The sequence below is a fragment of the Xenorhabdus entomophaga genome (assembly GCF_037996725.1).
Classification (GTDB): Bacteria; Pseudomonadota; Gammaproteobacteria; order Enterobacterales; family Enterobacteriaceae; genus Xenorhabdus; species Xenorhabdus khoisanae.
Genome location: NZ_JBBMXH010000030.1, coordinates 1 through 42,303 on the forward strand (window position 1 = coordinate 1; position 42,303 = coordinate 42,303).

A 42,303-nucleotide genomic window follows, 5' to 3' on the forward strand; every position below is an offset into this window, starting at 1 on the left:
TGCTGTGACATAGCCTTTTGTTCCTTTATTTCTCTATTTTTGACGACTTAAAGTTATAAAGGAGCGGCTATGTCATTTCAACTCATCATAAAAGTCGAGCATCGCGTTAAAATAAGGTGGATACGATAATAATCGCTTCACTTTGAAATAACAGGCGCAATCAAGATGTCTGAAAATAGAAAAATCAGGTTGCGCCTGATCCAACACCTAGCATTCACCATTATGGTGCACTCTGCGCTTGATTATCCCTGATTTAGTGCAACTATATCTCAAAAGTGCTGTTTATCTGTTCACATTCCGCCATTCAAAAATTTATTCATTGCTATTAAGCGCTTTTAAAAAGTTGGCACACTTTTCGCATTCTTTTTTTGCGATAGAAATAGAAAGATAAGACTGCATTCCCTGCATCGTTTTATCCAGCCGACGTAAACCAGGAGAGCTTAGTATGTCCGTTGAACATGTTTTGTCCATGATTGAAGAACATCAGGTGAAATTTATTGACTTACGTTTTACTGATACTAAAGGTAAAGAGCAACATATCACCATTCCTGCCCACCAAGTTGATGAGGATTTCTTTGAAGATGGCAAAATGTTTGATGGTTCATCTATTGGTGGCTGGAAGGGCATTAATGAATCCGACATGGTGTTAATGCCGGATCCAAGTACGGCAATGCTTGATCCATTCTTTAATGATGCCACACTCATTGTGCGCTGCGATATTCTGGAACCCGGCACAATGCAAGGTTATGACCGCGACCCTCGCTCTATTGCAAAACGCGCGGAAGATTTCTTACGTGCAAGCGACATTGCAGATACGGTGCTATTTGGGCCAGAACCCGAATTTTTCCTGTTCGATGATATCCGTTTTGGTAGTTCCATCTCCGGTTCTTATTACCATATTGATGATACCGAAGCTGCATGGAACAGCGGTACACGTTATGAAAACGGTAACAAAGGCCATCGTCCCGGCATCAAAGGGGGGTATTTCCCTGTTCCACCAGTCGATTCTTCCCAGGATCTGCGTTCAGCCATGTGTCTGACAATGGAAAAGATGGGGCTGGTGGTTGAAGCTCACCACCATGAAGTTGCGACCGCCGGACAAAACGAAGTTGCCACCCGCTTTAATACGATGACCAAAAAAGCGGATGAGACTCAGATTTATAAGTACGTGGTGCATAATGTGGCCCATAAATTTGGCAAGACTGCGACATTTATGCCAAAACCGCTGGTGGGAGATAACGGCTCTGGTATGCACTGCCATATGTCGCTTTCCAAAAATGGCACCAATCTGTTTGCTGGTGACAAATACGGCGGTTTGTCCGAGATGGCCCTGTACTATATCGGCGGTATCATCAAACATGCCCGCGCGTTGAATGCCTTTACCAACCCGACAACCAACTCGTACAAGCGTCTGGTGCCCGGTTTTGAAGCCCCGGTCATGCTGGCTTATTCTGCCCGCAACCGTTCTGCTTCTATCCGTATTCCGGTTGTGTCCAGTACTAAAGCCCGCCGTATTGAAGTGCGTTTCCCTGATCCTGCGGCTAACCCTTATCTGGCCTTCTCTGCCCTGTTGATGGCGGGTCTCGACGGTATCATCAATAAAATTCATCCGGGTGATGCGATGGATAAAAACTTGTATGACCTGCCAGCAGAAGAAGCGCAGGAGATCCCGACTGTGGCCTCTTCTCTGGAAGACGCTCTGGCTGCATTGGATGCAGACCGCGAATTCCTGACACGTGCCGGTGTTTTCACTGATGATTCAATTGATGCTTATATCAATTTATTGAATGCTGAAATTGAACGCGTTCGCATGACTCCGCATCCTCTGGAGTTTGAACTGTATTACAGCGTGTAATGCTTTATAGCGTGCTTGATGGCATCGCCGTTGTTCCTTTTTTGTTGCCGTGAAACTTTTGGCCCATCTTAGGATGGGCTCTTTTACATACTGAGCAGAGGAACTCATTGAGTTATGCTGAAATAAGCTACAATGCACCAAAAACGTGCAGAGATTGAATGACGATGGCTGATTTACCCAAAGCAGAACAAATTCTCGACTCACTGATAACCAGCGTATTGGTGCTGGATAATGATTTGATTATCCACTACGCCAATCATTCTGCTATGCAGCTTTTGGCGCAAAGTACACGTAAATTATTTGGTACGCCTCTTCCCATTCTGTTTGGCTATATTTCTCTGGATACAGAATTGATGCGTGCCAGTTTGATCAACGGACATGGTTTTACCGATAACGAAGTCATTCTGGTGATCAACAATCACTCTCATGTGATGTCGCTCAGTGCCCAACCAATTTCCGAACAGTTTATCCTGCTGGAACTGGCGCCTATGGATAGTCAACGCCGTTTAAGCCAAGAGCAGATTCAACAAGCACAGCAGGCGGCTGCGCGGGAATTGGTTCGGGGGCTGGCACATGAAATAAAAAACCCCCTTGGAGGACTGCGGGGAGCCGCACAATTACTTGCCAAGGCGTTACCCGATCCCGCCTTGCGGGAATATACCCAAGTGATTATTGAACAAGCCGACAGGCTACGCGGCCTTGTTGATCGTTTATTGGGGCCACAGCATCCGGGCGCTCAAACCAGTCAGAGCATTCATCATGTCGTCGAGCGCGTTTATCAATTGGTTGCGCTGGAAATGCCTTCCAATGTCACGCTGACCAAAGATTATGATCCCAGTCTGCCAGAACTGGCTCACTATCCTGATCAAATTGAGCAGGTGTTACTGAATATCACCCGCAATGCGCTACAGGCACTGGGGGAAAAAGGGGGCACTATCACACTGAGAACCCGAACCGCATTCCAGATTACTTTACAGGGTGAACGTTACCGTCTGGCTGCCAGAATTGATATTAAAGATGACGGACCTGGCGTTCCGGCCAATATTCAGGATACGCTGTTTTACCCTATGGTCAGCGGGCATAAAGGTGGCACTGGACTTGGGCTGTCCATCGCCCGTAATCTTATCGACCAACATGCTGGCAAAATCGAATTCACCAGTTGGCCGGGGCATACGGAATTTTCCATTTACCTGCCTATCAAGAAATAACCGCTCAAGAAGCAGAGGGTGACAATGCAACGAGGAAAAGTCTGGGTCGTTGATGACGATAGTTCTATCCGCTGGGTACTGGAACGGGCGCTGAGTGGCGCGGGAATGGCGTGTACCTGTTTTGAAAATACCGATACTGTGCTGGCTGCACTCTCTCAGGGCTGTCCTGAAGTGCTTCTGTCAGATATCCGCATGCCCGGTCTCGACGGGCTAAGCCTGCTTAGTCAGATCAAACAGAGCCATCCACAGCTTCCGGTCATCATTATGACTGCACATTCTGATCTGGATGCCGCCGTCAGTGCCTATCAACATGGTGCGTTCGATTATCTGCCTAAACCCTTCGATATTGACGAAACCGTTGCGTTGGTTGAACGGGCTTTGAATCACTATCGCGAACAACATCAATCCTCTTCCAACCCGCAAGTGGCGGCATCTGTTTCAGATATTATCGGAGAGGCTCCCTCTATGCAGGAGGTATACCGGATTATCGGCCGGCTTTCCCGCTCTTCCATCAGTGTATTAATCAATGGGGAGTCCGGCACAGGAAAAGAGCTGGTTGCCCATGCCCTGCACCGCCATAGCCCACGCGCTTCTGCACCGTTTATTGCCCTGAATATGGCAGCAATCCCGAAAGATTTGATTGAGTCTGAACTGTTTGGTCATGAAAAAGGCGCTTTTACAGGCGCTAATCAAGTGCGTCACGGGCGTTTTGAACAAGCCAATGGCGGCTCGCTGTTTTTGGATGAAATCGGTGATATGCCACTGGATATCCAAACCCGTTTATTGCGCGTTTTGGCTGAGGGGCAATTTTATCGTGTCGGCGGTTATGCACCAGTGAAGGTTGATGTCCGTATCATTGCGGCGACTCACCAGAACCTTGAACAACGCGTTGCGGAAGGCAAGTTCCGGGAAGATCTCTATCATCGACTGAATGTTATCCGTGTTCAGTTGCCACCCTTGCGGGACAGAGTGGAAGATATTCCTCGCCTGGCCCACCATTTCCTGCAACAAACCGCGATAGAGCTGGGTGTTGAAGCCAAAGTGCTGCATCCTAATACTGAGCTTGCTTTGATGCGCCTGCCGTGGTCAGGGAATGTCCGCCAATTGGAAAACGTCTGCCGCTGGCTGACCGTCATGGCTGCCAGTAAGGAAGTGTTGGTACAGGATTTGCCTGCTGATCTGATTGGAAACCAAACTACAGAACAAACAGGAAATGCGCCGGTTTCTCACTCTGCTACACCTGAAAATTGGTCGCATCTGTTAGCAGCATGGGCGCAACATGCGCTAAAAGAGGGAAAAACCGATCTTCTTTCTGATGCTCTGCCATTGCTGGAGCGCACACTGCTTAATTGCGCGCTGGAATATACAAATGGGCATAAACAGGAAGCCGCCCGTTTGCTGGGTTGGGGAAGGAATACAATAACGCGGAAATTGAAGGAGTTGGGGTTGGAATAGATCTCCATGAAAACGAAAGCTTATAGCATCCTGTTTGTTGTGATTCCCAAAAGTCCGCAATATTCGTCATAACTTACTGTAATCATGCGATGCTTAACCTATCCGAAACTTCATAAATGATGATAAGTTGTGTGCTTTTAATCCGATAACCATTTCAAATTCTGTGTTTACAGTTTATCAAAAAAGGGGTACTTTGTACTCCAATGTGGACGGAGGTTTTGCCAGTGAGTCATGCAATAGAGTTTATCGAAACTACGATGTTCACCCGGCAGATAAAACAGATTGCCACGGATGACGCACTCAAAGAGCTGCAATGCGAACTGATAGAGTCACCGGATAAAGGGGATCTTATACGGGACACAGGTGGATTGAGAAAAATCAGAATTGAAAAAACTGACCAAGTTACTGAAAGATGAGGTGTAATATGAATTTTTTTGACGAGTTGAAAGCATCCCTTGAAGAAGCGGTCGACATCAAACAAGGCAAGAAAGCCGCAGCGCGTGTCACCCGCTACGAAGTTGCTGATGTAAAAGCTATTCGTACCCAGCTGAACATTTCACAAGCAGATATGGCGGCAGCACTTGGCACTAGTCTCGATACGATTAAGAGCTGGGAGCAAAAGCGTAGAAACCCTACAGGTCTGGCGGCAAAGGTGTTGGCGATTATCCAAGATGACCCTAATTTCTTTACAGTGTTGGCATCACATTAAATAGAAGAAACGCGTTCTGTGATGTTCTGGTTACGAACATTTGCATCCAGAACATCATCATTCTCGTTTTTTTGAATGTAAACGCGGTCAGTGTCGAACTCAAACTCAACAGGTAATCTAACTGCCTGATTACGCCCATCACAATGGCATAGTAATTCATATCACCCGCGAAAATTGCCTCTGACGCATTTGGTTACGCAGGTAGCTATCAAAACACATGCAAATATTACGGATCAGTAAGCGCCCTTTCGGAGATACCTGAATCTGCGATTCCGTCACTTTAACTAGCCCATCTTCCGCCAATGGAGCTAACAATTGCAGGTCTTCGGCAAAGTAATCAGCGAAATTCAGCCCATAATTTTGTTCGATATCCGCAAAGTTCAGCCGGAAATTACAAATCAGCGCCTTGATCACATCACGGCGGATGCAATCATCCTGCGTCAGCATCAAACCACGCCATAATGCCTGCCCCTGTGCTTCTATCGCAGCATAATAGGTTTTCAGATCTTTCTGGTTCTGGGCATAGCTGTCTCCCAACATACTGATGGCCGAGACGCCCATGCCAAGCAAATCGCATTCTCCCTGCGTAGTGTATCCCTGAAAATTACGGTGCAAAACACCTTCCCGCTGGGCAATCGCCAATTCATCATCAGGGCGGGCAAAGTGATCCATGCCAATAAATTGATATCCGTTATTTGTCAGGGTTGAAATCGTTTCCTGCAAAATATCCAGCTTTTGAGTCACAGTCGGTAAGTCCTGTTCCTTGATCTTACGCTGCGCCGCAAACAAATTTGGTAAATGTGCGTAATTGAATACACTCAGGCGATCAGGCGATAATGCCAACACGCGCTGCAATGTGAAAGCAAAGCTCTCCGGAGTCTGTTTCGGCAAGCCGTAAATCAAATCAATGCTGGTGGATGTAAAACCGGCTTCACGAGCCCGGCTGACCAGTTCAAAAATAAATTCTTCATCCTGCTCGCGATTCACCAAACGCTGTACGTCTTTATTAAAATCCTGCACACCCATGCTAAGGCGGTTAAAACCTTCATGGCGCAGATGGTCAATCACATCAAGCTCAATTTCTCGCGGATCAATTTCAATGGAAAGTTCGGCATCAGGAAGAAAATGGAAATGGCTACGCAACATCGACATCAATCGGCTGATCTGCGCCTTATCCAGATAAGTCGGTGTACCTCCGCCCCAGTGCATCTGGCTGACTTTCCGCTGGGAAAATAATTCAGCCCGTGACGCAATCTCTTTTTCCAGCACATTCAGATACTCATCCGCTTTGTGCTTTTGGCGAGTGACCAGCTTATTGCAGCCGCAGAAATAACACAGCTTATGGCAGAACGGGATATGAATATAGAGAGAAAGTGGTCGGTTAGGATAACAAGCAGCAGCCTGAGAAAAAGCAGAATCATCGTACTGCTGGTTAAACTCCAGGGCTGTTGGATATGAAGTATAACGAGGCCCTGAATAGTTGTATTTCTGGATCAAAGGCAGATCCCAAACAATGGCTTGCTCTGACATGCTTATTCCTTCCGCTGTTTTCGCCCATCAAAGCACAACTTTTTCATGGAGTTGAAATGTCGGGCCATGATGATATTGCGCAACCGACGTTTACGTCGCGATAGCTGCCATAGTTTACCCAATAACCACAATAAATAACATACTAATACTGTGGTTATTAATACTGTGGTTATCAGAATAAACCCGCCTTTTATGATCACAATCAATTGATGCAGGGATTATTTACCCTTCAACAACTGCATGATATCTTCCTGCGGTTCCTCTTCGCTGTCGTCTTTCTCCAGATTGATACCCAGTTCTTCCATTAACGTATCAATGCGGTCGAGCTTGTTGTCAACATAGGCATTGTCTTCCGGAGACAGTTTTTCACCCTGCTCAAGACGTGCCAACAAGTCATCCAGACGCTCATCATTTTCCAACATTTCCAGCTCTTCCTGCGGTGACAGGCGTGGCTTCTGCGTCTCCACAACCGGTTTAACAGCGGGTTTCACCGTGGTTGCTTTTTCACCGACGATCAGAGGGACGGGAACTTTACTGCCGATACGCGGATCTTTTTCCTGCTTGTCGCCTGAACGTTTTTTATCTCTGTCATTACCGTTACTCCGGCTGCCAATAGGGTTACCGCGACGCTTTTTCTCACGTTTACGTTCGCGCCCTTCAGCATCCAACTCTGCACGGCTTTTCTTTTTTTGCTTGCCAGCGGAAGGTTTCGCTGGTGATTTTTTCTTTAACGGGCTCATAGCTTGTGACTCAACTCTCTTTTATCAAGATATTTTCGGCGGAATCTAACAGAAACTACCTATAACATCCAATGTCATTCACTTATCGTCTAAAGTTCAGCTAATATTCTAGGAATATTTAACTCAAATATTATGGTCATGAATCACCATGCGTTTTTTTGATACTTCTTCTTACCGCATACCATTGTATCTTTGGGTCACTGGTTATGCTGTTTTATGGGTAATCGCAACTTATACTCTCGATCCCACCGTTCCTTATGACGCTGTAGAAGCGTTAAACTGGGGTATAAATGGGGAATGGGGCTCACCAAAAAACCCGTGGCTAGTCGGTGCCATAATGCTCCCGACTATCCATATCAGCAATATCTCTCTCAGCTTTTATTGGTATTTCACCCACTTTGTTGCCATTGCCATTGGTATGCTTGGTGTCTGGCAGCTCGCTTTTCGGCTAACAGGCAATATTGTACTGGCATGGCTTGCCATGTTAACGCTGAACCTGTCAGGCATCATTAATTTCGATATCATTCCTTACAATGATAATTACCTTTTGGTCATGCTCTGGCCGTGGTCTCTGCTGTTTTTCCTGCGTGCGATTGACGATCATCCCAAATGGTGGCTGGCGTTTGCGCTCACCACCGGGCTGGCAACGATGGGGAAATATTCTTCACTTGCCATTGTCGGTTCTGTCTTTTTGCTCTCCCTGTTCACACCCAAAGTGCGCCGCAACTATCGGGAACCGATGTTTTATCTCGCCCTTGTGCTGTGGTTCGCGCTGGTATTACCGAATGTCTGGTGGCTGGTGCATAACGACTTTGCCGCATTTAAATGGGTAGATTCCCAAATTCAGAAAGGATTCAATCTACATACCACCCGCGCAATGTTCTCTGTGTTCTATCCATTGATCATTGTCAGTGTGATTATTTACCTGTTGGACGGCCGGATTGGCTGGCCCAAACAGCAGTCTAATGCGCTGGTCAATATCGTTATCCTACTGCCTTTACTGATTATTTATGGCTGGTTCTCTTTCAATCAGGGCGGGCGCATGACTGAGTGGGTACAGCCTTTTATGATTGTTGCCCCCGCCTTGTTGGTGGGATCAATAACGGTATATCCCCGCAAATCTCTGCAAAGTACGTTACGGGGATTGGCCGTGTTCGGTGTGTTAGTTTTGATTGGCTATACCAGCGTAATGATGGCAAATGTTCGTAATGCCGGGCAAAAATTTGTGGGGATAAAAACGTTTACCAGCCAACTTGATCAACGTTGGAATGAGCTGTACCCAACACCTTTACGCTATGTTGGCGGAGAATATCTGCATGAATGGCTGACGTTCTATAGTCACTACCACCCAAAAACGATACAGCCTTGGGAATTGAATAAGGGTGCACCGCCAAATATCTATAACCGTCATATCAAAGAGAACGATATCGTAGATCAGGGGGCATTATTGGTAGGGGAACGAGGCAAGAGCTGCGAAGAAGAAAAATTCCAACATACTCTTCAGGAATGGCCTGCCTTGACGGTTAGCCATAAAGAAGCGTTCTCTTTTCAGGCCCAACCCAGCGCTGAAACACAAACGGTCTGTATTGGTTTTGTCGCACCGAAAAATATTCAATAACCAACCATCCAACAAAAAAAGCCTGACAATATTCATGTCAGGCTCAAGCCTGTTGATAAAGAGTATTCGTCTGGCCTGACCAAAAAGCGCAACAATCCCCGTCCTTTTTTTCATATTTTTTATCCTATGTAAACATCAGCAATCATACTTTGCCAAATAGATAAATAGAATTAAACCAAAAACTCTTGTTGAGAAAAAACAGCAATTGAATTTATGAGATTGATTGTCAAAAAAAACAAAATAATATGAATTAATCTTGTCATTAAATATAGTTACATATTCGTTTAAAGTTCGTTTAACACATTTTAAATAAGCCAGTGTAATATTACTACGTGAAGAAACCTGTTACACCAAAAATCATCTGAAACCATTAAATCCCAATTATTAAAAATAGCTCCTACAAAGAGTAAGCCCATTAAAAAATCATGAAAAGGAATACTTATGAAATTAAGCATAATAATCATGACTGCATCTATATTCAGTTTTCCTTTTATATCATTACATGCTGAGTCTGAGAAAAAATCCACTATAAACATAATTGATTGTAAGAAATTAGATGGAAAGCATGGTCAAAATGGTCAAGATGGAATACCTAATAGTAATTGTAAAAATGGAGGTAACGGTGGGGATGGGAAATATCCAGGGCAATCAGGGGGTAACGGCGGCAACGGCGCATCTGGCGGCGGCAATGGTGGCAGTGGCGGTAATGGTGGCGACGGTGGTAGTGGTGGAAATGGTGGCAGTGGCGGTAACGGTGGCAATGGCGGTAATGGTGGGAATGGAGGTACAGGCCATAATTCTAACGGTGGTAAAGGAGGAGAAGGTGGTAAAGGCGGCTCAAACGGTGGGCATGATGGACACCGTGGTAAAGATGGTTAATTGTATTTTAAATAGAAATCCCGTATTAATTACGGGATTTCAGATTATTGACCCGTTATTTCATCTCAACCATGTTTAGTGGGCATCCACAAACACCATTTTCAAGATAAACAATAACGTCACAACAATGACGCAAGGGCCAATCTCACGCCATTTACCTGTTCCCAATTTCATGGCGCAGTAGGCGATAAAACCCAACGCGATACCTTCAGTAATAGAAAAACTAAATGGCATCATCACGGCTGTAATAAATGCAGGTACGGATTCAGTCAGGTCATTCCATTTAACCCGTGTCAGGCTGGAAGTCATCAAAACACCGACATAAACCAACGCTCCCGCTGTGGCATAGGCAGGCACCATACTCGCTAACGGAGAGATAAACATCACCAGCAGGAATAAAATACCGACGACAATCGCCGTCAAGCCGGTACGACCACCCACAGAAACCCCGGAGGAACTCTCAATATAGGCCGTCACCGAGGAAGTTCCAATGTAAGAACCCGCTACCGAACTGATACTGTCCACATACAAGGCTTGTTTCATTCGCGGGAATTTGCCACTGCTGTCCGCAATGCCTGCTTTATCCGTCACACCAATCAATGTGCCGGAAGAGTCAAACAGGTTAACCAACATAAACGAGAAGATAACGCCCGCTAAAGCAATATTTAAAGCCCCTTTCACATCGACGTTACCCACCACGCTCATCACACTGGGTGGCAGGTCAAAAATTCCATGATACTCGACATGCCCCAGCATAAAGCCGATGCCGGTTGTCACGACAATGGAAACCAACACCGCAGCATGAAAATTACGGGCCGCTAAAATGGCAATAATGAAAAAGCCCAGTGTACCCAAGAGGACATTATGGGAAGCAAAATTGCCAATGGAAACGATCGTGTCGGGATTTGGCACAATAATGCCCGCATTTTTCAGCCCCATCATCGCAATAAAAAGGCCAATCCCACTGGTAATTCCCACCCGCAGGCTTAATGGAATATTGGCGATCATCCAGTAACGCACACGGAAGATAGTTAAAATCAACAATCCCACTGCGCCCCAGAAAATCGCGCCCATTGCAACCTGCCATGAGATCCCCATCGCGCCAACCACGACAAAGGCAAAAAAGGCATTCAGCCCCATCGCGGGAGCAACAGCAACGGGTAAGTTCGCTATTAATCCCATCATAATGCTGCCAACTGCGGCAATTAAGCAGGTAGTAACGAATACTGCTTTAATATCCATCCCCGCCACGGCCAAAATTTGTGGATTCACAAAGACGATATAAACCATGGTCAAGAAAGTCGTCAGCCCGGCGATCATTTCAGTACGAACTGTCGTGCCATGTTCCTCTAATTTAAACACGCGCTGAAGCAAGCCCTGACTATTCGCAGAGCCAGAAGTTATTGTGCTCATGTAATGTTGTTTCCTAAAAAACGAAGTTTTCGACTTATCCTACAGGAAACACATATAAATCGTTACCCTGAAATGAGGAAAAAAGAAAACGTTTGCGGCATGACTAATCAATAAGTTAAGTAACATTATGATTCTTGAGGAGATTCATTGAATGGCGATATTTTATTCGTTATGATGTCTCTTTAACTTATCCGAACAAAAAACAATACAACGTGTCAGAGCCTACCCAGGCAGGCCCTTATGTATTTAAAGATTGATGAAACAGACTGTTACTCTTTGTCAGATACTGAGTTTTCAGAAGAAACTTTGGATGGCAGAGAAGCAAGAATATCATTGAAGATATCTTTCCATTCATCTTCTCCGATATCCATTAGGCCGAAGAAGCGCAGAACAAAAGCGCCCTCCGTCGCTAAAAAGGCTAAACGTGCCTGACGGCCTTCCTCAGTCGTCGTATCCAAACCCGCAAGGCGTTCGCGATACCAAATTTGGGTTGATTTGAGATGCTCAGGCGTTTGTTGCAACGCGGCCAGTAATCCGGCGGCTTTTGCCGTCGAGGCTTCGTCAGATCGCATAGTCGCCTCAATATGTGCATGCACTGCGGTTAACGGTTGAGGATGATCGCCTGCCATTTTATGGAATTGTTCATCATAACTCGCTCCCCAACGCTCAAACATTGCATCAATAAGATTATCCTTGGTACTAAAACTGTATTGCACCCCACCTTTGGTAATACCGACGGCCTTTGCCAGTGCATCAATGGTAAGAGCCGCTGCGCCATGTGTCGTAACAATTTGTTCTGCTGCATCCAACAAAACTTCTCGATCAATTTTCTTGCGTCGTCCCATACTACTTCCTTTTAATTAAATACGTATGTATTTATAATAACTGGCAACAATTTCGTCAAGGTTCGGCGGGCTTTTGTCTCCGAACCACATTGGTGAGTTTATGAGATCAAATATTCGCTGGCTTGTGCTAGCCATCATTTCCAGTGCGCTTTTCCTCGTTGTTATTGATATGACTGTTCTCTATACGGCCTTACCACGGCTGACACATGATTTACGCGCTTCTGCCTCTGAGAAGTTGTGGATCATGAATGCCTATACCTTAACGATTGCGGGCCTGCTTCCCGCGATGGGAGCATTGAGTGACCGTTTCGGGGCCAAAAAATTCTTTACCAGCGGGTTAGCGATTTTCGGCCTCACATCGCTGATGGCGGCATTTTCTCCCAACCCAGATACGCTGATCGCAGCACGTGTTATTCTTGCCTTTGGCGCTGCCATGATGATGCCAGCGACACTCGCGATAGTCCGCCAATCATTTGAAGACCCAGACGAACGAGCACTGGCCATCGGCATTTGGTCTGCCGTCGCTTCGGGAGGCGCGGCACTTGGCCCTGTCATCGGCGGGCTCCTGCTCGAATATTATTGGTGGGGCTCAGTTTTCCTGATTAATGTTCCGATCGTTATCATCGCACTTGGCTTCGCCCTGATCGTTATTGAAAAAAGCCGGAGCAATCCAGAACATACTTTCGACCTGCTTGCTTCCGTGCAAATCATGATCGGCTTAGTTGGCATTACCTATGCCATCAAGGAAATTAGTAAACCAGCCCCGTCACTGGCAACTGCGTTAGCCGTCGGCGCTATCGGACTTATTTTTACTACTATTTTTATTCGCCGACAGCTAAATTCACCCACCCCCATGATCGACTTCAAGCTTTTCAGCAACCGTACTTTTACTGTAGGAGTCATCGCAGCCTTTGTTTCCACGGCGGCATTGGTGGGTACAGAGCTTGCTGTTAGCCAGCGTTTTCAACTCGCTATGGGATTTTCTCCTCTGCAAGCTGGGCTATTTATCTTACCTATTCCTATCGCTTCTTTTATTGCCGGTCCTTTGGCAGGGCTTGCTATACCAAAATGGGGTTCCGGGCGGATCATCTGGCTTTCTCTCGCCCTCGCCGGGCTTGGCTCCTTTGGCTATCTCGTCAGCTTACAGTCCGGTATGTTCGTGCAAATTGTTGCATTTAGCGTGATTGGATTTGGTATCGGTGCCGCAATGACAGCCGCTTCTACCTCCATCATGCTCAATGCGCCAGAAGACAACGCGGGCACCGCCGCCTCTATTGAGGAAGTCGCCTACGAACTGGGAAGCTTGCTCGGAATCGCTGTTCTAGGCAGCCTGATGGTAGCGGTCTATTCTGCATCGTTCACCCTTCCGGCTGATATGGGCCTATCGGATCTCGCACGAAACAGCATTGATGAAGCCCTTATCGCCGCAGAAGGATTACAAGGAGACGCAGCTTCATCGTTGATCCATGCGGCAAAACAGGCCTTCAATCACTCATTTCTGTCAGTACTGATGGCGGCAGGTACATTGCTGTTGGTGACTGCTGCGGTAATTGCGATGCCCAGAAGAAGTAAATGCCATTAATCAGTTGGCTAATTAGCAACAATAAGAGGTACGAGCCACCATGCTCTGTACCTCTTATTTATTTCTAATCACTTTATGCCAAGCCCAAAAGCAGTGTAGTTCTCTGAGATGCTGACAGTAATACTCTGTATTTAACATAAAGAATATCAGTAAGAGAAGAATCAGCGCTTTTGATTCTGTCTTCAATGTTTCTATTAAAACTCAGAAGACGCTTGAATTGGTTATTAGTTAGCATTTTCGTTAAATTCATATTATCTTTCCCGTTTATTTCTATTTTTCCACTGACTGACTTGCTCTTTTTTTATCTCTTATTTTTTTACGTTTTTCTAGACTCATTACTCTTGAATATTCCCTTAGCTGTTTTTTATTAAGTCCTTTTATTTTATCAAGCTCATTTTTAAAGAGAATACGATTAGCTCTAGTACATATCCTCATCCATAGAAAACCAATATAATACTGGCTGTTCAATATCAATTTGATAAAAAGACAGCATAAGGCGATAAAAAGGAAATAAAATCCAACAGCACTAGATACTCCTCTAAGGAGGGCCATAGCTAAACTATAAAAAAATACAACAGAGTTTAAATATCGTTGAATGACAGCGCCGTAATAATATCCACTTAAAGTAAAACCAAGATGAGAAAACGAAACCAACCCACTCACTATTAATGATAAAACAAAAGAAATAGATTTTATTTCATAGCTAGGATTATTGACTAACAAATCAGGTATAGCTACCGCTGCACCTGAGAAAAAAGCCATATAAACGATCATAATAAAAAATATTATAAGACCTATTTTAAATCTACTAGGATAATAAAAGTATTTTTTATAACTTAGCTCATCCAAAGTGATATCTTCTAGTGTAGGATCAGCATTCTTTATTTTCACTTCCAACACCTTGGCTTTATCCAAGAATTTTTTAAACTCTGTATTTAAAACAAAATCTTTTATATTCATAAAATCATCATCACAATCAACACATCCATATAATTAATATAGTTATTAAAAGTGTTCAGATAAATAACTAGCCTGATTTTCGTAAGCAATAGAGTAAATTGTACCAATAATATACTTACCTGAATTCAATATATTCTCTGGATTTCTGATTGTTCCTGTCATTCCACTACCTACAAATCCACTTGCTGCAACGAGGGAATCTCTCAAATGGTTTCGCAATGCCTTTTGTATCTGCTCTGTAGGATAACGTTTAATATACTGTCCTTGCGCTATCGCTTTTTTAATAGCTTGATTAGATATTCCTGGATTATTGTATCGCATAATTTCTTCAGTTAACCGTTTTCTCTCATGCCTCGGCATACTTTTCAACCATTCCGATGCCTTACGAGGAGAAGCGGTTCTCATTATCTTATAAGTTTTAAATGACTCCCTTAACGCAGCTGCCCCAGAAGCCAAGGATATAGTATCTAATATAGTTGTAGTTGTAATATACCAACCTTGTGAGTCTAACCAAGCAACATGCTCACCCCCTTCCTTCCCTGCACCTGTCAGTTGATAAATTCTATATCCTCCATTTAGACATTGAAGGCCAGAAGCCGCTAGTCCAGCGTAGGATAAAAGTACTAATGGTGTACTCGTTCCTCCTGAAAATGGTACTAACACCCCTGAACCCAGTAACCCGAATCCCGATACCAACGCCCCCCACACGAAAGCGCAGTCGATCCAATTTCCAACATTAAACTAGGTTCTGAAACTGTTTTTTCCAGTTCTACCTCTGGGGTAGTACCTGCTTCAAGATTAAAGATAATAATATGTGTTAATTCAGAAGAAACTTGGCTTCCGCGTCTCTTTGATGGTCTAACCAAATAACGCTTAAACAGTCCATCTGAATAAATAATTCCAGCGCCATAAGAATCACGGTGGCAATCCAATGCATCAGCAATAACCTGAAAATTTATATCAGCAGCACCGTGATGTATGGAACCAAGCATTCTGGCATGCTGAAAACTCGGCAGCTTACTTTCATCAAAATCATTCCTGAGTTGTGATGTAAGACTTTCAAATCGCATTTTAATTACCACCTGTGATTGTTATTTTATATATTGTTCCAAGGTAACTTATATGATCACTTAACTACCACCTACTGAAGTAGGTGGGTTAGCACACTTCGGTGCCGACGACTGAAAGTCGTCGAACCACGCACCTCGTAAACGCGCATAGGTCAAAACATTAAAGTCAAATTCACCGTCTAAAGACGGTGGTTTTAACCTGTCATATGGAAAAATAAACTGTCTCTTCCCAAGCACAATATCCTGATGTACCGGCGACATGATGCTGACAAACAATATCTTTATATCTGACTGCAACAACTTCCTCTGGTTGCTGATCATTATGGTTGACCGAGTGCGGATATTGTACATTTAAACTCAATAATTTCGCGTTTCGCAAATTAACTGAGTAAAAACGCTCTTGACCACCGGCTTGTGAAGTTCGATAAAACTCAAACATCAGGTCAAGCTCTTCATTATTTGAAATTGCCATCATTAATAACGGAGAGGACTTATCCAGAGGTTTTACAAATTTAACTGGTTGATGAGCAACATTTTGTGAACGAAAAACACCATGATTAAATTGTAATGCAAATATTTGATCTTCATGCCCCAACTGAAATTTATTACCTATAGAATCCAGTGTAGAACATCCTTGAGAAATCAACCCTTGAAGCTTTCCTTTTATTGTCACGTAAATCGAATTGGCCATATTATGTTAATCCTTCACCATTATTATCTTGCGTTACACCGTGTCGTTATAGCAGGAAATTTAATCAAAAAACACCGATAACATTCTAAAAACCAAACCAATAACACAAATAAAAACATATTGTTTCAATAAGAAAAATATCTGGCGAGTAAATAAAATAATCTCTCAATTTTTAGCTTAATATAAAAAATTCCCTACCGTCTCAGCAGGGAATTAATACAACAGCGAAAATATCTGCCAGATATCAGATATTAACTTTGTGGAACCATATTCAATGTTTTTTTGCGCCAAAATCCGAAGAACGCGGTTTTTTCACGTTTCACCGAGAAACGACGGGCAATATAATTGGCGATCAACTCCAGTGATAAACACATCACAAAATACACCAGTGCAACAAATAAAAAGACTTCCATCGGATAAACCATGCTGCGGTTATTCACTTGGGCCGCCAGAAATGACAATTCCCCCACACCAACAATATAAGCCAAGGAGGTATCTTTAATTAATGCAATCCATTGGTTGATAAATGAAGGCACCATCATGCGTAATGCCTGTGGTAAGACGATATGCCACAATACTTCCCAACGATTCAGCCCCAGTGATAATCCCGCGCGCCATTGGCCTTCACTGATCGCTAAAATACCCGCTTTCACACCATGCGCCAGATAAGCCGAGGTAATCAACGCCAGTGCAAAAACGACCGTGGTAATTTCAGGAATTTCCATTCCCAATACCACAGGCAACAGGAAGTATGTCCAGAAAATCAGCATGATAACGGGAATGGCACGGAAAAACCCCAATACAGCCGCCAACAGATTGGCCCAAAATCCACGCAGCATCGCCAGAGCGATTCCGCCCACAATGCCGAATACGATAGAAATCACACCTGCCATGATGCTGATTGCCAGCGTCAATGCCGCCCCTTCCAGCGGCCCATCGGGAAAAGTGCCCAATAGCAAATAACGCCAGTTTTCAGCAATAACGGTAAAGTCCATCTCAATACCCCCTCGCTAATGTTTTCTGCTGACGCCACTGTCCCCAACCTTCCATCACGGCAATGATGGCGATGTAAAGCACGGTTGCGACACCAAATGCCTCAAAGGTTTGCAAGGATTGGGTTTCCACCTGACGGGAAGCATAGGACAGTTCTGCTACACCAATCGCCATGGTTAATGAAGAGTTTTTGACGATATTCATGTATTGCCCCAGCAAAGGCGGCATGGCAATTTTCAGCGCCTGTGGCAGTACAATATGCTGCATGGCCTGCCAACCCGTTAGGCCCAACGCATGAGCGGCGTATTTCTGCCCGCGGCCGACGCCCTGAATACCCGCACGCAGTTCTTCTGCCACAAAAGGGGCGGAATAGAGCGTCAGGCCGATAAATCCTGCCAGAAATTCAAAAGACGGCCATTCCAGCGTTAGGCCAAAAATTGTTGTTTCATGGGGCATGTTCAGCCACATCATTGCCTCTTGCGGCAAGATCTGTCCCGATGCGAAGTACCAGAAAAACAGTTGTACCAACAGAGGCGTGTTACGAAATACAGTCGTATAAGCCGTGACCAGCCAGCGCAATATTTTACAAGGCAATGACTTAATCTGGCTGTCCCGTGCCGCAGCAATCACAAAGCCCAATAAGGTGGAAGAAACAATGGCACAGGCAGAGAGCCACAAAGTGATCAAAAATCCCTGCCAGAGCCATCCCAGATATTCAGGAGCCAGTAAGTGCTCGGTAATAAATTGCTCAAACATATCATTCACCGCATAAATAAGCAGCAAAGCCCCGTTATGACGAGGCTAATTTCAAACGCGATTTCCGCTATTTCCTAATGAGTTACAGCTTTGCCTGACTTTCCAATGGCGCAAATTTAAAATCGCCGCGCGGCTGGGCAGATTTGGTTTCCGGGCCAAACCAACGATTGTAGATTTTCTCCGCTTCACCCTCTTTTTCCAGCTTAGATAACGTCTGGTTAACGGCGTCAATCAGTCGCCCTTCCCCTTTGGAAGCCGCTACCGCCTGATATTCGCGTGTAATGCTGAAAGGTGAAATTTCAAAGTCGGCTTTCTGGGCTTCCGGAACGTTCGCCAGCAGGCCAACCAATTTCGCATCATCCTGTGTAATCGCCTGAACATTGCCATTTCTCAAAGCAGCAAATGCCAGCGGTGTATCGTCATAAGAGATCACTTTTGCGGTTGGATAACGTTCACGTAAGGTAATTTCCTGTACGGTGCCTTTGTCTGCTCCAATACGCAACTTGGCGATATCGTCAGGTTGGGTCAGCACACCTTTGCGGGCAATAAATTTCTGACCGGTCGCAAAATAAGGAATGGAAAAATCGACTTGTTTAGCTCGCTCATCAGTCACCGTGAAGTTGGCAGCGATTAAGTCAATTTTCTTGGAAGAAAGCAGAGGAATGCGGTTTGCCGGGTTTGTTGGGCGCAGTTCCAGCTTCACCCCCAAATCACTGGCAATGGCATTGGCAATGTCCACATCATAGCCTGCCAGTTTTTTCGTTTGCGGATCGATAAAACCAAATGGCGGGTTACTGTCAAATACCGCAATACGTACCGTACCGACTTTTTTGATGTCATCAAGCTTATCTGCTTTTGCTACACCAGAAACCAGACCAGAAACCAGAGTCAGGCTGGTCAGCAGCGCAGTAACCGCTACGCGGGATTTATTGCGAATCTTCATTGAACACCCCTGTTGATTATTAATTTTTATATGACCAACAAAAGCTATCAATTTAGGTATAGCACATGAAATAATATAAAATGCTATATTTATAGCCTAAAAGAATATAAGAAAAAGAAAACGCCGAGGGAAAATACCAGCGTTTCAGCCAGTTAACATTATTCGTCTTTGGTCAGCAATTTTTCCAGATTATCACCACCCACGTGGCGAAAATCCTGCCCTTTAACGTAATAAAAGATAAATTCACAAATATTCTGGCACCGATCGCCAATACGCTCAATGGAGCGGGCGCAGAAAAGGGCAGTCATAACATTCGGGATCGTTCTCGGATCTTCCATCATATAAGTCATTAACTGGCGGACAATGCCTTCGTATTCCTGATCGACTTTTTTATCTTCACGATAGATGCGAATGGCTTCTGCCAAATCCATGCGGGCAAAAGCATCCAGTACATCGTGCAGCATCTGGATAGTGTGGCGCCCCAATGATTCCAGGCTAACCAGCAACGATTGCTGCTGATGTGAAAATTTCTCAAGCGCAGTCTGGCAAATTTTATTGGCGACATCCCCAATGCGTTCCAGTTCGGCAATAGTCTTGGAAATCACCATGATAAGGCGCAAATCGCTGGCGGTCGGCTGGCGTTTTGCAATGATGCGGACACAGGCTTCATCGATCGCCACTTCCATCATGTTGACCTTCTGATCATCCTCAATCACTTGCCGTGCCAGCGCTTCATCCTGATTGTGCATCGCCAGAATCGCTTTACTGAGCTGCTCTTCCACCAGCCCGCCCATTGTCATCAATTCGGTACGAATATGTTCCAGTTCAGCGTTAAACTGACCGGATATGTGTTTGCTGAGGTTCAGATTGTCCATCTTATGTTATTCCCCGTTTGCTATTCCCCATGTCTATGCCGAATCAGCCATAACGGCCGGTAATATAATCTTCAGTCTGCTTCATCTTTGGTGTGGTGAACAGTCTGTCAGTATCGCTGAATTCAATCAGTTCACCGAGGTACATAAATGCCGTGTAATCAGAACAACGTGCCGCTTGCTGCATGTTATGAGTGACAATCACTACGGTATATTCCGATTTCAACTCACTAATCAGCTCTTCAATACGTCCGGTAGAGATCGGGTCAAGTGCAGAACAAGGCTCATCCAGCAATAAAACTTCCGGGCGGATAGCAATGCCCCGGGCTATGCACAAGCGTTGCTGCTGACCACCAGAAAGGCTGTATCCACTCTGGTGGAGCTTATCTTTGGTTTCATTCCATAAGGCCGCTTTTGTCAGTGCCCATTGGACTCGCTCATCCATTTCAGCTCTTGGCAGCTTTTCAAACAGACGCACCCCAAAAGCAATGTTGTCGTAAATTGACATCGGGAATGGCGTCGGTTTCTGGAATACCATTCCGACTTTGGCGCGTAACAAGGCAATATCTTGCTTATCCATCAGGATATTGGTGCCATCCAGTATGATTTCACCTTCTGCCCGTTGCTCACCATACAGTTCATACATTTTGTTGAAAGTGCGCAGCAATGTGGATTTACCACATCCTGACGGCCCGATGAATGCCGTGACTTTATTCTGTGCAATATCCAGCGTGATGTTTTTCAGCGCATGAAATTTACCGTAATAGAAGTTCAGATCGCGTACCTGAATTTTGCTTCCTGCGATGTCATTAACCTTATTCATCAGAGCTTCTCTTTACCTATATAAAATATTAGTGCTTCTTATTCGCAAACAGCACACGCGCTGCAATGTTAATCAGCAGTACACACAAGGTAATCAGTAATACCCCGGCCCATGCCAGTTGTTGCCAGTCAGAGAATGGGCTCATGGCAAACTTGAAGATAGTAACCGGCAGGTTCGCAATCGGCTGGCTGAGATCTGTGCTCCAAAACTGGTTGGAAAGCGAGGTAAACAACAACGGCGCGGTTTCACCCGCGATACGGGCAATGGCTAACAGGACGCCGGTAATAATGCCTGACATTGACGCTTTCAATGTAATGGCAGAGATCATTTTCCATTTTGGTGTTCCCAGTGCATAAGCCGCTTCGCGCAGGTTATCCGGCACCAGCTTCAGCATGTTCTCCGTCGTGCGGATAACGATAGGGATTTGTAACAGCGCCAATGCAATCACTCCCGCCCAACCTGAGAAATGCTGCATTTTCGTCACGATCACCGTATAGACAAACAACCCGACAACAATCGAAGGAGCCGAAAGCAGGATGTCATTGATAAAGCGGATTATCTCTGCCAACCATGAACGGCGGCCATATTCCGCCAGATAAACGCCCGCCATAATGCCCAATGGCGTGCCGAAGACAGTTGCCCAGAATATCAGCAGACCACTGCCGACAATGGCGTTTGCCAGCCCGCCCCCTTCTGTATTGGGCGGGGGCGTCATTTCGGTAAACAACGCCAGCGACATACCATCAATGCCTTTAGTCACGGTAGAGATTAAAATCCAAATCAGCCAGAACAGGCCGAATGCCATCGTCGCCATAGACAACATCAATGCAATGCGGTTCTTCTGACGACGCCATGACTGCATACGACGACGGCTTTTCATATCCACTTCATTGACTATTCCTACTTCACGTACTGCGCCAGCCAAACGGGACTGTTGGTTATTATCGTGGGTTGTCATCTCAGCACCCCTCATTTTTTGCCAGACGCATAATCATCAGTTTTGACAATGCCAACACAATGAAAGTGATCACAAACAAAATCAGCCCCAGTTCCATCAAGGCCGCGGTATGCAGGCCAGATTCAGCTTCGGCAAATTCATTTGCCAATGCAGAAGTAATGCTGTTTCCGGGCATGTAGAGAGACAAGCTGTCGAGCTGGTAGGTGTTACCGATGATAAAGGTGACGGCCATCGTTTCCCCCAACGCTCGGCCAAGCCCCAACATAACGCCGCCAATCACACCGTTCTTGGTATAAGGCAAGACGATATGCCAAATTACTTCCCATGTGGTACAGCCTATCCCATAGGCTGACTCTTTCATCATCACGGGCGTTTGCTCAAATACATCACGCATGACAGAAGCAATATAGGGGATAATCATGATGGCAAGAATAATGCCCGCTGCCAGAATGCCAATACCAAAGGCAGGGCCGGAAAACAGTTCGCCCACAATGGGAATGCTTGATAACACATCACCAACGGGTTGCTGGAAATAGGTGGCAAACAGCGGAGCAAAAACAAATAACCCCCACATGCCGTACACGATGCTGGGGATCGCTGCCAACAGTTCAATCGCCACGCCCAATGGACGCTTCAACCAATTTGGCGCCAGTTCTGTCAGAAACAAAGCGATACCAAAGCTCACCGGAACCGCAATAATCAAGGCAATTAATGACGTCATCAATGTGCCATAAATCGGAACCAGTGCACCAAACACTCCGGCGGGTGCATCCCAGTCTTTGCTCCACAAAAAAGTAAAACCAAATGCTTGTATACTTGGCCAGGAAGCAATGATCAGCGAAATAATAATGCCGCCGAGCAGAAGTAAGGTCAGCACCGCCGCTAACCTGACCAGCGCACTGAAAATAATGTCGCCATTTTTACTCGGTGCTTTTAATACCGTTTTATATGCCGTTTTACGTTCGGCCATACGCTTAATTCTCATTTTGGGTTATTTCCCCCTCGAAAGGGGGGAGGTTTAACAAAGCCTGTCAATAAAGCGGTTTGCCACTGCTGTCTTTGATGTTGCTCTTCCATGCTGCACGTACCTGACTGACGACTTCTTTCGGCAGAACGGCATAATCCAGATCTTTCGCCTGTTTTTTGCCTTTGTCATAAGCCCAATCGAAGAATTTCAGCACTTCAGCGCCATTCGAGGCACTTGCCTGCTGTTTGTGGATGAGAATGAAAGTGGTGGAGGTAATTGGCCACGCATTATCGCCTTTCAGGTGTGTCAAATCCTGAGCAAAGCTGCTGTTCCAATCCGCACCTTTTGCTGCCGCACTGAAGTTTTCTGCCGTAGGTGACAATATTGCGCCATCTGCTGAAACCAGTTTGGTGTAAGTGAGGTTATTCTGTTTAGCATAAGCGTATTCAACGTAACCAATCGAACCGGGCAGGCGTTGCACAAAGGCCGCAATACCATCATTGCCTTTACCACCCAAGCCAGTTGGCCATTTGACGGTCGAACCTGCCCCGACTTTTTCTTTCCAGTCGTTATTCACTTTAGACAGGTAGCTGGTGAAAACGTAGGAAGTTCCTGAACCATCCGCCCGCCGCACTACGGCAATGTTCTGATCCGGCAGCTTGAGGTCTGGGTTCAATTTTGCAATAGCGGGATCATTCCATTTCTTGATGTTCCCCAGATAGATGTCGCCGAGGGTTTTGCCATCCAGAATCAACTGACCCGGTTTGATACCGGAAATGTTTACCGCCAGCACAATGCCGCCAATCACGGTTGGAAACTGGAACAAACCATCCGCCGCCAATTTTTCATCAGAAACTGGCGCATCAGAAGCACCAAAATCAACGGTATTGGCGATAATCTGCTTCACACCACCCGAAGAGCCGATGCCTTGGTAATTGATTTTGTTACCCGTTTCTTTTTGATAAGAATCCGCCCACTTGGTATATACCGGTGCGGGAAATGTCGCACCTGCTCCCGTCAAGCTGGTGGCAGCAAATGAAGACAGGGATGTCATGGCAAATACGGCTGCCATAATGCTTGCCATGGTGGTACGCATTGGTTTCATATTCCCTCCTGCTGGGATACGCATCATTAATTAAAAACAAGTGTCAGACATCTTCGACAATCTGGTTTTTAGGTTAAGAAATGGATCAGGAAGGAAAATAGGTGAATTCAATGACAGTAAAATGTATGAATTATGACATTTTTATGACAGGCCGCTTTCAAGGGATAACGGTTTTTCATTCAAAGGAATATAAGCGCGAATGGATAGCCCCTGCTTTTCACTTTCTCCCACTTCGATATACCCTTCGTGGATATCAATGATGCGGCGGATAATTGCCAGCCCCAGCCCTACTCCACCATTATTGTGAGTATTGCGTATCCGCTCTCCCTGAATGAATGGCTGGAACAAAGTGGCGGCTTCTTCTTTTGTCATCCCCCTGCCGTTATCCTCCACCTGAAACCAGCCAAATCTTTCTGTTGAACCACTACTGATTCGAATCCATCCATTGCCATAACGTTGGGCATTAGTAAACATATTGACCAATACACGCTTAATGGAAAGCGAATTGGCTGAAACAAAAACCGGGCGGGGAGATAAGTTATTTTCAATATCTGCCGCGCAGCGCTGTTCCGTTTTAATGGCAGTCTCAAATTCAATGACCGATTCAAGCAGCTCATTCAGTTCACAGCATATCATCGGTACATCTTGCCCTGACCGCTGATAGTCAATGAACTGATCAATAATGGCATTGCATTCTTCAATATCCCGATGGATGGATTCCGTGAGAAAGTCATCTTTTCCCTCCAACATTTCTATCGCCAGCCGAATGCGGGTAAGCGGAGTGCGCAAATCATGGCTCACCCCTGCTATTAATACCACGCGAGCACTTTCTTGCGATTGCAGCTCCACAGCTATCTGATTCAGGGTTCTAGTCAGTGAGCGTATGGCGGGCGCTCCTACTTCCGGCAGTGGAGCCACCTTTCTCCCTTTCCCCATATCCATCGCTGCTTTTTGTATTGTTTTGAGTGATTGCTTCTGGATGTGCAAATATCGCCAGAACACCACAAATACTGATAATGCAGACGTAAAAACCCCGATAAAGAGATAAGGAAACACCACGTTGAATGAAACTTTTTCCAGTGTTGCCAACCACTGGGCGACCAAGTAACTGATCAGCAGGCAGCCCAGCGACAAAGATAATATATAGGGAAACAAGGTGAGCAACGAAAGCCAAAGCCTTTTCATACTTTGCTTCCATCAGGAACAAAAACGTAGCCCAACCCCCAAACCGTCTGAATATAGCGGGGATGAGCGGGATCTTCTTCAATCAGACGACGCAGACGGGAAACCTGAACATCAATGGAGCGCTCCATCGCACCATATTCCCGCCCCCGTGCCAGACTCATCAATTTATCCCGTGATAACGGCTCACGAGGATGAGAAACCAGAACTTTCAGTACTGAAAATTCCCCACTGGTTAAAGACAGCAATTCATCCTGATGGAACATTTCTCGCGTTCCGAGATCAAGTTTAAATTTGCCAAACTTGATGACGGCATCATCCGATGCCGGAGCTCCCGGCAATTCACTGGCCTGACGACGTAAAACAGCCCGCATACGTGCCAACAGCTCACGTGGGTTAAAAGGCTTGGCGAGGTAATCATCCGCGCCGATTTCAAGGCCCACAATGCGATCAACTTCTTCCCCTTTTGCGGATATCATGATGATCGGAATCGGATTATGCTGGCTTCGCAATCTTCGGCAAACCGATAATCCATCTTCACCCGGCAACATCAAATCCAAAACAATCAACTGAATGGCTTCTCTGGTCAATAAACGATCCATCTGTTCTGCATTTGCTACGCTACGAACTTGAAATCCCTGCTCAGATAAATAACGCTCCAATAACGCCCTCAAGCGCATATCATCATCAACAACAAGGATCTTATAACTCTCTTGCATGTTTCAGCTCCCAAGATGCTCCATGCCCGCAATATCTAGCACTCTCACAGAAAACCCATAATTCAATAGAGACTAACCGCATGTATTTTAAGGCCATTAACGGCATTAGCAATAATTGCTTATGGTTAGGTTTTCTCTCCTTGTTTCCTGTTTAGGTCACATAACCACCATGATTTATGCTAAAGACTGATAACTGATTTCCAATATCCAATACGTCACGATGCCATTGGGCGTCATCACCGTAACCTCATCATCAGTTTGCTTGCCAAGCAACGCCCTTGCCACGGGAGAGTCAATGGAAATCCACTTCCTGGCCGGCTCAAATTCATCCGGCCCTACCAGTCGAAAAATATGTTCTTCTTCATTTTCATTTTCGACTTTCACCCATGCCCCAAAAAAGACTCTTCCCTCTTGCCGCGGATCAGGATCAACAATTTTCAGGACATCCAGACGCTTGGACAAGAATCGTACCCGACGGTCAATTTCTCTTAACCTTTTCTTACCATAAATGTATTCTGCGTTCTCTGAACGATCCCCTAACGCAGCAGCATCTGAAACAGCCTGAGTGACTTTAGGTCGTTCAACTTTCCAGAGATATTTCAGTTCCTGATCAAGCGTATGCCAACCTTCCCGGGTAATGTAGTGACTCTTGGCCATGAAAAAACTCACTTGAGAAAAGATGATTAATGGCGGTGTACTATATCTCAACCCAGAAGATATTCGATGAATTCTGTCGCAACATGACCGAAATATCGCGCTAAACTGGAAATTATCGCGCTCAGCACGTATAAATGGAGCCAGTTTGAACCATGCCGATATTGTTTCAGATGAAATTTGACCCTATCCGGCTCTGCCTGATGATATCCGACGATATCTACGGGCGCTAAGAAAGTTGAAGAAAACAGACCATGAATGAATCTTTAAGTCGAATCATTGCCGGTGAGCTACAGGCTCAGCCACAGCAAGTCCAAGCCGCCATTACTCTGCTTGATGAAGGGAATACAGTTCCTTTCATTGCCCGTTACCGTAAAGAGGCCACCGGTGGTCTGGATGACACGCAGCTCCGCCAGCTTGAAAACCGCCTCGGTTATCTACGCGAACTGTCCAACCGCCGTCAGACTATTCTGAAATCGATTGAGGAACAGGGGAAGTTAACCGTTGAGCTGGAAAACGCAATTAATGCGACATTGAGCAAAACTGAACTGGAAGACCTGTACCTGCCATATAAACCGAAACGCCGTACCCGTGGGCAAACCGCCATTGAAGCCGGATTGGAGCCTCTGGCCGACCTGCTATGGCAGGAGCCGCAACAAGAGCCTGAACTGGCGGCAGCGGCCTATGTCGATGCTGACAAAGGTGTCGCTGATGCCAAAGCTGCACTGGATGGCGCGCGTTATATCCTGATGGAGCGTTTTGCCGAAGATGCGGCCCTGCTGGCAAAAGTCCGCGAATATCTGTGGAAAAATGCCCACTTAGTCTCCAAAGTTGTCGAAGGCAAAGAGGAAGAAGGCGCTAAATTCAGTGATTACTTCGATTATCACGAAGCCATTGCTGCTGTTCCTTCCCACCGTGCCCTTGCCATGTTCCGTGGACGCAATGAAGGTATCCTGCAACTCTCTTTGAACGCCGATCCTCAATTTGAGGAAGCGCCAAAAGAGAGTTACTGCGAGCAAATTATTACTGATCACCTTAACCTGCGCCTGAACAATGCATCTGCTGATAGCTGGCGCAAGGCAGTGGTGAGCTGGACATGGCGCATCAAAGTGTTGCTGCATCTGGAAACCGAACTGATGGGCACACTGCGCGAGAAAGCCGAAGACGAAGCCATCAACGTATTCGCCCGTAACCTGAATGATCTGCTGATGGCTGCACCTGCGGGCATGCGGGCAACGATGGGTCTGGATCCGGGCTTGCGCACAGGGGTGAAAGTCGCCGTTGTTGATGCGACAGGCAAGCTTATCGCCACCGATACCATTTACCCACACACGGGTCAGGAAAACAAAGCGGCTGCAAGCGTTGCAGCACTGTGCACCAAGCATCAGGTTGAGCTGGTTGCCATTGGCAATGGTACGGCTTCCCGTGAAACAGAGCGTTTCTTTGCCAACGTGCAGAAACAGTATCCTGACGTTACCGCACAGAAAGTCGTGGTCAGCGAAGCGGGGGCATCCGTCTATTCCGCCTCTGAACTGGCTGCACTGGAATTCCCTGAACTGGATGTTTCCCTGCGCGGTGCGGTTTCCATCGCCCGTCGCCTGCAAGATCCACTGGCAGAACTGGTAAAAATCGAGCCGAAATCCATCGGTGTTGGTCAATATCAGCATGACGTCAGCCAAGTCCAGCTTGCCAAAAAACTGGATAATGTGGTTGAGGACTGTGTAAACGGCGTCGGTGTTGACCTGAATACGGCATCCGTCGCCTTGCTGACGCGCGTTGCCGGCCTGAGCCGCAATGTTGCCCAGAATATCGTTAACTGGCGTGATGAGAACGGTCGCTTCAACAACCGTGATGAACTGCTGAAAGTTCACCGTCTGGGGCCAAAAGCCTTCCTGCAATGTGCGGGCTTCCTGCGCATCAATCAGGGGGATAATCCGCTGGATACATCAACTGTTCACCCAGAAGCTTATCCGGTCGTTGAGAAAATTCTGGCAACAACCGCGCAGACCCTGCCTGAACTGATGGGCAATCCTGCTTCTCTGCGTGACCTGAGTGCCCGGGATTTCACGACAGAGAAATTCGGTCTCCCAACCGTTACTGATATTCTGAAAGAGCTGGAAAAACCGGGCCGGGATCCGCGCCCTGAGTTCAAAACAGCGACTTTCGCTGACGGGGTTGAAACGATGAAAGATCTGCGTGCAGGCATGATTTTGGAAGGTACAGTCACCAACGTCACTAATTTCGGTGCTTTCGTTGACATCGGTGTCCATCAGGATGGCTTAGTGCACATCTCCTCCCTGTCCGATCGCTTCGTAGAAGATCCACATACCGTGGTGAAAACGGGTGATATCGTCAAAGTGAAGGTGATGGATGTTGATCTCAACCGCAAGCGTATTGCACTGACCATGCGTCTTGATGAACAACCTGGTGAAACACAAGTACGCCGAGGCTCTCAAGGCGGTAACCGTCAGGATAGCAATGCTCAGGGTCGTAATAACCGCAACGGCAACGGCAATGGCAGAAACCGCCATATTTCGCGTTCAGGTTCTGCACCTTTAGCCAACAGCGCCATGGGTGATGCGTTGGCGGCTGCCTTTAATAAAAAACGTTAATTAGCGCAAACGTTAATTAACCAAGAAACGTTAGCTTACTTAACTAATTTCCTGAACTGGTGCCATTGTGCCAGTTCAGGATCTTTCAAAAAAAGAATTAGCAGCCTCTGAATGACGGGGTTTTACGGCGCGCCGGATAAAAAGCCCTTGACTGGCTATACGTAAAAAAGCCATTATTTTCATCATGATGATTCTATTTATTGCTGATGTTATAAATTTGAATAAGTTATGACCCCTGCATATTTTAATTAATACTCCGTATAATTCATTCCGCAATAAATCTCATAATAATGGGAACTTATTGAATAATATAAAAATATAAATCTTCCATAATATCCTAATGTTCTTATACCCAATGGGTTTCGAGTTTTAGGTATCAAGAACGAATGCACACTGTTGAGGAAAAACCATGAACAAATATGTCCAAAGCAGTTTTAATTTACTCAGCAATATACGTTTTTTCAGCCTTTCCACTCACGATCCAGATGCAGATTCAGTCTGGTCATCGACGATGTTCTATATTCCGGAATACAACCCACTGACACTGATCTGGTACTCAAAGCGAGATACCCGACATTCGCGGGAATTACATATCAACCCCCGTGTCAGCGGCACAATCTACAGCAGTCGGGTCACACCTGATTCATCACTGGATCTGGCTGGCGCTCAATTCGTTGGCTACGCCCGCCAAGTCCCCGATGAGCAACTACAGGAAACCTATGACTATTTTTTCTTAAAAACTTATCCTGATGAAAATATCAGAAAGAAAAAATCTCGTCCCATCAGTGATTATCAAGGCCATGCCACACGCCGTTTCTATCAGTTGGAAATTCAGGCATGGTGGGTATACGACTCGGATGCCTGGAGCCAGCATCAAGATGATGATCGCGTTCAGGTTCCATTGAGTGAGCTGCTTTATCCTCCAAAAGGTTAATAAAAGTCAATCAATCATTTATCAAATTAATAAGAAAATAGAAATCAACAAGCCCCGTTTATTAACGGGGCTTATCAATAAAGATATTTTTTCCGAATATTAAATATTCCTAATAATTATTTATTTTCAATCAAATCAACATTAATTTGATTAATATCAATTTGTTTCCATATTATTCAGGATAAATAACCAACATTGCAGTTGCGTATTATTATCATTAACAATTAGAATTCAGAGAAATTACCGTACTTTTTCCTTGTGAAATTCCCTTCATTGAGGATAATCATTCTTATAATCACTTATTTTTTCAGTCAAAATGGAGAGTTATATGGTTCTTATTCCAGAACGCAGGTATAAAATTCTGGGATTTTCTCCAGAAATTAGTCCAGCTTACCGACAAAAATTATTGTCACTCGGCATGTTACCGGGTTCAACATTTCAGGTCATTCGCTTCGCTCCATTGGGCGATCCAATACAAATCGAAACACGCAGAGTCAGCCTTACTCTTCGTAAACAAGACTTGGCATTTCTCATGTTGAATGAAGATCTGAACTAACAAAGCGCTAAGTTGATTTAGTTCAGAATAATCATCACCCACACACTTTGATAACCGTAGTACTAAAGTATCACCAGGGTACTGAATATGTAACTAAGGTACGAAAGTCACTTCGTAATTAGCAGACTTTATGATTGGTAGATTTTGTGATTGACAAAAGTATGATGAAACAATTAACCATAGGCCTGATTGGTAATCCCAATGCCGGCAAAACGACACTTTTTAACCAGCTTACTGGCTCCCACCAACGCGTGGGAAACTGGGCTGGTGTTACGGTAGAGCGCAAAGCCGGCCACTTTACCACCAATAACCATCAGGTCGAGCTTGTCGACCTCCCCGGCACTTATTCTCTCACTACCATTTCTGAGCAAACGTCCATTGATGAGCAGATTGCCTGCCACTATATCCTTAGTGGTGAAGCTGATATGTTGATCAATGTTGTTGATGCGTCGAATCTGGAGCGTAATCTTTATCTCTCACTGCAATTGATTGAACTGGGCATTCCCTGCATCATTGCGCTGAATATGCTGGATATCGCTCAGAATCAGCGTATCAATATTGATGTTGCGGCACTGGAACAACGCCTCGGCTGTCCGGTTATCCCACTGGTTTCAACCCGTGCCACAGGGATCGATGCACTGAAAAAAACCATCGACGATCATCCGCAAAAAATTAAATACCCGCAAAACGCTAAACCTGTGCAGGTTGAATATCCTGATTCACTATTACAGGAAGTCTCCCATCTTTCACGCCAAATCACGGGGACATTCAGCCCACAGCAGCGTCGCTGGCTGGCTTTGCAGGTGCTGGAAGGGGATATTTACAGCCGTGAGATTTCCGGTCTGACTCAAATACAGCTAGCTGAAAGTCAGGCTCGCCTGCAACAGCAACAGATTGAAGAACCCGACCTGATCATTGCTGGCGCACGTTATCAGACGATTAGTGATATATGTCTGGCGGTCATTGATACCCGATCAGCCATACCAAACAAACTGACCCAAGTATTGGATACCGTTATCCTGAACCGCTGGCTGGGCCTGCCTATCTTCCTGTTTGTCATGTACCTGATGTTTGTGCTGGCCATCAATATCGGCGGCGCTTTGCAACCCATCTTCGAAGGGGCTTCTGCCGCCATTTTCATTGATGGAATGCAATGGCTCGGTCATTTTCTCCATTTCCCGAATTGGCTGACGGTTTTCCTTGCCCAAGGTATTGGTGGAGGCATCAACACCGTACTGCCGTTGGTTCCCCAGATCGGCATGATGTACCTGTTCCTCTCCTTCCTTGAAGATTCAGGCTACATGGCGCGAGCCGCGTTTGTTATGGACAGGCTGATGCAAGCCATGGGATTGCCGGGTAAATCCTTTGTGCCCCTGATTGTTGGCTTTGGTTGTAATGTGCCGGCCGTGATGGGCTCAAGAACACTGGACGCCCCTCGTGAGCGCCTGATTACCATCATGATGGCACCGTTTATGTCCTGTGGGGCAAGATTGGCAATCTTTGCTGTCTTTGCAGCCGCTTTCTTCGGCAAAAATGGAGCAAGCATCGTTTTCTCCCTGTATATATTGGGAATTGTCATCGCCATCCTGACGGGGCTGCTGCTCAAATACACCCTGATGCGTGGTGAGGCATCTCCATTTGTAATGGAGCTTCCGGTCTACCATGTTCCACATACTAAAACCCTGTTGCTCCAGACATGGCAGCGACTGAAAGGTTTTGTGATACGAGCGGGTAAAGTCATTGTCGCGGCAAGTATGTTCATTGGCGCTCTGAACAGCTTCTCCTTCTCAGGTAAAGCTGTGGATAACATTAACCAATCAGCTCTGGCTTCTGTCAGTAAAGTGATCACGCCAGTATTACAGCCCATCGGTGTGCAGTCTGATAACTGGCAGGCCACTGTCGGGCTTATCACCGGGGCAATGGCCAAAGAGGTTGTTGTTGGAACGCTGAACACCCTGTACACCGCAGAAAACATCACTCAGGCACCATTCGACCCGGATGAATTCAATTTACCGGAGCAATTGAAAGACGCTGTTGCGGAAACCTGGGACAGCCTGAAAGAAACCTTTACCTTAAGTGCGCTTTCCAACCCGATAGAAGCCAGTAAAGGCGATGGCGATATGGATCGCGGTTCTATGGGAACAATGAGCGCCAAATTTGGCTCTGCCATTTCTGCTTACAGTTACCTGATTTTCGTACTGCTATACGTACCCTGTGTTTCCGTCATGGGAGCCATTGCACGTGAAACCAGCCGTGGCTGGATGACTTTCTCCATCCTGTGGGGACTAAACGTCGCTTATTCACTCGCAGCATTGTTTTATCAGGCGACAACGTTTTCTGCCCATCCAGAAAGCAGCCTGATAACAATTCTGGCCGTGATCCTGTTTAACGTACTGGTTTTTATTGGATTGCGCCGTGCACGCAGCAGAGTGACCGTCACGTTCAATAACACCACCGATCGTAACTGCAAATGCTCAAACGGCAACTGCCATTAACTGCCACTAGCTATTAATAGGAGCGATAGATGATTAGTCTGCTGGAAATTAGAAACGCCGTTGCCCTTAATGGGCGCACTGACGCAAGGTCATTAAGCTATCAGTTTTCAGCACCGCTGCCGATGGTAGAAGCCATGCTCAAGCAGCTTGTCGCAATGGGTAAACTGGAGGAAGTGGATGCTTCTTCCTGTTTAAGCGGCGGCTGCAAGCAGTGCCCGGAAACGCAGAAATGTGATTCCAAAATTTATCAACTGTCAGTAAAAAACTAAGCATCTGCCCCTGTAAATGCTAAAGAATTGCCTGCCTGATCAAGCTCATCGGGCAGGCAATTTTTCTTTGAAGATCACGGCTCATTTAACCTTTTCATCTTTTGCCAAATCAGAGCAAACAGAACAGATTGTATCTTATTCAATATTAAACAAAAAAGACTCATATCAAAAAAATAAACTTATTCATGACCACGAATTGAAAAATAAATATCTCTTCCTTATTATCTGATACACGGATTTACCGTTATTAATAACCCGAGGATAGTAATATGCCTAAAGAGTTATTTACTGCAACAATTGAGTCCATTGGTCATCTCAAGATGAAATGTTCATCACGGAATTTTACCTTTCATGTAGACGAACCCAAAAGTCTCGGTGGAACGGATGAAGCAATGAACCCTGTGGAAGCATTACTGTCTGCTTTTGGCGCATGTCAGTGTATTGTCGCAAAAAGTTTTGCCCGCAAGCATAAAATTAATTTGAATGATATTCAGGTTAAGGTAGAAGGAGAATTGGATACCGATGGCTTCACGGGTAGAAATAAAAACGCCAAATTAGGATTTTCCAAAATCACCTCCAAGTTTTATATTGATGCAGATAATACCGAACAAGAGATCCGTGATTTTATTGCTTTTGTCGAAAGTAATTGCCCTGTCCTCGATACTATCGTTAATACACCCGAAATTGTGACCGAAGTTTATCCCGGCAAATAAAACGGCTGATTATCCATAACGATTACCCATAGCCATTAATAGTTATGGGTAATGTTGAGCATTTACCATCCCATGCCGGAAGTAAAATCTATTAATACTTCAATAAATTCATCAGGATGAGAAATAAAAGGTGCATGAGCAGCATTTCGCATAATAACGGAATGTGTATTCGGCCATTCTCTGTCAAGCTGTGCAGCAATCTTGCGCGGCACTAGCCCATCAAGATAACCATAAATACGCAGGAAAGGTAATTGAAGCTGTGACAGTTCCGCCCTTAAGTCATCAGTACGCAAAATTTCTAACCCTGCATTAAGTACCTCCACTGTCGGCATTGGCTGGTTCAAAACCACAGATTTCAGTACACGGGCATCCTGTCGCGCACTCTCTGTCCCCAATGTCTGCAACGCCAGAAAACGTTCGACTGTCTTCTGAAAATCTGCACTTAATTGATGTTCAAATGCACTCAATACCGCAGGCTTAATACCCGGCCAATCCCCATCTGCACTGAATTTGGGTGAAGAAGCCACTGTCACCAAACCAGCAACCTGCTCAGGATGATCCAGTGCAATCCGACTGGCAACCAATCCGCCCAAAGACCAGCCCAGCCACAGGGCTTTTTTTGGTGCCTGTTGCCATACCGTCTCTGCCATGTCCGCCAGTGACATGGCAGGATATGGCTGACTGCGGCCATAGCCCGGCAAATCCACCAGATGCAAACGAAAATGCGGAGCCAAGCGCATTTCTACTGAACGCCATACCTCGGCATTCAATCCCCATCCATGCAGCATCACAAGATCACGTGGTGCGTCACCAATTGTCTGCCAAAACAACTGATTCATTGTTATTCTCACCTCATTTATCATCAAGGAATATCACCAAGGAAGGTCACTATGCTAACAATGGTTGGATACTGTTGGCTATGCCATCAAAATTTGTATTTTGCCCATCACGGAGTCTGTCACGTTTGCCATCAACAATTAAAACGGCGGCAACATGTTTGCCCACGCTGCGCGTTACCTTCTGAATCCAGAGATGTTCCCTGTGGACGCTGCCTGAAATATCCCCCGCCATGGCAATTCCTGATCGCGATTACAGATTACACGCCACCATTAAGCCAGCTTATCCGGCGATATAAGTATCACAATACGCCGCAACTCGCGGCAGTCCTGGCGCGTCTGTTTCTGCTGCATTGGTTGCAGGGCTATCGCGAAGGCCGCTGGTACAAACCAGATCATATTCTGGGTATTCCTCTGCACAGCAAAAAACGTTGGCAACGCGGTTTCGATCACATTGAATTAATGATTCAACCTCTATCGCGCTGGCTGCAATGCCCGTATCAGCCAGACCTTTTGCAATGCTCACGTGCTACACTCTCACAGCGGGGCTTATCTGCCGCCCAAAGGAAAACCAATCTTAAGCATGCCTTTCAATTGCGGGGCGATTTTACCGATCAACATGTTGCGATTTTCGATGATGTGATCACGACGGGCACAACGCTGCATGAAGCTTCACAATTGTTAATTCGTGCGGGTGCCCGCTCCGTACAAGCCTGGGCAATCTGCCGAACCTTGTAGAACCTTTATAAATGGGCGTATTATAACCAACTAGAACAGTCAACTATTGAGCAAATGACATGATTAATATTACTGAAGCAGCGCAAGCGCACTTTGCCAAGCTATTGGCAAATCAAGAACCGGGTACACAGATCCGTGTTTTTGTCATTAATCCGGGAACCCCGACTGCTGAATGCGGCGTTTCCTATTGCCCACCGGATGCTGTTGAAGCCACTGATGTTGAACTGAAATTCGACCAACTTTCCGCCTATGTTGATGAAATCAGTGCACCTTTTCTGGAAGAGGCCGTCATTGATTTTGTGACCGACCAGCTTGGCTCCCAACTGACCCTGAAAGCACCGAACGCCAAAATGCGTAAAGTGGATGACGATGCACCACTGCTTGAGCGCGTTGAGTATGTCCTGCAATCGCAGATTAATCCTCAGCTAGCCGGGCATGGCGGCCGTGTCAGCCTGATGGAGATCACCGATGAAGGTTATGCCATTCTGCAATTCGGTGGTGGATGCAACGGCTGTTCAATGGTCGATGTCACCCTGAAAGAAGGGATTGAAAAACAGTTGTTGCAGATGTTCCCTGAATTAAAAGGGGTGAAAGATCTGACTGAACACCAGCGCGGTGAACACTCGTATTACTGATTATTTTTCTGTTTCTGACATTTTCTGATTATATTCCCCCGCCTTTCCAATATCCCCATTGGAAAGGCGATCAGGTCATACCAGACGACCATTAAGAAATGAATATAGTGAAAATGAAAATTTGAGAAACTACGTTGAGTATTTATGGACCACTTTCAAACGATAAACCCTGAGCAGGCTTACCAGCACTGGCTCGATAAAACCGCCATCATGGTTGATATCCGTGACCCGCAAAGTTTCCGTGCAGGGCATGTAACAGGCGCATTCCACTTAACGAATGAAACGCTTAATACTTTCCTACAGGAAGCGGATTTTGACCAGCCTGTCATGGTGATGTGCTATCACGGTCATAGCAGTCAGGGAGCCGCTCAATATCTCATCAATATGGGATTTGAAACGGTTTACAGTGTCAATGGCGGCTTTGAAGGCTGGCAGAAAGACTATCCTCAGGCCGTCCACACTCTATGAATCTTTAGTGCGCTAATTTCAAAGCGATTAGCCCTGTGTGATTAATTTCAACTATAAGGCAGAAATAAGACGAGCAATGATCCATGTAACCTCAATATCCAACCCTCGACTGGCTCAGGCCTTTATTGATTATATGGCGACGCAGGGCATTCATTTAACCATGCGGCCGACTAACGAGCCATTGCTCGTTGAACTATGGCTGGAAGATGACAGCCAGTTAAGTTTAGTTGAACAGGAACTTCAGCATTTTGCCCGCGATCCACTCAATGAACGCTACCAAGCCGCCAGTTGGCAAACAGGCAAATCTAACAGCTCGTTTAAATATCGCAATAATCTGAACTGGAACACGCTCAAAAGCCAGTCCGGCCCGCTGACTATTGTCGTCACCGCACTTTGTGCCCTCGTTTATCTTTGGATGACAATGGCGGGCATGCCCGATGTCATGAACTGGCTGGCTTGGCCTAACAGTCATCAATATTTGGAGTTATGGCGCTGGATTAGTCCTGCCCTGCTGCATTTTTCACTGACTCATATCCTCTTTAACCTCGCGCTGTGGTGGTATTTTGGCAGTCAGGTAGAAAAAAAGATCAGCACCGGAAAACTTTTTGAAATCACGATAGTCTCTGCCCTTTTCAGTGGTTGGGCACAATCATTGTTCAGTGGCTCTCATTTCGGGGGGCTGTCCGGGGTGGTTTACGCGTTGATCGGATACGTTTGGCTAACGGGTGAGATGTCGCCCAAACGCGGGATCAGTGCTCCCAGAGGGTTAATCGCTATCTCTGTTATCTGGCTATTGGTTGGCTATTTCGATCTGTTTTCATTAAATATCGCCAATGCTGCCCATATTGCCGGACTAATCATCGGGTTATTGATGGGATTATGGGATAATTTGCGTAAACAAAAGAATCAATAATATTCCGAATAATTTGGGCCAACTATAATCCATCTATGCAAACATTAGGGGAATTTTGTGAAGCAAACTCAGCGACATGATGCAATAATCGAGCTGGTGCGCCTTCAAGGTTATGTCAGCACTGAAGAGCTGGTTGAACATTTTGACGTCAGCCCGCAAACCATCCGGCGTGATTTAAATGATCTGGCAGATAAAAATAAAATCCAGCGTCATCACGGTGGCGCCGCATTGCCATCCAGCTCTGTTAATACCGCCTACCATGACCGCAAGATTATGTGGTCAAATGAAAAAGCGCGTATTGCTCAACAGGTTGCCACCCAAATTCCAAACGGCGCAACCCTGTTCATTGATATTGGGACAACCCCTGAAGCCGTAGCACATGCCTTGCTTAACCATCGCGATTTGAGAATTGTCACCAACAACCTCAACGTCGCAACCCTGTTTATGGGTAAAGAAGATTTCCGTCTGATTTTGGCAGGTGGTGAAGTGCGCTCCCGCGATGGTGGCATCATTGGTGAAGCAACGCTGGATTTCATCTCTCAATTCCGCCTTGATTTCGGCATTCTTGGGATTAGCGGCATTGACAGCGATGGCTCCCTGCTGGAATTTGATTACCACGAAGTCCGCACCAAGCGCGCCATTATCGAAAATTCCCGTTGTGTTATGCTAGTTGCCGACCATTCTAAATTTGGCCGCAGTGCCATGGTCAACCTCGGCAACATGAATCTCATTGATTTTCTATTCACAGACAAAGCCCCTCCTCCCAACATCCAGAAAATCATCGAACAACACAGCGTCAAACTGGAACTTTGCTGATCACTTTTGGTGCCATGATACTTCCCTGCCTGAAATTTTGGGTGGGGAACTCCCTCCTGTAATTATCCCCTTTTAAACTTGTATCCTGCAAAATCCTTATTAATCTTAGGCATATGATAAAGATTTGTTACCTATATCACGTGAATATGTTTTTTCTGAGTTAATGGTTGGCGATTGATGAATTTTTGATTACAATCTTTGAGCGAAAACGAACATTAAAGAACTGTTTCGAACATTTCAGAGGGTATGCAATGGAAACCAAAGACTTGATTGTAATCGGCGGCGGAATTAACGGCGCTGGTATTGCAGCAGATGCTGCTGGCCGGGGACTTTCTGTCCTGCTGTTGGAAGGTCAAGACTTGGCCAGTGCGACTTCGTCTGCCAGCTCCAAACTGATCCACGGCGGCTTACGCTATCTGGAACATTATGAATTCCGTCTGGTCAGCGAAGCATTGGCAGAACGTGAAGTTCTCTTGAAACTGGCTCCGCATATTGCATTCCCAATGCGTTTTCGTCTGCCACATCAACCACACCTGCGCCCGGCCTGGATGATCCGTATTGGCCTGTTCCTGTACGATAATTTAGGTAAACGTGTTAGCTTACCGGGCAGCAAGGGACTGAAATTTGGTGCAAATTCGGTATTGAAGCCATCAATCACCCGCGGCTTTGAATATTCCGACTGCTGGGTTGATGATGCACGTCTGGTTGTTCTGAACGCGCAAGAAGTGCAAAAACACGGTGGCGAAGTGCGTACCCGTACCCAAGTGACCCGCGCATGGCGTGAAAATGATTACTGGATGGTTGAAGCCAAAGATCTCACAACCGGCGAAACCAACACGTGGCGCGCAAAAGGCCTGGTTAATGCAACCGGCCCATGGGTGAAAAACTTCTTCGATAACGGTCTGCAACTGAAATCGCCTTACGGCATCCGCCTGATCAAAGGCAGCCATATTGTAGTTCCTCGCGTTCACGATGAGTCACAGGCTTATATTCTGCAAAACGAAGATAACCGCATCGTGTTTGTGATCCCATGGAATGATGAATTCTCCATCATTGGTACCACCGATGTTGAATACAAAGGCGATCCAAAAGCAGTCAGCATTGATGAGAAAGAGATCAATTACTTGCTGAAAGTCTATAACGACCACTTCAAGAAGCAGCTTACCAGCAATGATGTTGTCTGGACTTATTCCGGCGTTCGCCCTCTGTGTGACGATGAATCTGACTCACCACAAGCGATTACCCGTGATTACACGCTGGATGTGCAGGATGAACAAGGCCAGACGCCATTACTGTCCGTCTTCGGTGGCAAACTGACGACGTATCGTAAATTGGCTGAACACGCCATGGATAAGCTGGCACAATACTATCCAAATGCGGGCAAGGCATGGACTAAAAATGGCAAATTACCCGGTGGCGAGCTAGAAGGCCATGACCGCGATGGTTATGCGCGTCTGCTGCGTCAGCGTTACAACTGGTTGCCAGAAGGTGTGGCACAGCGTTATGCCCGTACTTACGGCAACCACAGCGAAATCATTCTGAAAGGCGCGGAAGCATTGACTGATCTTGGTGAATTCTTCGGTCATGGCCTGTATGAAGCTGAACTGCGTTATTTGGTTGATCACGAGTGGGTAACACAATTGGACGATGCCATCTGGCGCCGTACTAAGTTGGGTATGTGGCTCACCGATGAACAAAAACAGCGTGTCGCGGATTGGCTGTCACAGAACATCAAAGCCGCCGCTTAATGATAAAGCTGTTTAGCGTGCATAAAAGGTAATGATAAAAATGGCGATGTTCTATCGCCATTTTTCATTTTCATACGTCATGCTTTCACACATTCTGAGAATAGCGCTTTATTCTTCACAAAGACGTTTTTTCCTGCTCATTAACACCTTCAAAAAAGCAATAAACTTTCGAAAACAATCATCCCTATTTTCTATTGAAATTATCCTATTATTCATTTAATTCAACTGGTTATTTCTAAAGCACATTTTTATCACCATGATAGTATGTTATCTGCAGCCAATATGTTGCAGATCAATTTGGCGGATATCTAAGCCTCACATTTTCAGGATAAAATCCCATTGCAACAGGTTACGGTGAATGGCTGGCAGGGGAACTCCTTATCAACGAGATATCAAACAATTGCCTGATTCCCAGTAAATAATTCTGGAGATGCTTATGTTTTTTATGCAGAAAGCGACAATAGAAGATGCAACGTTATTATCCCGACTCCTTGAGACAAGCTACCGTTTTCACTTTTCTGATTTGTGGTATGACAGAGACGAACTGGAAGAATATATTACGAAGGAGTGCTCAGTAGAGCAAATATCAACCTCGCTAAAAGCCATTGATCACACATGGTTTATTGCCAAATCTCAACAAGCCATCAGCCCAGATGCCGAGCATTTTAAAACGAATTATCCCGATATCATCGGCTTTAGCAAAATCGTCTTCAATCAACCTATTCCTGATGCAGACTGTACTGGCATCTATTTACATAAACTCTACCTGATGCCACATCTGACAGGACAGAAATACGGTGATCAATTATTTGATCATGTAGTGAAACTGGGGCAAGAACAGGGACAAAAATGGCTTTGGCTGGAAGTATTAGAACAGAATGTATCTGCCATCAAATTTTATGCCAGAAAAGGCATGAAATGGCATAAAAATATCATCTTCACCAGCCCAAAACAGCAAAGCACAATACATATAATGGCTAAAAAGCTCATTGATTAGCTGGATAAATAAAAAACGATTTCCCTCATGCCAAAATATAGCTTTATTTAATTGTTAATTTTTTATATCGATGATCTCCTTTATCACTTTGCTCCATGCAAAAATGGAATAATCTTCTCTGTCATCGCCTGCATAAATGGTGGGGGAAAACTATGTCCCATTTGGGGAATTGATAAAAATTCAGCCTCAGTAATACGCTTAGCCGTATCTTCGCCACAGGCAACCGGAATCAAAGGATCATCTTCACCATGTACAACCAATGTTGGACAACGAATTTTTGCCAAAAGATCGACTCGGTGAGAATCTGCCATTATCGCTAATGTCTGCCGCATCGAACTGTTAGGATGATACCCACTACGGCGCAAGGTCATCCGCAAGTGCTGGGCCAACTTATCTTTATCTAATGTTTCAGAAGGAGAAACAACAGCCTGTATGATGTTAAGCTGATGAGCGATCAGCTCATCTTCACTGGTGCCTTCCGGCTTAGCCAATAATGCTGCCATCACTTCTGGCTGAGGCTGGGGAAGATAGTGAGCACCACTTGAACTCATAATACTCACCAAACTGATAACTCGTTCAGGGTAAGTTGCTGCCAGCCTTTGGGCAATCATACCTCCCATTGAGGCACCAATAATGTGAGCCTGTGAAATATTTAACGCATCAAGTACTCCCAAGGCATCATCTGCCATATTTTGCATACTGTAAGGAGTACGGACCGGCAACCCCAAACGAAAACGGAGTTTTTGCCAAAAAAATGCGGACTGCCGGAGGTGATCAAATTGCTGGCTTAACCCGGCATCGCGGTTATCATAACGGATCACGCGAAACCCGGACGCGATTAATAGATTCACTATTTCATCAGGCCAGTCAATAAGCTGCATTCCCAACCCCATGATCAGCAAAACGGCTGGGCGTGTTTCCCCACCACTATCTTCGGTCATGTATTGAATAGTTAGATCATTCATTAAACGTAGTTTTCACGCTCAATGAACGTCCCTATCACCTTGTCATGCATCTCTTCGGATTTGGAATAGCCAATCGTCTTT

Annotated in this window: 42 protein-coding genes and 1 pseudogene; 21 read left to right on the forward strand and 22 right to left on the reverse strand. The window is 45.6% G+C overall.

Going from position 1 to position 42,303, the window contains the following annotated elements; all coding sequences use genetic code 11:
- Nucleotides 1-445: 445 nt before the first annotated feature.
- From glnA to nadS, 5 genes and pseudogenes are all read left to right on the forward strand, one after another.
- Nucleotides 446-1,855: a glutamate--ammonia ligase gene (gene glnA / locus AAC854_RS08280; protein WP_340616674.1), complete on the forward strand. Its 1,410-nt coding sequence runs from the start codon at nucleotides 446-448 to the stop codon at nucleotides 1,853-1,855.
- 158 nt (nucleotides 1,856-2,013) lie between these two features.
- Nucleotides 2,014-3,063: a nitrogen regulation protein NR(II) gene (gene glnL, locus AAC854_RS08285; protein WP_340616675.1), complete on the forward strand. Its 1,050-nt coding sequence runs from the start codon at nucleotides 2,014-2,016 to the stop codon at nucleotides 3,061-3,063.
- Nucleotides 3,064-3,087: 24 nt separating this feature from the next.
- On the forward strand, nucleotides 3,088-4,518 hold the full coding sequence (glnG, locus tag AAC854_RS08290; RefSeq protein WP_340616676.1) for a nitrogen regulation protein NR(I): 1,431 nt from the start codon (nucleotides 3,088-3,090) through the stop codon (nucleotides 4,516-4,518).
- Nucleotides 4,519-4,742: 224 nt separating this feature from the next.
- A pseudogene (locus AAC854_RS08295) lies at nucleotides 4,743-4,919 on the forward strand (type II toxin-antitoxin system RelE/ParE family toxin); the annotation flags it as partial.
- A gap of 23 nt (nucleotides 4,920-4,942) precedes the next feature.
- A complete protein-coding gene (gene nadS, locus AAC854_RS08300) occupies nucleotides 4,943-5,227 on the forward strand; it encodes a NadS family protein (RefSeq protein WP_047964050.1) in 285 nt (94 codons plus the stop codon).
- 156 nt (nucleotides 5,228-5,383) lie between these two features.
- Here nadS and hemN read toward each other — a convergent pair whose 3' ends face one another.
- Nucleotides 5,384-6,757 carry an oxygen-independent coproporphyrinogen III oxidase gene (gene hemN / locus AAC854_RS08305; protein ID WP_340616677.1) on the reverse strand — a complete coding sequence of 458 codons (1,374 nt, stop codon included), beginning with the start codon at nucleotides 6,755-6,757 and terminating at the stop codon, nucleotides 5,384-5,386.
- Nucleotides 6,758-6,975: 218 nt separating this feature from the next.
- Nucleotides 6,976-7,497, reverse strand: a complete 522-nt coding sequence (gene yihI, locus AAC854_RS08310; protein ID WP_340616678.1) for a Der GTPase-activating protein YihI — start codon at nucleotides 7,495-7,497, stop codon at nucleotides 6,976-6,978.
- A 148-nt stretch (nucleotides 7,498-7,645) separates the two neighbouring features.
- On the opposite strand from yihI, the gene AAC854_RS08315 reads away from it, so the two are divergent.
- Nucleotides 7,646-9,115 carry a glycosyltransferase family 39 protein gene (locus AAC854_RS08315; protein WP_340616679.1) on the forward strand — a complete coding sequence of 490 codons (1,470 nt, stop codon included), beginning with the start codon at nucleotides 7,646-7,648 and terminating at the stop codon, nucleotides 9,113-9,115.
- A gap of 441 nt (nucleotides 9,116-9,556) precedes the next feature.
- Entirely contained in the window at nucleotides 9,557-9,994 is a 438-nt protein-coding gene (locus tag AAC854_RS08320; RefSeq protein WP_340616680.1) for a hypothetical protein, read from the forward strand.
- 75 nt (nucleotides 9,995-10,069) lie between these two features.
- Here the strand turns inward: AAC854_RS08320 and AAC854_RS08325 are convergent, their stop codons facing one another.
- Nucleotides 10,070-11,407 (reverse strand): NCS2 family permease, encoded by a 1,338-nt coding sequence (locus AAC854_RS08325; RefSeq protein WP_340616681.1) that lies wholly within the window; start codon nucleotides 11,405-11,407, stop codon nucleotides 10,070-10,072.
- A 269-nt stretch (nucleotides 11,408-11,676) separates the two neighbouring features.
- Entirely contained in the window at nucleotides 11,677-12,252 is a 576-nt protein-coding gene (locus AAC854_RS08330) for a TetR/AcrR family transcriptional regulator (RefSeq protein WP_340616682.1), read from the reverse strand.
- Between the two features lie 100 nt (nucleotides 12,253-12,352).
- On the opposite strand from AAC854_RS08330, the gene AAC854_RS08335 reads away from it, so the two are divergent.
- Nucleotides 12,353-13,834: an MFS transporter gene (locus AAC854_RS08335; protein ID WP_340616683.1), complete on the forward strand. Its 1,482-nt coding sequence runs from the start codon at nucleotides 12,353-12,355 to the stop codon at nucleotides 13,832-13,834.
- A 270-nt stretch (nucleotides 13,835-14,104) separates the two neighbouring features.
- On the opposite strand, the gene AAC854_RS08340 is transcribed toward AAC854_RS08335, so the two are convergent.
- The 15 genes from AAC854_RS08340 to greB all read right to left on the reverse strand — a co-directional run bounded on the left by AAC854_RS08340 (nucleotide 14,105) and on the right by greB (nucleotide 26,530).
- On the reverse strand, nucleotides 14,105-14,794 hold the full coding sequence (locus tag AAC854_RS08340; RefSeq protein WP_340616684.1) for a hypothetical protein: 690 nt from the start codon (nucleotides 14,792-14,794) through the stop codon (nucleotides 14,105-14,107).
- A gap of 45 nt (nucleotides 14,795-14,839) precedes the next feature.
- Complete coding sequence (locus AAC854_RS08345) at nucleotides 14,840-15,457, reverse strand: hypothetical protein (RefSeq protein ID WP_340616685.1); 618 nt, start codon at nucleotides 15,455-15,457, stop codon at nucleotides 14,840-14,842.
- On the reverse strand, nucleotides 15,451-15,864 hold the full coding sequence (locus AAC854_RS08350) for a hypothetical protein (protein ID WP_340616686.1): 414 nt from the start codon (nucleotides 15,862-15,864) through the stop codon (nucleotides 15,451-15,453). The genes AAC854_RS08345 and AAC854_RS08350 overlap by 7 nt, the downstream gene beginning before the upstream one ends.
- 202 nt (nucleotides 15,865-16,066) lie before the next feature.
- Nucleotides 16,067-16,555 (reverse strand): Hcp family type VI secretion system effector, encoded by a 489-nt coding sequence (locus AAC854_RS08355; RefSeq protein WP_340616687.1) that lies wholly within the window; start codon nucleotides 16,553-16,555, stop codon nucleotides 16,067-16,069.
- 251 nt (nucleotides 16,556-16,806) lie between these two features.
- Entirely contained in the window at nucleotides 16,807-17,550 is a 744-nt protein-coding gene (locus AAC854_RS08360; protein ID WP_047964059.1) for an amino acid ABC transporter permease, read from the reverse strand.
- A 1-nt stretch (nucleotide 17,551) separates the two neighbouring features.
- Entirely contained in the window at nucleotides 17,552-18,304 is a 753-nt protein-coding gene (locus AAC854_RS08365) for an amino acid ABC transporter permease (RefSeq protein ID WP_047964060.1), read from the reverse strand.
- An 82-nt stretch (nucleotides 18,305-18,386) separates the two neighbouring features.
- The gene (locus tag AAC854_RS08370; RefSeq protein ID WP_273546995.1) at nucleotides 18,387-19,247 is read right to left on the reverse strand and encodes an ABC transporter substrate-binding protein; all 861 of its coding nucleotides are present in this window, start codon (nucleotides 19,245-19,247) and stop codon (nucleotides 18,387-18,389) included.
- Between the two features lie 158 nt (nucleotides 19,248-19,405).
- Nucleotides 19,406-20,122 carry a phosphate signaling complex protein PhoU gene (gene phoU, locus AAC854_RS08375; RefSeq protein ID WP_047964062.1) on the reverse strand — a complete coding sequence of 239 codons (717 nt, stop codon included), beginning with the start codon at nucleotides 20,120-20,122 and terminating at the stop codon, nucleotides 19,406-19,408.
- 43 nt (nucleotides 20,123-20,165) lie between these two features.
- Entirely contained in the window at nucleotides 20,166-20,942 is a 777-nt protein-coding gene (gene pstB / locus AAC854_RS08380) for a phosphate ABC transporter ATP-binding protein PstB (protein WP_340616688.1), read from the reverse strand.
- 28 nt (nucleotides 20,943-20,970) lie between these two features.
- The gene (gene pstA / locus AAC854_RS08385) at nucleotides 20,971-21,822 is read right to left on the reverse strand and encodes a phosphate ABC transporter permease PstA (RefSeq protein WP_340616705.1); all 852 of its coding nucleotides are present in this window, start codon (nucleotides 21,820-21,822) and stop codon (nucleotides 20,971-20,973) included.
- Nucleotides 21,823-21,901: 79 nt separating this feature from the next.
- Nucleotides 21,902-22,870: a phosphate ABC transporter permease PstC gene (pstC, locus tag AAC854_RS08390; protein ID WP_340616706.1), complete on the reverse strand. Its 969-nt coding sequence runs from the start codon at nucleotides 22,868-22,870 to the stop codon at nucleotides 21,902-21,904.
- A gap of 61 nt (nucleotides 22,871-22,931) precedes the next feature.
- Complete coding sequence (pstS, locus tag AAC854_RS08395) at nucleotides 22,932-23,972, reverse strand: phosphate ABC transporter substrate-binding protein PstS (protein WP_340616689.1); 1,041 nt, start codon at nucleotides 23,970-23,972, stop codon at nucleotides 22,932-22,934.
- Nucleotides 23,973-24,113: 141 nt separating this feature from the next.
- Nucleotides 24,114-25,157: an ATP-binding protein gene (locus tag AAC854_RS08400; RefSeq protein ID WP_340616690.1), complete on the reverse strand. Its 1,044-nt coding sequence runs from the start codon at nucleotides 25,155-25,157 to the stop codon at nucleotides 24,114-24,116.
- Complete coding sequence (gene ompR / locus AAC854_RS08405; protein WP_340616691.1) at nucleotides 25,154-25,873, reverse strand: osmolarity response regulator transcription factor OmpR; 720 nt, start codon at nucleotides 25,871-25,873, stop codon at nucleotides 25,154-25,156. Before ompR ends, AAC854_RS08400 begins: the two co-directional genes overlap by 4 nt.
- Before the next feature lie 174 nt (nucleotides 25,874-26,047).
- Nucleotides 26,048-26,530 (reverse strand): transcription elongation factor GreB, encoded by a 483-nt coding sequence (gene greB, locus AAC854_RS08410; protein WP_340616692.1) that lies wholly within the window; start codon nucleotides 26,528-26,530, stop codon nucleotides 26,048-26,050.
- 251 nt (nucleotides 26,531-26,781) lie between these two features.
- Here greB and AAC854_RS08415 point away from each other — a divergent pair, with 251 nt between their 5' ends.
- From AAC854_RS08415 to AAC854_RS08440, 6 genes are all read left to right on the forward strand, one after another.
- Nucleotides 26,782-29,139: a Tex family protein gene (locus AAC854_RS08415; protein ID WP_340616693.1), complete on the forward strand. Its 2,358-nt coding sequence runs from the start codon at nucleotides 26,782-26,784 to the stop codon at nucleotides 29,137-29,139.
- Between the two features lie 409 nt (nucleotides 29,140-29,548).
- Nucleotides 29,549-30,073 (forward strand): pyridoxamine 5'-phosphate oxidase family protein, encoded by a 525-nt coding sequence (locus AAC854_RS08420; protein ID WP_340616694.1) that lies wholly within the window; start codon nucleotides 29,549-29,551, stop codon nucleotides 30,071-30,073.
- Nucleotides 30,074-30,401: 328 nt separating this feature from the next.
- Nucleotides 30,402-30,629: a ferrous iron transporter A gene (feoA, locus tag AAC854_RS08425; protein ID WP_047964071.1), complete on the forward strand. Its 228-nt coding sequence runs from the start codon at nucleotides 30,402-30,404 to the stop codon at nucleotides 30,627-30,629.
- A gap of 164 nt (nucleotides 30,630-30,793) precedes the next feature.
- The gene (gene feoB, locus AAC854_RS08430) at nucleotides 30,794-33,124 is read left to right on the forward strand and encodes a Fe(2+) transporter permease subunit FeoB (RefSeq protein WP_340616707.1); all 2,331 of its coding nucleotides are present in this window, start codon (nucleotides 30,794-30,796) and stop codon (nucleotides 33,122-33,124) included.
- A 29-nt stretch (nucleotides 33,125-33,153) separates the two neighbouring features.
- The gene (locus AAC854_RS08435) at nucleotides 33,154-33,393 is read left to right on the forward strand and encodes a FeoC-like transcriptional regulator (RefSeq protein WP_340616695.1); all 240 of its coding nucleotides are present in this window, start codon (nucleotides 33,154-33,156) and stop codon (nucleotides 33,391-33,393) included.
- Between the two features lie 269 nt (nucleotides 33,394-33,662).
- Nucleotides 33,663-34,106: an OsmC family protein gene (locus AAC854_RS08440; RefSeq protein WP_273546988.1), complete on the forward strand. Its 444-nt coding sequence runs from the start codon at nucleotides 33,663-33,665 to the stop codon at nucleotides 34,104-34,106.
- A gap of 62 nt (nucleotides 34,107-34,168) precedes the next feature.
- Here the strand turns inward: AAC854_RS08440 and bioH are convergent, their stop codons facing one another.
- Nucleotides 34,169-34,945: a pimeloyl-ACP methyl ester esterase BioH gene (gene bioH / locus AAC854_RS08445; protein WP_340616696.1), complete on the reverse strand. Its 777-nt coding sequence runs from the start codon at nucleotides 34,943-34,945 to the stop codon at nucleotides 34,169-34,171.
- A gap of 51 nt (nucleotides 34,946-34,996) precedes the next feature.
- Between bioH and gntX the strand changes: the two genes are divergently transcribed.
- From gntX to AAC854_RS08480, 7 genes are all read left to right on the forward strand, one after another.
- Nucleotides 34,997-35,680 (forward strand): DNA utilization protein GntX, encoded by a 684-nt coding sequence (gene gntX / locus AAC854_RS08450; RefSeq protein WP_340616697.1) that lies wholly within the window; start codon nucleotides 34,997-34,999, stop codon nucleotides 35,678-35,680.
- A 59-nt stretch (nucleotides 35,681-35,739) separates the two neighbouring features.
- On the forward strand, nucleotides 35,740-36,315 hold the full coding sequence (nfuA, locus tag AAC854_RS08455) for a Fe-S biogenesis protein NfuA (protein ID WP_340616698.1): 576 nt from the start codon (nucleotides 35,740-35,742) through the stop codon (nucleotides 36,313-36,315).
- A 144-nt stretch (nucleotides 36,316-36,459) separates the two neighbouring features.
- Nucleotides 36,460-36,783 carry a thiosulfate sulfurtransferase GlpE gene (glpE, locus tag AAC854_RS08460; RefSeq protein ID WP_340616699.1) on the forward strand — a complete coding sequence of 108 codons (324 nt, stop codon included), beginning with the start codon at nucleotides 36,460-36,462 and terminating at the stop codon, nucleotides 36,781-36,783.
- 76 nt (nucleotides 36,784-36,859) lie between these two features.
- A complete protein-coding gene (gene glpG, locus AAC854_RS08465) occupies nucleotides 36,860-37,696 on the forward strand; it encodes a rhomboid family intramembrane serine protease GlpG (protein ID WP_340616700.1) in 837 nt (278 codons plus the stop codon).
- A gap of 57 nt (nucleotides 37,697-37,753) precedes the next feature.
- Nucleotides 37,754-38,512 (forward strand): DeoR/GlpR family transcriptional regulator, encoded by a 759-nt coding sequence (locus tag AAC854_RS08470; RefSeq protein ID WP_187654176.1) that lies wholly within the window; start codon nucleotides 37,754-37,756, stop codon nucleotides 38,510-38,512.
- Nucleotides 38,513-38,763: 251 nt separating this feature from the next.
- Complete coding sequence (gene glpD, locus AAC854_RS08475; RefSeq protein WP_340616702.1) at nucleotides 38,764-40,260, forward strand: glycerol-3-phosphate dehydrogenase; 1,497 nt, start codon at nucleotides 38,764-38,766, stop codon at nucleotides 40,258-40,260.
- Nucleotides 40,261-40,696: 436 nt separating this feature from the next.
- Nucleotides 40,697-41,257, forward strand: coding sequence for a GNAT family N-acetyltransferase (locus AAC854_RS08480; protein WP_340616703.1), 561 nt, complete (start codon nucleotides 40,697-40,699; stop codon nucleotides 41,255-41,257).
- 83 nt (nucleotides 41,258-41,340) lie between these two features.
- On the opposite strand, the gene AAC854_RS08485 is transcribed toward AAC854_RS08480, so the two are convergent.
- A complete protein-coding gene (locus AAC854_RS08485; RefSeq protein WP_340616704.1) occupies nucleotides 41,341-42,222 on the reverse strand; it encodes an alpha/beta fold hydrolase in 882 nt (293 codons plus the stop codon).
- On the reverse strand, nucleotides 42,222-42,303 hold an 82-nt coding region (locus tag AAC854_RS08490; RefSeq protein ID WP_340615970.1), incomplete at its 5' end, for an IS1 family transposase. The genes AAC854_RS08490 and AAC854_RS08485, both read right to left, overlap by 1 nt.

Bases quoted from the DNA above. Each gene is read 5' to 3' on its own strand.
- AAC854_RS08485 (WP_340616704.1), bottom strand. From the start codon at position 42,222: ATGAATGATCTAACTATTCAATACATGACCGAAGATAGTGGTGGGGAA.
- gntX (WP_340616697.1), top strand. From the start codon at position 34,997: ATGCTAACAATGGTTGGATACTGTTGGCTATGCCATCAAAATTTGTAT.
- AAC854_RS08355 (WP_340616687.1), bottom strand. From the start codon at position 16,555: ATGGCCAATTCGATTTACGTGACAATAAAAGGAAAGCTTCAAGGGTTG.
- glpE (WP_340616699.1), top strand. From the start codon at position 36,460: ATGGACCACTTTCAAACGATAAACCCTGAGCAGGCTTACCAGCACTGG.
- AAC854_RS08360 (WP_047964059.1), bottom strand. From the start codon at position 17,550: ATGGACTTTACCGTTATTGCTGAAAACTGGCGTTATTTGCTATTGGGC.
- nadS (WP_047964050.1), top strand. From the start codon at position 4,943: ATGAATTTTTTTGACGAGTTGAAAGCATCCCTTGAAGAAGCGGTCGAC.
- pstA (WP_340616705.1), bottom strand. From the start codon at position 21,822: ATGAAAAGCCGTCGTCGTATGCAGTCATGGCGTCGTCAGAAGAACCGC.
- ompR (WP_340616691.1), bottom strand. From the start codon at position 25,873: ATGCAAGAGAGTTATAAGATCCTTGTTGTTGATGATGATATGCGCTTG.
- yihI (WP_340616678.1), bottom strand. From the start codon at position 7,497: ATGAGCCCGTTAAAGAAAAAATCACCAGCGAAACCTTCCGCTGGCAAG.
- pstC (WP_340616706.1), bottom strand. From the start codon at position 22,870: ATGGCCGAACGTAAAACGGCATATAAAACGGTATTAAAAGCACCGAGT.
- glpD (WP_340616702.1), top strand. From the start codon at position 38,764: ATGGAAACCAAAGACTTGATTGTAATCGGCGGCGGAATTAACGGCGCT.
- feoB (WP_340616707.1), top strand. From the start codon at position 30,794: ATGAAACAATTAACCATAGGCCTGATTGGTAATCCCAATGCCGGCAAA.
- AAC854_RS08400 (WP_340616690.1), bottom strand. From the start codon at position 25,157: ATGAAAAGGCTTTGGCTTTCGTTGCTCACCTTGTTTCCCTATATATTA.
- phoU (WP_047964062.1), bottom strand. From the start codon at position 20,122: ATGGACAATCTGAACCTCAGCAAACACATATCCGGTCAGTTTAACGCT.
- hemN (WP_340616677.1), bottom strand. From the start codon at position 6,757: ATGTCAGAGCAAGCCATTGTTTGGGATCTGCCTTTGATCCAGAAATAC.
- AAC854_RS08440 (WP_273546988.1), top strand. From the start codon at position 33,663: ATGCCTAAAGAGTTATTTACTGCAACAATTGAGTCCATTGGTCATCTC.
- AAC854_RS08435 (WP_340616695.1), top strand. From the start codon at position 33,154: ATGATTAGTCTGCTGGAAATTAGAAACGCCGTTGCCCTTAATGGGCGC.
- AAC854_RS08315 (WP_340616679.1), top strand. From the start codon at position 7,646: ATGCGTTTTTTTGATACTTCTTCTTACCGCATACCATTGTATCTTTGG.
- glnG (WP_340616676.1), top strand. From the start codon at position 3,088: ATGCAACGAGGAAAAGTCTGGGTCGTTGATGACGATAGTTCTATCCGC.
- AAC854_RS08365 (WP_047964060.1), bottom strand. From the start codon at position 18,304: ATGTTTGAGCAATTTATTACCGAGCACTTACTGGCTCCTGAATATCTG.
- AAC854_RS08480 (WP_340616703.1), top strand. From the start codon at position 40,697: ATGTTTTTTATGCAGAAAGCGACAATAGAAGATGCAACGTTATTATCC.
- AAC854_RS08350 (WP_340616686.1), bottom strand. From the start codon at position 15,864: ATGCGATTTGAAAGTCTTACATCACAACTCAGGAATGATTTTGATGAA.
- AAC854_RS08420 (WP_340616694.1), top strand. From the start codon at position 29,549: ATGAACAAATATGTCCAAAGCAGTTTTAATTTACTCAGCAATATACGT.
- glpG (WP_340616700.1), top strand. From the start codon at position 36,860: ATGATCCATGTAACCTCAATATCCAACCCTCGACTGGCTCAGGCCTTT.
- AAC854_RS08335 (WP_340616683.1), top strand. From the start codon at position 12,353: ATGAGATCAAATATTCGCTGGCTTGTGCTAGCCATCATTTCCAGTGCG.
- bioH (WP_340616696.1), bottom strand. From the start codon at position 34,945: ATGAATCAGTTGTTTTGGCAGACAATTGGTGACGCACCACGTGATCTT.
- greB (WP_340616692.1), bottom strand. From the start codon at position 26,530: ATGGCCAAGAGTCACTACATTACCCGGGAAGGTTGGCATACGCTTGAT.
- nfuA (WP_340616698.1), top strand. From the start codon at position 35,740: ATGATTAATATTACTGAAGCAGCGCAAGCGCACTTTGCCAAGCTATTG.
- glnL (WP_340616675.1), top strand. From the start codon at position 2,014: ATGACGATGGCTGATTTACCCAAAGCAGAACAAATTCTCGACTCACTG.
- glnA (WP_340616674.1), top strand. From the start codon at position 446: ATGTCCGTTGAACATGTTTTGTCCATGATTGAAGAACATCAGGTGAAA.
- AAC854_RS08370 (WP_273546995.1), bottom strand. From the start codon at position 19,247: ATGAAGATTCGCAATAAATCCCGCGTAGCGGTTACTGCGCTGCTGACC.
- feoA (WP_047964071.1), top strand. From the start codon at position 30,402: ATGGTTCTTATTCCAGAACGCAGGTATAAAATTCTGGGATTTTCTCCA.
- AAC854_RS08340 (WP_340616684.1), bottom strand. From the start codon at position 14,794: ATGAATATAAAAGATTTTGTTTTAAATACAGAGTTTAAAAAATTCTTG.
- AAC854_RS08415 (WP_340616693.1), top strand. From the start codon at position 26,782: ATGAATGAATCTTTAAGTCGAATCATTGCCGGTGAGCTACAGGCTCAG.
- AAC854_RS08325 (WP_340616681.1), bottom strand. From the start codon at position 11,407: ATGAGCACAATAACTTCTGGCTCTGCGAATAGTCAGGGCTTGCTTCAG.
- AAC854_RS08330 (WP_340616682.1), bottom strand. From the start codon at position 12,252: ATGGGACGACGCAAGAAAATTGATCGAGAAGTTTTGTTGGATGCAGCA.
- pstS (WP_340616689.1), bottom strand. From the start codon at position 23,972: ATGAAACCAATGCGTACCACCATGGCAAGCATTATGGCAGCCGTATTT.
- pstB (WP_340616688.1), bottom strand. From the start codon at position 20,942: ATGAATAAGGTTAATGACATCGCAGGAAGCAAAATTCAGGTACGCGAT.
- AAC854_RS08320 (WP_340616680.1), top strand. From the start codon at position 9,557: ATGAAATTAAGCATAATAATCATGACTGCATCTATATTCAGTTTTCCT.